The sequence below is a fragment of the Shewanella sp. KT0246 genome (genome assembly GCF_019654955.1).
In the GTDB taxonomy this organism is placed as follows: domain Bacteria; phylum Pseudomonadota; class Gammaproteobacteria; order Enterobacterales; family Shewanellaceae; genus Shewanella; species Shewanella goraebulensis.
Map to the genome: position 1 here is coordinate 57,672 of NZ_BPEV01000016.1, position 52,954 is coordinate 110,625.

At 41.3% G+C, this 52,954-nt stretch carries 39 protein-coding genes (1 of these 39 running past the window's edge); 17 read left to right on the plus strand and 22 right to left on the minus strand.

Annotated elements, in window-relative coordinates; genetic code table 11:
* The 13 genes from K5Q58_RS09835 to rraA form a co-directional block, all read right to left on the minus strand.
* Positions 1-9,264, minus strand: partial view of an adhesin gene (locus K5Q58_RS09835; protein ID WP_220753753.1) — the 5' portion only. Its footprint begins 3,303 nt before the window's first position; the window shows 9,264 of its 12,567 coding nt (coding positions 1-9,264); its start codon is at positions 9,262-9,264; its stop codon lies beyond the left edge, outside the window.
* A 207-nt stretch (positions 9,265-9,471) separates the two neighbouring features.
* Positions 9,472-10,482 (minus strand): porphobilinogen synthase, encoded by a 1,011-nt coding sequence (gene hemB / locus K5Q58_RS09840; protein ID WP_220753754.1) that lies wholly within the window; start codon positions 10,480-10,482, stop codon positions 9,472-9,474.
* Between the two features lie 26 nt (positions 10,483-10,508).
* Positions 10,509-12,413: a diguanylate cyclase gene (locus tag K5Q58_RS09845; RefSeq protein ID WP_220753755.1), complete on the minus strand. Its 1,905-nt coding sequence runs from the start codon at positions 12,411-12,413 to the stop codon at positions 10,509-10,511.
* Positions 12,413-13,210 (minus strand): TatD family hydrolase, encoded by a 798-nt coding sequence (locus K5Q58_RS09850; RefSeq protein WP_220753756.1) that lies wholly within the window; start codon positions 13,208-13,210, stop codon positions 12,413-12,415. Before K5Q58_RS09850 ends, K5Q58_RS09845 begins: the two co-directional genes overlap by 1 nt.
* Before the next feature lie 2 nt (positions 13,211-13,212).
* Entirely contained in the window at positions 13,213-13,779 is a 567-nt protein-coding gene (locus tag K5Q58_RS09855; protein ID WP_220753757.1) for a hypothetical protein, read from the minus strand.
* Between the two features lie 54 nt (positions 13,780-13,833).
* A complete protein-coding gene (gene tatC, locus K5Q58_RS09860) occupies positions 13,834-14,592 on the minus strand; it encodes a twin-arginine translocase subunit TatC (RefSeq protein ID WP_220753758.1) in 759 nt (252 codons plus the stop codon).
* A 10-nt stretch (positions 14,593-14,602) separates the two neighbouring features.
* Positions 14,603-15,001, minus strand: a complete 399-nt coding sequence (tatB, locus tag K5Q58_RS09865; RefSeq protein ID WP_220753759.1) for a Sec-independent protein translocase protein TatB — start codon at positions 14,999-15,001, stop codon at positions 14,603-14,605.
* A gap of 6 nt (positions 15,002-15,007) precedes the next feature.
* Entirely contained in the window at positions 15,008-15,247 is a 240-nt protein-coding gene (gene tatA, locus K5Q58_RS09870; protein ID WP_102526388.1) for a Sec-independent protein translocase subunit TatA, read from the minus strand.
* A 100-nt stretch (positions 15,248-15,347) separates the two neighbouring features.
* Positions 15,348-16,997 carry a ubiquinone biosynthesis regulatory protein kinase UbiB gene (gene ubiB, locus K5Q58_RS09875; RefSeq protein ID WP_220753760.1) on the minus strand — a complete coding sequence of 550 codons (1,650 nt, stop codon included), beginning with the start codon at positions 16,995-16,997 and terminating at the stop codon, positions 15,348-15,350.
* Positions 16,994-17,614: an SCP2 domain-containing protein gene (locus K5Q58_RS09880; protein WP_220753761.1), complete on the minus strand. Its 621-nt coding sequence runs from the start codon at positions 17,612-17,614 to the stop codon at positions 16,994-16,996. The genes ubiB and K5Q58_RS09880 overlap by 4 nt, the downstream gene beginning before the upstream one ends.
* On the minus strand, positions 17,614-18,369 hold the full coding sequence (gene ubiE / locus K5Q58_RS09885; protein ID WP_220753762.1) for a bifunctional demethylmenaquinone methyltransferase/2-methoxy-6-polyprenyl-1,4-benzoquinol methylase UbiE: 756 nt from the start codon (positions 18,367-18,369) through the stop codon (positions 17,614-17,616). The genes K5Q58_RS09880 and ubiE overlap by 1 nt, the downstream gene beginning before the upstream one ends.
* A gap of 365 nt (positions 18,370-18,734) precedes the next feature.
* On the minus strand, positions 18,735-19,772 hold the full coding sequence (locus tag K5Q58_RS09890) for a formimidoylglutamase (protein ID WP_220753763.1): 1,038 nt from the start codon (positions 19,770-19,772) through the stop codon (positions 18,735-18,737).
* A 161-nt stretch (positions 19,773-19,933) separates the two neighbouring features.
* On the minus strand, positions 19,934-20,419 hold the full coding sequence (rraA, locus tag K5Q58_RS09895; protein ID WP_220753764.1) for a ribonuclease E activity regulator RraA: 486 nt from the start codon (positions 20,417-20,419) through the stop codon (positions 19,934-19,936).
* Between the two features lie 382 nt (positions 20,420-20,801).
* Between rraA and K5Q58_RS09900 the strand changes: the two genes are divergently transcribed.
* From K5Q58_RS09900 to K5Q58_RS09910, 3 genes are all read left to right on the plus strand, one after another.
* On the plus strand, positions 20,802-21,059 hold the full coding sequence (locus K5Q58_RS09900) for a uroporphyrinogen decarboxylase (protein ID WP_220753765.1): 258 nt from the start codon (positions 20,802-20,804) through the stop codon (positions 21,057-21,059).
* A 238-nt stretch (positions 21,060-21,297) separates the two neighbouring features.
* Complete coding sequence (locus tag K5Q58_RS09905) at positions 21,298-21,822, plus strand: phosphatase PAP2 family protein (protein ID WP_374758493.1); 525 nt, start codon at positions 21,298-21,300, stop codon at positions 21,820-21,822.
* A 144-nt stretch (positions 21,823-21,966) separates the two neighbouring features.
* Positions 21,967-23,010: an MJ1255/VC2487 family glycosyltransferase gene (locus K5Q58_RS09910; protein WP_220753767.1), complete on the plus strand. Its 1,044-nt coding sequence runs from the start codon at positions 21,967-21,969 to the stop codon at positions 23,008-23,010.
* Positions 23,011-23,172: 162 nt separating this feature from the next.
* Here the strand turns inward: K5Q58_RS09910 and rsd are convergent, their stop codons facing one another.
* Positions 23,173-23,649 (minus strand): sigma D regulator, encoded by a 477-nt coding sequence (gene rsd / locus K5Q58_RS09915; protein ID WP_220753768.1) that lies wholly within the window; start codon positions 23,647-23,649, stop codon positions 23,173-23,175.
* A 468-nt stretch (positions 23,650-24,117) separates the two neighbouring features.
* Here rsd and hemE point away from each other — a divergent pair, with 468 nt between their 5' ends.
* Positions 24,118-25,182, plus strand: coding sequence for a uroporphyrinogen decarboxylase (gene hemE / locus K5Q58_RS09920; RefSeq protein ID WP_153914634.1), 1,065 nt, complete (start codon positions 24,118-24,120; stop codon positions 25,180-25,182).
* Between the two features lie 313 nt (positions 25,183-25,495).
* Complete coding sequence (locus tag K5Q58_RS09925) at positions 25,496-25,714, plus strand: hypothetical protein (RefSeq protein WP_220753769.1); 219 nt, start codon at positions 25,496-25,498, stop codon at positions 25,712-25,714.
* Between the two features lie 126 nt (positions 25,715-25,840).
* Here the strand turns inward: K5Q58_RS09925 and K5Q58_RS09930 are convergent, their stop codons facing one another.
* From K5Q58_RS09930 to K5Q58_RS09945, 4 genes are all read right to left on the minus strand, one after another.
* Entirely contained in the window at positions 25,841-27,295 is a 1,455-nt protein-coding gene (locus K5Q58_RS09930; protein WP_220753770.1) for a sensor histidine kinase KdpD, read from the minus strand.
* A 134-nt stretch (positions 27,296-27,429) separates the two neighbouring features.
* Complete coding sequence (locus K5Q58_RS09935) at positions 27,430-28,164, minus strand: response regulator transcription factor (protein WP_220753771.1); 735 nt, start codon at positions 28,162-28,164, stop codon at positions 27,430-27,432.
* Positions 28,165-28,308: 144 nt separating this feature from the next.
* On the minus strand, positions 28,309-29,073 hold the full coding sequence (locus K5Q58_RS09940) for a spondin domain-containing protein (RefSeq protein ID WP_259651308.1): 765 nt from the start codon (positions 29,071-29,073) through the stop codon (positions 28,309-28,311).
* Between the two features lie 11 nt (positions 29,074-29,084).
* Entirely contained in the window at positions 29,085-29,792 is a 708-nt protein-coding gene (locus tag K5Q58_RS09945; protein WP_220753792.1) for a spondin domain-containing protein, read from the minus strand.
* A 207-nt stretch (positions 29,793-29,999) separates the two neighbouring features.
* Between K5Q58_RS09945 and K5Q58_RS09950 the strand changes: the two genes are divergently transcribed.
* The gene (locus K5Q58_RS09950) at positions 30,000-30,590 is read left to right on the plus strand and encodes a GNAT family N-acetyltransferase (protein WP_220753772.1); all 591 of its coding nucleotides are present in this window, start codon (positions 30,000-30,002) and stop codon (positions 30,588-30,590) included.
* Positions 30,591-30,696: 106 nt separating this feature from the next.
* The gene (locus K5Q58_RS09955; protein ID WP_220753773.1) at positions 30,697-32,049 is read left to right on the plus strand and encodes an FAD-binding oxidoreductase; all 1,353 of its coding nucleotides are present in this window, start codon (positions 30,697-30,699) and stop codon (positions 32,047-32,049) included.
* An 11-nt stretch (positions 32,050-32,060) separates the two neighbouring features.
* Here K5Q58_RS09955 and nhaC read toward each other — a convergent pair whose 3' ends face one another.
* Positions 32,061-33,536 carry a Na+/H+ antiporter NhaC gene (gene nhaC, locus K5Q58_RS09960; protein WP_220753774.1) on the minus strand — a complete coding sequence of 492 codons (1,476 nt, stop codon included), beginning with the start codon at positions 33,534-33,536 and terminating at the stop codon, positions 32,061-32,063.
* Positions 33,537-33,992: 456 nt separating this feature from the next.
* On the opposite strand from nhaC, the gene K5Q58_RS09965 reads away from it, so the two are divergent.
* The 4 genes from K5Q58_RS09965 to K5Q58_RS09980 all read left to right on the plus strand — a co-directional run bounded on the left by K5Q58_RS09965 (position 33,993) and on the right by K5Q58_RS09980 (position 36,847).
* On the plus strand, positions 33,993-34,424 hold the full coding sequence (locus K5Q58_RS09965) for a hypothetical protein (protein WP_220753775.1): 432 nt from the start codon (positions 33,993-33,995) through the stop codon (positions 34,422-34,424).
* Positions 34,425-34,629: 205 nt separating this feature from the next.
* Positions 34,630-35,166 carry a GNAT family N-acetyltransferase gene (locus K5Q58_RS09970; RefSeq protein WP_220753776.1) on the plus strand — a complete coding sequence of 179 codons (537 nt, stop codon included), beginning with the start codon at positions 34,630-34,632 and terminating at the stop codon, positions 35,164-35,166.
* An 878-nt stretch (positions 35,167-36,044) separates the two neighbouring features.
* A complete protein-coding gene (locus K5Q58_RS09975) occupies positions 36,045-36,479 on the plus strand; it encodes a hypothetical protein (protein ID WP_220753777.1) in 435 nt (144 codons plus the stop codon).
* Complete coding sequence (locus tag K5Q58_RS09980) at positions 36,476-36,847, plus strand: hypothetical protein (RefSeq protein WP_220753778.1); 372 nt, start codon at positions 36,476-36,478, stop codon at positions 36,845-36,847. The genes K5Q58_RS09975 and K5Q58_RS09980 overlap by 4 nt, the downstream gene beginning before the upstream one ends.
* A gap of 150 nt (positions 36,848-36,997) precedes the next feature.
* Here K5Q58_RS09980 and purD read toward each other — a convergent pair whose 3' ends face one another.
* The gene (gene purD, locus K5Q58_RS09985; RefSeq protein WP_220753779.1) at positions 36,998-38,299 is read right to left on the minus strand and encodes a phosphoribosylamine--glycine ligase; all 1,302 of its coding nucleotides are present in this window, start codon (positions 38,297-38,299) and stop codon (positions 36,998-37,000) included.
* Positions 38,300-38,394: 95 nt separating this feature from the next.
* Positions 38,395-39,984, minus strand: a complete 1,590-nt coding sequence (gene purH, locus K5Q58_RS09990) for a bifunctional phosphoribosylaminoimidazolecarboxamide formyltransferase/IMP cyclohydrolase (RefSeq protein ID WP_220753780.1) — start codon at positions 39,982-39,984, stop codon at positions 38,395-38,397.
* 318 nt (positions 39,985-40,302) lie between these two features.
* Between purH and zntR the strand changes: the two genes are divergently transcribed.
* The 6 genes from zntR (at position 40,303) to K5Q58_RS10020 (ending at position 51,739) form a co-directional block, all read left to right on the plus strand.
* Entirely contained in the window at positions 40,303-40,752 is a 450-nt protein-coding gene (zntR, locus tag K5Q58_RS09995) for a Zn(2+)-responsive transcriptional regulator (protein WP_220753793.1), read from the plus strand.
* A gap of 14 nt (positions 40,753-40,766) precedes the next feature.
* Positions 40,767-42,254 carry an SO_0444 family Cu/Zn efflux transporter gene (locus K5Q58_RS10000; protein WP_220753781.1) on the plus strand — a complete coding sequence of 496 codons (1,488 nt, stop codon included), beginning with the start codon at positions 40,767-40,769 and terminating at the stop codon, positions 42,252-42,254.
* 328 nt (positions 42,255-42,582) lie between these two features.
* Positions 42,583-44,397 carry a cytochrome c3 family protein gene (locus tag K5Q58_RS10005; RefSeq protein WP_220753782.1) on the plus strand — a complete coding sequence of 605 codons (1,815 nt, stop codon included), beginning with the start codon at positions 42,583-42,585 and terminating at the stop codon, positions 44,395-44,397.
* 562 nt (positions 44,398-44,959) lie between these two features.
* Entirely contained in the window at positions 44,960-46,849 is a 1,890-nt protein-coding gene (locus K5Q58_RS10010) for a cytochrome c3 family protein (protein ID WP_220753783.1), read from the plus strand.
* A gap of 485 nt (positions 46,850-47,334) precedes the next feature.
* Positions 47,335-49,314 (plus strand): hypothetical protein, encoded by a 1,980-nt coding sequence (locus tag K5Q58_RS10015; protein ID WP_220753784.1) that lies wholly within the window; start codon positions 47,335-47,337, stop codon positions 49,312-49,314.
* A 436-nt stretch (positions 49,315-49,750) separates the two neighbouring features.
* Positions 49,751-51,739 carry a hypothetical protein gene (locus tag K5Q58_RS10020; RefSeq protein WP_220753785.1) on the plus strand — a complete coding sequence of 663 codons (1,989 nt, stop codon included), beginning with the start codon at positions 49,751-49,753 and terminating at the stop codon, positions 51,737-51,739.
* Positions 51,740-52,006: 267 nt separating this feature from the next.
* Here K5Q58_RS10020 and K5Q58_RS10025 read toward each other — a convergent pair whose 3' ends face one another.
* Complete coding sequence (locus tag K5Q58_RS10025) at positions 52,007-52,801, minus strand: S1/P1 nuclease (protein WP_220753786.1); 795 nt, start codon at positions 52,799-52,801, stop codon at positions 52,007-52,009.
* Between the last annotated feature and the right edge of the window lie 153 nt (positions 52,802-52,954).

The window sequence follows — 52,954 nt, forward strand, 5'->3', positions numbered from 1 at the left end:
AAAAAACACAATATCATCGCCAATGGTAATTGGTTGGCCATCTGGACTATAAAGGACGGTGTTGTTCACCTGTAATCGTGTGATGCCTTCTACAACGGCATCGACTTCAATAGAAAGCTGACTCGCGATATCTTGAACCGAAGTTTCTCCAGTATCAGAGGTGTCGGTAATTTGATAAATAACGTCTAATGAGAAAGTGCCGTCAGCATCTTGTGGTGGCAGTATGGCTATACGTCCCGAGTTGAGTAGCTCTATTAATGTTGGGCTAAATTCATCGGTAAGTTCAGATAGTAATAGGCCTGAACTGCCCACGGTTATTTCAGCGCCATCGAATAAGTAAATGATCCCCTCACTAGAAGGAAAGATCGTCATATCTGTGATGCTTTCACTACCGTCAATATCGGCTAATAAAGCCGGTATTAAACTCAGTACAATAGGTTGATCTTCTTTGCCATTGCTGGTGGTAGTTAATGTTGCGGATGTTTCATCAATTACTGGGGCAATATCAATATTGAGATTGAGTTCGTATTGTGCACTATCGCCATCTAATTCGGTGCTTTCGACAAATAGTTGTAAGTTAATTTGACCACTAAAATCTTCAGCGGGTCTGATTGACAGTGCAGATAACTCTGCTGCTGTAACGCTATAAATAGGTGCTGAACCGTCAAAACCGATTACGGGTAAATTAACAATCTGGCCATTGCTGTCGACAAAGTTTGCACCGTCAGGCAAGCCCACAATGCGTAAGCTTAAACTTTCAGAGCCATCATCATCTGAGCTAATTACCGTAAATGATAGTGGAATATCAGTGTCCTCATTGAACGCCGCCACTGAATTGATATTACCATCATTGGTAATTTCCCAGACTGTGGGATCTGAGGTGATGGTAGGCGCATCATTGGCGACACCGGTGAGAGCTATCGTTATGGTTTGTGAGGCACTGTAATTCGGATTGGGATTGATAATACTGTCTATTGGATCGATACCATCTTGGGTAGTTTCTGTCGCATAGCTGCGAACCGAAATAGTAAAGTCGCCAAGATTTGCAGAGCTTGCGTCTGCTAAAGGCACTAGCATGGCTTCTGGGCTGGCAAAAAGATCGTCTACCGAGACAGTCCACACATTGTTGCCTAAATGGATGGCGCTTGGGGCATCAATCTGCCAACCATCTGGTAAGGTTAATTCAAAATGGAGGCTTTCAGAGCCAGATGTATCGGTTAATTCGCCAAATAAAATTGTGTTTAAAGCGATAGGCTGATCTTCTTGACCATTGATATCACGAGTCACTAATGTGGGTGCATCAGCAATTGGGGTGACATTGATGGTGATTGTTTCATTGGCGCTTTGCGCAGTATCGCCATTATCAGGCTCAGTCGAGATGGCCCTAACATCAAAGCTATATTGGCCCGCTAAATTTTCACCGACTGTAGCTTGTAATAATGCTAATTCATCTGCACTGATTTCTTGGCCATTGGCGATAGAGAATTGCACACCTTCACTGTTTGTACTGGTGAGCTGAATACCTAGTGCAATATTGAAAATGACATAGGTCATGACCTCAGAGCCCTGAGCATCAATGCCAACGACATCCTTAGTACTGGCTGACAGGCTTATATTGAAAGCACCATCATCTTCATTGACATCATAGGTAAACTGGCTGGTGTTTTCCCATTCAGGTGTATCGGCTACAGAGGCGATAGTCAACGGAACTTCAGTCGAGATTGACGGCTTGTTATTAATATTGACTGTGATTTCAGCGTTGATGGTTAAAGTTGCATCCGAGGCGTCTTCAGGAGGATGGAACACTAAGTCACCGCTAGGGATCGCTATACCAAGATTACTGATCAACAGATCTCCACCACTCAAGATATAGTTCCCATCGGCATCTAGGCTGACAGGTTGGCCATCTAATGTGAGTGTGCCACCTGCTAAAGATGCTTTGTTGATGACAATGCTTTGAATGATTTCCCCTTCATCAATATCGCCAGGCAAGGCGACGATAGATAAAGCCCCAGGTGTATCTTCGGTATAATTGGGGTTGAGCACCTTGATAGAGCCTGCTTTATCATTAGCCGTGATAGTGAGGTTATCAATGACGGTATCACCATCAGTATCGGTGACATATACCTGAACCACTTCACTATAAAACAGTTCATCATATTCAAAAATCATACTGGTTACTGTGGCTTTACCATTGGCGGTAATCACTAACGTTCCGTACTTAACTCCGGTATCGGTAAAGAGTTCAACGGAATCGCCTGCTGAATATTCTGTGCCTTTGTATATAAATTTACTGACTTGTGCTCCATCAGCGCCTTGTTGTTTTTGATTAAACAAATTAACACTGTGGTCAGCATTGTTTTCTTCGGTAAAGGTGAGTGATGAGTCATGCTGAATGGGGACATCATCTTGAACATTGATATGTATCGTTTGATTGTTTGAGGTATCGCCATCGGCATCGGTTGCGATAACGTCAAAACTGATGGTTAAGGTATTTTCACCATTGCCATCAGGATGGTCTATGGCCTCAAATTGCTCAAATTCAACTTTACCATTGGCGTTAAATCGCACTCTAAATACTTCACTACTGTCTCCGGCTCTAATTGCGGTATACCAGCCGTTACCATCAGCAAAATTACTGAGTAATATTGACTGCCCACTACTGGTATAAGCCCCAAAAGTAAAGCTGGGATTAATTTCAATACTACTAATATCATCACTGCCATTATCGATATTTAATACCGCACTGCTAAGTACGCTGTTGTTGTCGACTAGTTCACCTTCGTCGATTGTTAAGATGAGCGAAGAAGGCAGACTTGGAGATTCTCCATCGTAAATATCAATAGAAATAGTGGCGTTTATATCTGTGTTGTCGCTGTCGGTTGCTACAACATCGACGTTGATTTTGCTTTCAACCCCCGAGCCTGCGATGTTATCAATTGGGCCTAACATCCGCATTTCAAAATCAATTTGAGCTGTGGACTCGGCATCGATATGGATGTCTGTTGGCAGGCTCATTCTGAACACAACAGTTCCGTCAACTGTTTGTCCTTCTGCTGTTGCCCCGTCATTAGATATCACCCAATACACGAGTGACCCATTTTGAGTCACATCATTATTGTCTGCATCTACAACCACGTCGCCATCGGTAATGGCAAATTTGATATCGACGATGGGGTCGCCTTTAGCACTGATATTAATCAAGCCACTAGCACGGTTATCAACGCCTGGAGTAACGCTAGGCAGCTCGCTAATTTGCACTGTGATACCAGTAATTTCACCTGCTTCATCATCTTTTACTGTCAACGTCATCGTGGCTTGTGTTGTATCGCCATCATTATCAGTTATGAATAAGCCAAAGTTGATGTCGTCAGTATCAATTTGATCAAAAGGTTGATGGAGCGTTGTTGTATAGCCATGAGATAAAGTGTCAGATTCATTATTCCAGCCATTGTCGATCGCAATGGTAAATATTGGTTGAGCAGGATCGCCAGTATGTGCGGTCAGCGTTAATCCATCAGCGGATAAGTCAAATTGAATTACTTCACCGCCAACGGTGAGCTCAGGAAGCTGGTCAATATCAAACCCTAATGTGTCGATAGCATCGGCACCGACTTGAATATCAAACTGACCTGTTTGGGCAATAGGTGTTCCTATGAGATTTGTTTCATCAAAAATCAAGGTTTCAATATTATTGATAGCTGCATCATTGCCATCTTGTATGTTCCATTTAAGGTTACCTAAATCGATATGACTGCCATCAATATCATTGGCATCGATTAATGTGGCTAATTCCAGTGATTCAGCACTGTAATGATCTAATGGCCTAGTTAATGTCATCACCGCTGTCACATCGACATCATCGCCATTACTGACAGCAGAAAGAGATAAGGTAAATACAGTGACTCCATTTGCAGATGCAGTGATGGTTTTAGCATCTGGACTGAGGATATAACTGAGACTGTCGCCATTAGATGTTAGTCCTAAAGCGGTTAATGGGATTAACGATAAACTACTAAACACCACAGAACTGGCGACGATGGAGTCTGAACCTGCGGAAATAGTAAAAGAGCGTGAGTCTGTATTAGGGGAGTTGATAATCGCTTCTGCAGTCGAAAAGCTGACATCACTCATGTTACCAATTGCACCGTCAGCGATGATAATGGTACTGGTTGCAGATGCAATACTGCCGTCAAAGTCCGTAACTGTGTAGTCAAAACTTATGGATTGTTCTACGGTGTTATCTAGATTGTCACTTGCCTCAAATCGCCAAAAGCCATTGTATAAAACCGTTAATTCACCTTTACCCGTATCAATAACAGCTGGAGAGCCTTCTAATACGGGGTAATCGATGCCATTAAATGTGACGGTTTCGACGACCAGTGGGCCTTCGATAGTGTAATCGTTACCGGTTATCGAGCCCGTCATAGCGGTATCTTCAATGGCTGTGAAGTGATCGTCAATGGCTAATTCAGGGGTATCTTTTACATGCAGTATGGCGTAAGTGATGATTTGCTCAGTTGTGCCATCTGTATCCGTTTGAAGCCCCTCAACTCGAATTAATGTGGATAAATTACCTGTAGCAGGGTTATCCAGCGTTTGATAAAGGGTAACGTCGAGTTCGGTTCCGATAAGCGTCGCTTCAAGGACGAGTTCGTTATCTCCATCCCTAAAAACTTGGAAAGACAGGCCGTTTGGCGCGATCACAATCGACAAGTCTTGGCCATTAGATTGGTTTTGTAAAAGTAAGGATTGGTCAGTTGATAATGTCAGGTCGGCATTAGGAATATCAAAACTAAACTGGGCACTTGTTTGATTGTTAATGTTTAACACTAACTCATATAAATAACCATCATCAGGAATATCTAAATACGGCATTTCATCTGCAGCGGTATTCCCTGCAAGGTCGGTCACACTGACACTCATCTGCCAACTTACACGTTGATCTAATCCATCTACATCTAAGGTTTCATCAAACTCCCAAGTGCCATCGGCCTTAACATCAGTAGTAAATGTTTTGGTGGTGACTCCATCAGTTAGCGTTAGAGTGACTGTTTGGCCTTCTTCTGCACCTGTTGTGGTGCCAGATAAAGATGATTCTCGACCATAGGTAAATAACCCGACGTCAAACCCATCTGCGCCAGTATCGATATCAATGGTTACTTGAGTATCAATAAGGATTGTATCTACTGCTGTAATGGTATTGCCTGCGATATCTGTAGCCGTGGCAGAGGCAGTTAATAAGCCATCATCAAAGTTAAGGTCAACAAGATCTTGAGCGGTTATCGACCAAGTTCCACCTGCTAAAACGGTCGTAATTATGGTCGTTGATTTGTTGTTGGCATCGGTCAATGTCACTTCAATATTTTGACCTACCTCAATATCTGTGACGGTACCACTCACAACTACGGCTGATAACTCCGTTTGATTAAGCACATTATCATAGTCAATAATATCGACGGTGATAGAGGCTAAGATATCGACAGGCATTTCGGTCTGCGCTGTAGCGGGGTTACCTGCAATATCACTAACAGAAGCGGTGACGACTAAAGAGCCATCATCAAAACCTGATAAGTCTTGAGCTGCAAGTTGCCAAACTCCAGCAATGACTTGTGTGGTTAACGTTAGACTATGGCCTTGATTGTCGGTAATGACAACGGTGACGGTTTGGTTGTCTTCAACATCGGTTACCGTGCCCTGAATAACCACTTGTGTCATTTCAGTGGCGTTAATGACGCCATCATTATCAAGGATTTCAACCGTGATATCGGCAAGAATATCGACAGGTAACTGAGCGGTGGCAGTGGCAGGGTTACCTGCAATATCGTTAACGGTTGCTGTGACCTCTAAAGAGCCATCATCAAAATCCGATAGGTCTTGGGCTGGTAATTGCCAGATCCCACCATTGACTTGAGCTGTTAACGTGAGGTTATGACCTTGGCTATCAGTGAGATTTATCGTTACGGTTTGACCATCTTCGATATGGGTAACCGTCCCTTGAATCACCACTTGAGCCATTTCGGCGGCATTAATCACGCCATCGCTATCAATGATTTCAACAGTGATTTCGGCAAGGGTATCTTTGGCTACGGTATTGTTACCAATACTTGGATTGCCTTCAACGTCAATGGATAAGGCTCTTAGGCTGAGTTCACCTTCTGCTAGTGAAGATAAATCTAGATTATCTAACTGCCATTGACCATCAACAACTGTGGTATTGAAAATAAGGCGTAAGCCATTAATATCGGTGACCCATACAAGTACGTTCTGACCATCTTCAATATTAAGTGCTTCACCTCGTAAAGTCGTTGTGGAGACTTCAATCGCATTGAGCGTATTGTCATCGTCGACAGCTTCTATGGTGACAGCAGCAAGGGAGTCTTTGGTGACAATCGTAGAGGTTGAGGCTGGGTTACCTGCGATATCAACGGTGCTAACGGCAAACAGGATATCGCCATCAACGAGTGAAGAGATATCGGCATTATCAATTTGCCAATTTCCCGCTGTGATAGTGGTGGTAAAAGTTAACGATGTACCCAAAGAGTCAGTGACGATAATCGTCACGCTTTGGCCGTCTTCGACATCATTGACTTGCCCTGAAAAATCTAACCGTAGCATTTCAAAACGATTAATAATGTCATCACGGCCAGTGTCGACGTCGATATTAATGTCAGCAAGAATATCAACAGGTAACTGCGTTGCTGCCGTTGCAGGGTTACCTGCAAGATCACTGACCTGCGCAGTTACGAACAGTGACCCATCATCAAAACTTGATAAATCTTGCGCAGCGAGTTGCCATTCTCCGTTTGAGACTATCGCGGTTAACGTTAGTGTATTACCTTGATTATCAAAGAGCAGTACGGTGACCGTTTGGCCATCTTCAACATTCGTCACAGTCCCTTGAATCACCACTTGAGTCATTTCAGCGGCATTAATCACGCCATCATTATCAATAATTTCAACACTAATACTTGCTAGGGTATCAATCGGGAGTGGTAATGATGAGCTTGCGGTGTTTCCTGCAATATCTGTGACGGTTGCGGTTGCCACTAACGAGTTTTGATCAAAGGCTGACAGATCTTGTGAAGGTAGGGCCCAAAGTCCGTTAATCACAGAGGTTGTTACCGTTCGTGTGTTACCTAAATCATCGGTTAAATTGATGATAACAGTTTGACCATCTTCTACATTCGCCACGCTACCATGAAAATATACGTTAGTGATTTCTGTTGAATTGATAACACCATCATTATCCAGAAAATCGATACTAATCTCTGCGGTGGTATCGACTGGCATCGATGTCGTCGCCGTAGCAACATTGCCAGCGATATCAATGACTTCAGCGATAACGATTAGACTGCCATCATCAAAATGACTTAAATCTTGGGCAGGCAATGACCATTGGCCATTAATGACAGTGGTCGTGAGTGTTAATGCATTCCCGTGAGCATCAGTTACTCTTACTGTGACGGTTTGGCCATCTTCAACATTGGATACGCTACCTTGTATGCCGACTTGTGTTTGTTCTATGGCATTGATAACGCCATCATTATCGATAATGTCAACGGTAATCCCAGCTTGGGTATCTTTGATAATGGTATTACTACCAAATGCAGGGTTACCTTCGGCATCAATTGCCACGGCATAAAGGTGTAATACCCCGTCAGCTAAATCTGAAGCATCTAAGCCAGACAAACTCCAAGTACCATAAGTGACTTCTGATGACAGGGTGAATACTTGCCCTAAGCTATCAGTGATGGTGATGAAGATTTTTTGGCCATCTTCAATATTATTGGCAATACCAAAAATAGTATTGAGGTCATCAATTTCTTGCTGGTTTAATAGGTTGTCTGAGTCAATGACATTAATGGTGACATTGGCGATGGTATCTTTAATCACTGTAGTTGAAGCACTGGCTGGATTGCCTGCTAAGTCTGTTGTATCGACATCAAATCGTAATTCTCCATCAACTAAAGCTTCAATATCAGCGTTATCTATTTGCCAAGCGCCATTAATAACTTGGGTGGTAAAGGTTAATACCTGGCCATTGATATCGGTAATTGTGATGGTGACTGTCTGGCCATCTTCGACATCAACCACACTGCCTGAGAAATCGAGTTTTTTCATCTCGAACCGATTAACAAATTCGTCATTGCCTGTATCAACGCTAATATCAATATTCGCAAGGATATCAATAGGATCTGCTGTAGTGGCGGCAATGGGGTTACCCGCTATATCAATAACTTCAGCGGTTGCTGTGAGTGAACCTTGGTCAAAGTCGGAAAGGTCTTGAGCATCAAGCTGCCAAGCACCACTCATTACAGTGGTTGAAATTGTGCGAGAGTGACCACTGGCATCAGTTAACGTCACAAGCACTGTCTGACCATCTTCGACGTTAGTGACGTGACCTTTGATGGTGACAGAGATAATTTCTGCAGCATTGATAACATTATCATTGTCTTCAATTTCAATGGTAATGCTGGCGAGGGTATCTTTAATGGTTTGATCAGTTGCTGGTGCGGCTTCACCTTGATAGGTTGGTGCACTGATTTCTGCGGTAATCAGTCCTTCAGCTAGGGTTGATATATCAAGGCCATTCACTTGCCACGACTCATTCATCACCAATACTGACAATACAATTTGCTGACCCTGGATATCCGTTAGCGTGAGCTGGAGTACTTGCCCATTTCGAGCATCGAGTGCTTGTCCATTGATATCGACCGTAGGGACTTCAAACTGGTTTAAATAGCCGTCGTTTGCATCTTCAATATTGACAGATAAAGTTAACGTTAAAAAAGTATCTTGGCTGCCAACAAGGGAATTGATTGAGTCAGCAGAATTGAATTGTTCATCGCCTTGAGTGTCGTAACCAGATTGGGCAATGAGTGCATTGTATCGAGTTTGAATGATTTGATAGAAGTAGTTAAGGCCGCTGTTACTGACATTGTTACTGTTTTCACCAGAAGTATTTGAGCTGATAGAAACGGGTTCAGTCGAACTATCTTGAGCCGGGCTATTTTGCAGCCCTTCGTCTTTGGCTGAATTAATCAATAATGAATTAGGCAGCAAAACGCTTTGTTGGTCGACAACAATATAAGGGGCACTGTCTGCATTAATAAAAATACTTTCAGCATTGACGTCATGAATGGTCAATTCATTGCTGACGTTATCTAGCGTAACCGCATGCCATTGACCATCGTTCGCTACAGCGAAAATGCTTGAGCCAATTTTAACGTAGTACAACACATCTACACCATCAACAATCATTTGCATTCCTTAATTTCAATCCATTGTTGTCAGTAATCAAATACGTTTACCGCTTATGACGAGGATCACCAACAAATTAAGCGCAATTTAAAGCATAAACCTTGTTTTTTAAATTTAAAAGCGATGATGAAATATTCACCTGTTTTGATTCATAAAGATACAAAAAAAGAGGCCAATTGGCCTCTTTTTTAAAACAATCAATAATTTTTATTTGTCTTCTTTAAGCCACTGAGCAGCAGATTTGGCAAAATAGGTTAAAATGCCATCAGCACCAGCACGCTTAAAGCAAAGTAATGATTCCATTACGATGGCTTTTTCTGCTAACCAACCGTTTTGAATTGCTGCCATATGCATAGCGTATTCGCCACTCACTTGGTAAGCAAACGTAGGGACTGCTAGCTCTGTTTTGACCCGACGCACGATATCAAGGTATGGCATACCAGGTTTAACCATCACCATGTCAGCACCTTCTTGAATATCTAATGCGACTTCGTGAAGTGCTTCGTCACTATTGGCTGGATCCATTTGATAGCTGTGCTTGTTGCCACCTTTAAGGTTGCCTGCTGAGCCTACTGCATCACGGAATGGGCCATAATAGCTAGAAGAGTACTTGGCTGAGTAAGCCATAATTTGGGTATTCACATGACCCGCAGCTTCCAGTGCTTCACGGATAGCGCCAATACGGCCATCCATCATGTCAGAAGGCGCAACAATATCAGCACCTGCTTCAGCATGAGATAGGGCTTGTTTAACTAAGATTTCAGTGGTGATGTCGTTAAGAATATAACCTTCTTCATCAATAATGCCATCTTGACCATGAGTCGTGAATGGATCTAAAGCCACATCAGTCATCACGCCCAACTCTGGGAAAGCTTGCTTTAGTTCACGCACAGCACGTTGAACTAGCCCATCAGGGTTATAAGCTTCTTCAGCCATTAATGATTTCTTTTCAGCTGGAGTCACAGGGAATAAGGCAATAAGCGGAATACCTAATTCAACGAGTTCAGCCGCTTCTTTAAGCAATAAATCGATTGAATAACGTTCAACACCTGGCATAGAAGCCACTTGTTCAGTGCGATTGTTACCTTCAAGAATAAACATTGGGTAGATAAGATCATTTACCGATAATTTGTTTTCTGACATTAAACGGCGGCTGAAATCATGTTTACGCATGCGGCGCATTCTGCGCTGTGGGAACGCACTAGTAATAATATTCACATTCGACTCCTGAAATTAATTTGCTCTTATTCTGACGAAAACTCGCATACTCGGTTTCGTCCACTGCGCTTAGCTTGATAAAGCGCTTTATCTGCTTGTTCAAGTAACTGAGTTGGGTGGTCATCGGTTTCAATTACCGTCGCGCTGACTCCGATACTTACATAAAGAGGAATAGGGCTATCTTCCCAATCAATTGATAATTCAGATATTGCTACACGAATTTTTTCCGCTAGCAGCATCGCCCCTTCACTATCAGTATTCGGTAATATAATAGCAAACTCTTCACCACCAAAACGTGACACCAGATCGGTTGGACGTTTTAAAAAGTCTGAAATTGTTGTGGCAATCACCTTAATTGAGTGGTCACCAGCAAGATGCCCATGCTCATCATTAATTGCCTTGAACTTATCAATATCCACCATTAACACCGCTAATGGTGTTTGCTGACGTCGGCTAATGCGACCTTCGGCAGTTAATCGTTTATCGAATGCACTGCGATTTTTAACCCCAGTTAAGCTATCAATCGTGTTTTGTTGAGTGAGTTTTTGATTAGCGTCATTTAACTCGCGTAAGGTGACTTCTAACTCTAAGGTTCTTTGTGCCACCATTTGTTCAAGGCGTTCGTTGGCTTTTGCTTCAGCACGTAATGCTTCGTCACGATTCTGCTGTAAACGCACGGCTTGCTCAAGTGCTTTTTGCTGCATTTGCAGTTTAGCTTTGCGCTCGTCGTTATAGCGCATCGCCAATACTGCGCCCATGGTAATAACTTCAAAAGTTAATCCAATCATTACTGGGGTTTGCGGCAGTATTTGCAAATCTATATGGCCGAGATAAATCAAACCACTTAGCAACGAACCTATGAATAGCCCAATTCGCCCAATGGCATGAAGCCTAGCGTTTTTAGTGCCTTTTATGACTTGATACAAGGAAAAAAGAATCAAGACGAAACTGATAGTTATTACCGATAGAGCCAGTAAATAGAGTGCGAGTTTGAAGTCTAAAAAGGAAACGACCAAGCTTAATAGTATGCAGTAAACTGCCAGATAGCGCCCCAACAACAACATACGCTTGTTGTGATACTTAAGCTGCATGACCTTTTCTGTGAACATGAGAGCGAAAGCAAGAGCGATTGGAATTAACATGGGTATAGCAAGTTGCTGAAGCGTCGGTAAGTTTGGCCATAAATATTGAAATGAAATACCGTGGATACTTGTGACAATGACAGTTAGAGAAATGACATAACCACTATAATAGCTGTAACTAAATGAACCAGATGCTAGAGCAATAAATAAGCTGAAAATGCCGATTGCACTCAAGATACCAATTTGAAATCCATAGGCTAAACTTTGCGCTTCGATTGCATGGCTAAAGTCATTATTGCTCCAAAGTACCAGTGGTATATTGAGGCTCCCTCGGTTATTGATTTTGAAGTAGAAGGTATGCAGCTCACCTGGGTTCATATCAAAAGGGTATAAAAATAAATTACTTTGTAAGGGTCTGTGCTCGAAAGGTAAAGTGTCGCCCATCAGTTCCACTTGTTTTAAATCATTATTAACTAAGTGAAATAGTTTCAAACTGTCTAATAATGGATTATCTAACGCTATGATTCTTGATAAATGATCATTGGGGTTATAAATGCTGAAACTAACCCAAGTGTTTCTAGCGCCAATATGACGCATGTCTTTAGTGGTTAATTTACGCCAATGCTTTTGACCATTATTGTGCAGCTTTAGCCTTGCCAGCTCTTCAATATCGTTCGAGTCATGGATATATAACCAATCAATTAAGTCTATTTTAGTAATGGAGGATTCAGTCAGCCTGAGTGGGGTATTTGTGTGCTCATTGGCATAACTTTTAGCGCTAGTAACCAATATGAAAAATAATAACCCAAGGATAAAAAACGGGGTTAACTGAGGGACTGCCAGTTTCATTATTGACTGCCCAGCCTAAAGAAACGAGTGCTATTGGCATAACAATGTGCTGATAACTCTTGATAGCTTTGGCCACGTAATTTTGCAATGGACTCGACAATATAGGGCAAATATTGAGGTAGGTTTTTGCTTGATTTAGGCTTTGGCCGCATACTTCTTGGTAAAAGGTACGGGCTATCCGTCTCAACCATAAGGCGATTATTTGGGATTAATGGCACTATGTTGGCAAGCTCTGCACCGCGTCTTTCATCGCATACCCAACCAGTAATACCAATATATATATCTAAGGCTAAGCACTCTAGTAACTCTTCCTTGGAGCCAGTAAAGCAATGCAAAACAGCATTGGGCAATTTATGGCGGTATTGCTCCAAAATGCGAATGAAATCATCATGAGCATCTCGACAATGCATCAATACTGGCATTTGCAGTTGAGCTGCTAACGCTAATTGCGCTTCAAAGGCTTGACGCTGTTTATCCCGAGGGGAAAAATCACGATTGTAGTCTAAACCGCACTCACCTATGGCCACAACATGTTTACTTGAAGCTAATTGAGTTAACTGTGAGAGGCTGTCGCCATCCCAGCTACTGGCCTGATGTGGATGAATGCCTGCAGTGCTATAGAGTTTAGTTGGGTATTGCTGACAGAGGTTGGCAGACTCGATACTCTCGGTAATATCACTGCCGATAACGATTAACGGTGAAACATGATGTTCCACCGCATTGTTTATAACGCTGTCTATATCAGCAGCTAATCGACTACTCAGTAGATTAACTGCAATATCGATATGCTGTGACATGATTAGTTTAGACGTTTAACTCGCATGGTTGAATTACGGTCATCAGTGCCTAACAAATATGAACTTAGAGCCCCTTTTTCAATATAAACTTTGTAACCCACTTTAAGTTTATAGCGCTCTGTGCCGACTTGCTTCCAAGTTTGGTTGTTAGACAGGGTCACTATTAAGGAGCCATAAGGATCTTTCTTAACTGATGATACTTCAGCGTATAGACGCAGTTCATCTTCTTCAGCTGATACTTTCTTTAAACCAAACTCTTGCTCTACTGAACTGGCAGTTTGAGGCGAGGTTGTCGTTGCCGCAGCCGCAGCCGCGGCATTAGTCGTTGTCGTAACAGCAGTCGTTGCTGCTACTGGCGCTACGACAGCAGGTGCGCTTGCAGAAGCGGCAGAGGCTGCAGGAAGTTGAGTTGGAACTGGAGATTTTACTGAAGCCGCCAATGCGTCGTAACACATTAGGCGGTCTAATTTATCAGTATGGCTGGCACAATTTGCCAGTTGTTGCTCAATGTTAGCATGAGCTTGTGAAGAGATAGCCAAAGCAAACGTGGCAACCAAGGTTAAACGCATAACAGAATCCTTCTTTATTATTGTTTTACTAGTCCATGAGTATCATATGCAGTATTAACTGTCGGTACGTTCGCTCTCAGACTCTTCGTTATCTGTATCTTCTTTTGGCGTATATAGCTTCGCAGCTAATAATCCGCCTTCGAACAATATTAACATAGGAATCGCTAACATTGTTTGTGAAATAATATCAGGAGGTGTCAGCATCATGCCGACCACAAAAGCGCCAACGACAATATAAGGTCGTTTTAATTTTAGCTCTTCAGGTGTTGTTACCCCTGCCCAGCACATTAATACCACAGCAACTGGGATTTCAAAGGCTAAACCAAAGGCAAAAAATAGCTTAAGAATGAAGCTTAAATAACTGCTAATATCGGTTGCAACCGTGACACCTTCAGGGGCTACACTGGTGAAAAAGCCAAATACAACAGGGAACACAATGTAATAAGCAAACGCGATTCCTGAATAAAACAGTAAGGTACTGCTAATCAGAAGTGGCGTGACTAGGCGTTTTTCGTGTTTATATAAACCTGGCGCAACAAATGACCAAGCTTGATATAACACATACGGAATCGCCACAAAAAATGCTAAAACTAAAGTTAATTTGAATGGGGCGAAAAATGGCGCAGCTACATCGGTAGCAATCATACTGCTTGTTTCAGGCAGTGACTGCATTAATGGAATCGCCATGTAATGGTAAATATCATTTGCCCAGTAAACTAAACAGATGAAAACCAGCAAAACACTGCCGATAGCTCTGAGTAATTTATTACGCAATTCAAGCAAATGACTAATGAGAGGTAGCTGTTGTGACATTGATTACCCGCTAGCTTTTGGTATTTGAACTGGTAGAGTCGTTAGTTTGCTCAGTTGTTGGCGTGGCAACTTCAGTAGGCTGTGCCGCTGGCGCATCCTTTTTCACGTCTTCTACTTGGTAGGGACGATTAACTGATTGCGCAGCATCCTTTAGCTGATCAATAGACTCTTGTAATTCAGGAGATAGGTTAGACAAACCTTTGCTTTCTGCTTTTTTCAAGTCAGCATGAAGCTCTTCGATTTTAAGCTCTTGCTCTAATTCGTCTTTAACAGAGTTTGCCATTCGCTTTAATGAGCGAATCCACCCAGAGATTGAACGTACTGCACCTGGAAGTCTTTCGGGGCCGAGAACCACTAGCCCCAAAATTCCAATCAGCAGTAGCTCCATAAAGCCAATACCGTCGAACATAATGAATTACGCCTGTTCTTTGTCCTTTGACTCGGACTTTTGTTCAGTTGCCTGTTGTGAAGTTTTCGCAGTGCTATCTTTATCTTCTAAAGACTTTTTCTCTTCGTCTTCAGGATTCATAGCATTTTTGAAGCCTTTAACTGCGCCACCTAAATCACCACCTAAAGAACGTAACTTTTTAGTTCCGAATAACAAAACAACAATTAACGCAACGATAAGAAGCTGCCAAATACTGATGCCGCCCATGAACATTTCCTCTATAGAATAAACAAGTGATGTTGAATAAAGTCAAAATTATAACCTTTATTACATTGAGTATTATGAACCTCTAATGAATAAGTGCTAGTTAAAATTTCCGATTCTTTGGTCTGGATCGCCATCCTGTGAACCAAAGCACTATACCTGCAGTTAGACAAATATAAGAAGGCCATAGTGTAGCGTCTTGATTTAATAATAGTGTGCCGCAGATCAATAATACGGCAGATGTAATTAACAAGTAGTTACTTTTATGAGCTTTGTGTTGAAACTTCAAATACTTATCAAGCATTTGTTGTTGTGTTCCAAGCAACTTTCTGCCGGCTTTTAAGTTGTCATAGATAAGCTCTGGAAATTCTGGCAGTTTTTCGGCCCAATAAGGTGTCTTCATTTTAACTTTATCAAAAATTGCCTTAGGACCTACTTGCTCAGACATCCACTGCTCTAAAAATGGTTTCGCGGTAGACCATAAATCAAGTTGAGGGTATAGCTGACGCCCTAAACCTTCGATATACAGTAAGGTTTTTTCAAGTAACACCAACTGTGGCTGAACAACAATGTCGAACTGACGGGCTGTGCGGAACAGTTCTAAAAGCACATGGCCAAATGATATCTCATCTAATGGTTTGTTGAACATTGGCTCACAAACCACTTTAACGGCTTGCTCAAATGCCAGTACGTCTGTGTTTTCCGAAACCCAGCCTGATTCAATATAAAGCTGTGCAATTCGTTGGTAGTCACGGTTGAAGAAGGCTAAAAAGTTTTCAGCTAAATAGCGTTTGTCGACATCGCTTAATGTGCCCATGATGCCGCAGTCCATACCGATATAGAATGGATTGTCTGGGTGCTCACGACTAATAAAAATATTGCCAGGGTGCATATCGGCATGAAAAAAATTATCACGGAATACTTGAGTGAAAAACAGTTCTACACCACGTTCAGCAAGTAATTTTAAATTAGTGCCCTGAGCTTTGAGCGCCTCAACATCTGAAACCGGAATACCATAAACTCGCTCCATAACCATCAGGCGAGTAAAGCAATAATCTTCGTAAACATAAGGTACATATAAGGCGTCTGAATCTAAAAAATTGTTGCGAAGTTTAACTGCATTTAATGCTTCAAGCTTTAAATTGAGTTCACCAAGAATCGTGGTGCGGTAATCTTCAATCACTTCAGCAGGGCGCAGACGATTACCTTCACCTAAGAGTTTTTCGAGTAAGTCGGCTGCTTGGCACATGAGCTGTAAATCAGCTTTAACTTGCGCTTCAACATTAGGGCGGAGTACCTTTAGCACGACTTCAGCGCCATTTTCTCTTAAATTGGCTGTGTGAACCTGCGAGATTGAAGCCGAGGCAAGTGGGGTATCGTCAAAGTTATCGAATAGGCTTTCAATTGGCGCTTTTAATTCAGCTTCAATGGCTTCACGTGCTAAAGCAGAGTCAAACGGTGGGACTCTGTCTTGAAGCATGGCAAGCTCTTCTGCCCACTCATCATTTAATAAGTCACGGCGGGTCGACAACATTTGTCCGAGCTTGATATACACAGGCCCTAACTCTTGCATCGCAAGTTTTAGACGCTCGGCGGCAAGTTTATCTTTGTGTTGATTGCGAATCCAAAAAAAGCTATTACGCAGAAGAGAGAAGTACCAGGGTGTTTTCTTATGAGGTAAAACATCATCTAAGCCGTAATGTAATACAGTCTTGATGACTTGATAACCGCGCCTGATACTTGCAATTGTCATGGGGTAATTTTTTCTCTTAATTTATCAATTCGTGAAGCAATCGTTGAGGTCTCTTCGACAAGGTCTTCAAGATTATCACGAAAATGAATGAATTCTATTTGATGAGGCGCAAGACGATATTCTTCGGTGGTTAATTGGCCAACGTGAGAACGCGACTTTTCGAATATTTGCTTTGCAGTATTAGCAAAGTGTTTGCTGCCAGACACCAACATATGCGTTGGTGCATCACCGATATAACGAGACAAAGGCTCAGCAAAATCTAATTCAATATGCCGTAGATAATGGCTGAAGGTTTGCAGTAAATTGATGTCACCATCAAGTTTCAGTTTGTCTTGTTTAATCAGCTCTGTGAGGCTTTCGCCTTCAGATATTTGGTACAGTGTTGTGGCGTCAGCGGTAACACTGACATCCACTTCGCCTTCATAGATACTGAGCACTTGAATTTGCTTAGCAAATACCAAGTATAACGGCCATTCGAGTTGACTTAACTGAATGCAGAACACTTTGCCGTGTAAATTTTTAAGGCGAGCATATTCACCCTGATCTTGCACTTGTAGCTGCGTAATCGCAGTTTCTAAGGCCGCGCAAGTCAGTAATGAAAAATGGTTGGGTTGCATCAGAACTTATAACCACGGTGCAAGGCAACAACACCATCAGTCATGTTGGTGTAATCCACTTGTTCAAGACCTGCATCAATCATCATTTGCTTTAATGTTTCTTGATCTGGGTGCATACGAATAGATTCAGCTAAGTATTCATAGCTGTCTGCATCTTGAGTAATTAATGCGCCCATTTTTGGTAGCACTTTGAAGCTGTATAAGTCGTAAACTTTGCGCATTACTTCGTGTTGCGGTTTAGAGAACTCAAGTACGAGTAACTTACCACCTGGCTTTAACACGCGGCGCATTGATCGCAATGCTGCATCTTTATCTGTCACGTTACGTAAACCAAATGCAATCGTAATAATATCGAAGTGGTTATCAGGGAATGGCAGAGCTTCAGCATTGGCTTGTACGTAGTTAACGTTGCTGACAATACCCTTGTCACGCAATTTAGTACGACCAACTTTAAGCATTGAATCATTGATATCAGCTAAAACAACTTGGCCACGATCGCCAACTAAATGTGAAAACTTAGCGGTTAAGTCACCAGTGCCGCCAGCTAAATCTAATACTTTCATGCCTGGACGCGCGCCAGCAGTTGCAATCGTGTGACGTTTCCAGAAACGATGAACACCAAATGACATTACATCGTTCATGATGTCGTATTTAGCAGCAACCGAGTGAAATACGTCAGCGACTAAGTCAGCTTTCTTTTCTGAATCAACGGTTTTATAACCAAAATGAGTGTTCTTTGGGTCGCCCTCAGACATCTGTGTATTCCTATAATGTGCGGTAATTAACTGCGAGTGTATGCCATTGCTTGCTTTGCAGAAACTTTAATCAGCGAGAGTGTGATCCAGTTTACTAGAAACAGCTTGGAATGTAGCCCTGCAGATTTGATTCAGTGGTGTTACTTGACACTCTGCATAAAGGCGCCATAAAAATTGCCCTGCATTAGACCATAAATCTATTCGATATTGAATAGTCTGTAATTATTGAAAACATAGCATGAACAATAATTGATACGTTCAATGTAAATACAGGGTTCAATTTTAGTGAGCCAAATAGGCCAACTCACTAATATGAACTTAATTTTTTAATTAATGATTCACTTAACTGTTTCTTTAACCCTCTTTCAGTACTGAACTGGTTTTTTTGCTTGAATATATGCGTAAATCAATTCGCTGACACTTTGACCTACATCTCTATTGCCCGCGCTTTCACCGGCTTCATGGCATTGTGGCGCCGCTTCTGCAATGTGTAAATAAGCTGTTTGGCAGTGTTTGGCAATATAATGAATGTAATGACAGGCATCTAATAAAGGCACGCCAGCATAGGTTGAGGCACTGCTAGGCATTTTCGCAATAGCATCTACATCGAGCTCGAGTGCGACAGGTAGTTGGGTTTGATTTAAATTGTTAGCAATCGCTTTTAATGCATCTTCAAAGCTGATTTCGCGTCTTACCCATATTTGTTGAAAGCTATGCCAATGACCGCCAAACAAACTCAGTTGATCTAGGGTTGTTTCACTGTTTTTAAGCTCGTGTAAGCCTAATACATGATAATAAGCTAACGCCCCGTTTGCGGCGGCATAACTAAACCCATTACCGCTGTGTCTGCCTTCTCTTGGCCTAAAGTCGCTGTGAGGATCTAAGTTAACGGCAGCTGCAGCTTGATTGAAATGCGCCTTTGTCGCCATCAATAGTCCATAGGCGTTATTATGACCGCCGCCAATGACAATAGGCTCGAGATCTGCAGCAAGGATTTGAGTTACCACTTCAATGACTTGATTATCAAGCGCAGCAGTGGCCTGTCTTAATTGTTCTGTAGTGGCGTTACTGTCTATTGTTTTAGGTTCAATATTACCTAGAATCAAACATTCTCGGCCGTTGAGGTAACGATTCGACTGAAAATTAAGTAGCTGACCTAACGCTGCATTAAATGCTGTGGTTGAGCCCCCGCGGCCTAAATTAGCTCTTGGGCCAGCATCTTCACTTATTCCTAAGATAACAAATTGTGCACCTTGGGTTTTGGCATCTTGCAATGATTGCTTGAGCTGATTTGTCTTAGCTTGAGGGCTTTTTAGTAGTTGGACTTGCTGACCTAATTTAGTTTCGCCCTCGCGGGTGGAAATAAATGTGTCTAACCAAGTTTGAGTCATAACTTGTAGCATAGGGCCTACTTAAATTGTCGTCGTTATTATTATTGTTATTATTTGTCTTAATATAATAAGGGGTCATTGTTTGTACAAAATAGCATATATTCCTCATGTGAATGAGGCAATAAAAAAGCCAGCATAGCTGGCTTTAGTCAATTTAAGCAATGCTTAAACTGTTATTCAATATCTAATGCTTCAGGTGATAAAATTACACCTGTGTTATCAGCATAAATATGGTCGAAAGGTAAGAAGGTCACGCCACCAAAATTAACTGGGATTTCGACTTCGCCGACTCCATTGCTATCAGCACCAATTGGAATTGAAGCCAATGCTTGAATGCCAATGTCCATTTCTTCTAGTGCGTCTACGTCTCTAACTGAACCATAAACGATAATGCCTTCCCATTTGTTAGCAACAGCAATTTCAGCAATTGAGGCATCGACTAGTGCGCGGCGCATAGAACCACCACCATCAACTAATAATACTTTACCTTCGCCTTCAGCCTGAAGTGCGTCAGCAATAAGGCCGTTATCTTCGAAGCATTTAATGGTGCTAATAGAACCACCAAAAGAGCTCGTACCGCCGTAGTTACTGAACATAGGTTCGACGACATCAACAACATCTAAATACATATCACACAATTCTGAGGTGTTGTATTCCATAGTGACACTCCTTGGGGGTAGCGATTTATGACTTCTCGCTAGTAGTTAAGCAATCTTAAATGAATTATATGAGCTTTTTATGAAATTAACAGCGATATTCATCACCAGATTGCGATAAAGCAACAAGTTGATTTATAAACCGATGTTATAAAAAGTCAGAATGATTCAGTTTAATCCAGTCTGTAAGAAAATAACTTACATTATGCGCTGTGAGTGCAACAAATTTTGATCTTAGTCATCATATTACGGATTTTTATTACAACCCTGTATGAATTTTTGTTAATATCAGTGCTTAATTAAATGCAGTTTGTTTTATTTGCTTTAGGGGCACGGACCCCCCGTAACGCTTATGGATGGCAGAGGGCCTTAATGAGAGGTTCTTATGGAAGGGTTAGACGTTGTTGAAATCATTGGTTATGGCGCATCGGTTATGGTGGCTATCTCATTAATGATGAAAGATATTATTTGGCTACGTTGGTTAAACTTTGTCGGTTGTACATTATTCGTTATTTACGGTGTACAAATTGAAGCATGGCCAGTTGCAGGCATGAATGCATTTGTTGCTGGGATCAATATATTTCATTTGATCAAAATTTATCGCACAAGTAAGTCGGACAGCCTTGAAGAGGCATCTGCTTAAGTTTGCTGCCAAATGAGGTGTCTTACTAATGAATAATTAATAAGGCACCTTAATCTCATTACTCCTCTGTATATTATCATTCCTTATTTGCGCCCCCTTTAATCTATAACTTCTTATTCTTAAACGCCCCAATCAATATTTTGTCATAAAACCTTCGACAGAATGTCACGTCAGCGTCATTGGCAATAATTACAGTTCTTACAATGGTTGAATAACAATTAATCAATAGGGATTTATTATGGCTAGGGACGTGACGTTTAACATAGCAACTTTAGATAAACTGTTGTTTTGTCGTATTTTGACTTTTTGCCGAGATCATAAATTAACTGACTTTGCCAAAAAAGTATCAGCCACTGGTGATGGGCACTTCTATGTATATATTGGTGTGGGTTTGCTGTTTCTTCATCCCCAAGGTGGTCAGTTTTTTAACTTGATGCTGCTGAGTTACGTCATTGAGCTGCCACTGTATTTACTATTAAAAAATTCAATTCGTCGCACCCGTCCCTGTGCTGCTTTTGCTGGATTTGAGTCTGATTTTCAACCTTCAGATAAATTCAGTTTACCGTCAGGCCATACCGCTGCAGCGTTCATTATGGCTTCTGTGGTGTTGAATATTTTCCCCGCACTTGCGCCTATAGCCTTTGCTTGGGCGATATTTATTGGGTTATCGCGCATAGCTTTAGGGGTTCATTATCCGTTAGATATCTTGGCGGGAATGGGGTTAGGAATGGGCGCTGTCCTATTGGCAGGTCAATTTGTTTAACCTATCGATACTATTGTGTTGCCTTATTATTGGTGACACGCAGGTAGCTTAAGTTCGAATTTAGTTTTACTAAACAATAAAAATAACCTGCGCACTGCCTTATTTGGCTTGCTGCAATCAGCACGTGTTAACACAAGGAACTTTATGAAAATATTATATGGTGTTCAAGGGACTGGAAATGGCCATATTAGTCGCGCACGAGTCATGGCGAAATCATTGAGTAAAACAGATATAGAAGTGGATTTTTTATTTAGTGGCCGCAATGAAGACCAATATTTTGATATGGAGTGCTTCGGTGATTATCAAGTCAGAAAAGGCATGTCGTTCATCACTGAAGGCGGCCGAGTTAATTTAACGAAAACCGTTAAACGTAATGTGACCTCGCCGATTTTGTCGGAAGTTCAGCAAATGGATTTGGCTGACTACGATTTAGTACTCAATGACTTTGAACCAGTCACAGCTTGGGCGGCTAAAAAACAAGGGGTCACTTCGATTAGTATTAGTCATCAAGCGGCGCTGCAGTATCCCGTACCTAAGCAGGGAATGAGCTGGTTTGATGAAATACTTTTGAATAACTTTGCCCCGACGGATATTAAATTGGGCTGCCATTGGCATCACTTTGGTTTTCCAATATTGCCACCCTTTGTGGAAGTGGAGCCAAATGGAGGTGATCATAGCCATCAGATATTAGTTTATCTTCCTTTTGAAAACGCTGACGCCATCGCTAAATTTCTCAGCCCCTTTAATGATTACCAGTTCTTTGTGTATCACGCAGATAAACCTACACTCGATTTACCTGAACATATCAATTGGTTTGGGTTTAATCGAGTTGGTTTTAAAAAACATATGTCACAGTGTGGAGGAGTGATTGGTAATGCTGGGTTTGAATTAGCTAGTGAGGCCATGACGCTTGGCAAAAAGCTGTTGGTAAAACCATTATTAGGCCAATTCGAGCAGTCATCTAATGTGGCTGCACTAGAATTACTTGCCGCAGCTCAGAGTATGGAAAAGCTCGATGGGTTGATCTTAAACCGCTGGTTAAAATCAGCTTCGCCTAAAGCAATAAAATACCCGCAGGTAGGTGATGCATTGGTGAAATGGTTAAAACAAGGTGACTGGCACCAGCATCAAGTACTGTGTAACGATTTATGGTCGCAGGTAGAGTTGCCAGACAATTGGCGTAAATAATTGTAGAGCTAAATTATTTTGAGCGTGAGTATATTGCACAGTGTGCATAACTCCGAATGGAGTGGGTAGCACTTTTATTACACTTGGGAGCTCTCTTTTATTTACTGCAAAGAGAGCGTTTATATTTACATTGAAAGGATATTGGCATTGTTTAAAAGGCTATTAACTGGCTTTTGAATGATGCTCATACAGTTGTTCTAACAGCTCATCTTCAAAAGCAAAGCGAGTTTCCATCGCTTGAGCTAATTTGGATAAATCAGCATCTAAATCCATTAACACATCGTCATTATCGGCTTCAGTGTATTTATCATTAAAGTCCAGTGCAGCATCAGTTGTTTCGCTAATTTGTGGCAGTAGTAGCTGGGCTCGGGCTTTACTGGTTTCGCCGAACTTCTCGCATTCGTTGACCACTTGATCATAAACCTCGAAGTGTCCCTCAGAGACGTAATCGACCAATTGTGCACAGAATTGTTTTACAGCATCGGCTTTAGGCAGACTTTTTGCTGGCATGGTATATGGTGCAAGACCAGCAATTTTAAAATATTGGATCAGTAATACTCTGCGATGTTGTAGCCATTGATCGACAAGTTTATTAGACCCGCCCCATTTCTGTTCGGCTTTTTCGAGTTTTGTCAGCATAGCTAATTCCAGTTTTACAACTAATCCATAACACTTAATGTATGAGAGAAAGTAACTATTGATCAACTATTTTCTGTAAAAGATCGAATGGATCGACCAGATAAAGCGTTATTTGATAGAGAATAATAATAATGCGGAAAGCTATATAAAGAAAAATGCCCAGTGATAGCAAGCTATCACTGGGCAAATAGATTTTTTAAGGGCTCGATTTATCGTGCTTCTTGATTGTTCTTGCTAGCGCAGACTTTTTATACCAAAGGCGAACAAGAGGTGCAACTTTTTTATCCAATTAGGCCTGTATAGTACCTAATTATGAGTATTCTGTGAGCATGATAACGATTGTATTAGCAAATTCGATACTAGTTGGGGTGTTAGTTCACATTAATTTAGCATCGCTGGTTACATTAATCGCATAAGTGCTAAACTACGCGCCAGCGGATATCACTATATGTTTAGGAATCAAGCCCAATGGCAGAATTAAAGAATGATCGTTATTTACGCGCTTTATTAAAACAGCCTGTTGACAGAACGCCTGTCTGGATGATGCGTCAAGCTGGACGTTATCTACCTGAATATAAAGCGACTCGCGCAGAAGCGGGCGACTTTATGTCTCTTTGTAAGAACCAAGATTTAGCATGTGAAGTGACTTTACAGCCACTTCGTCGTTACGACTTAGATGCTGCAATCTTATTCTCAGATATTCTTACCGTTCCAGATGCGATGGGTTTAGGTTTATATTTCGAAACTGGCGAAGGCCCACGTTTTGAACGTCCTACTGATACTATCGATTCAATTAAAAAGCTTTGCATTCCAGATCCAGAAGACGAATTAGGTTACGTGATGCGTGCAGTAAGCACTATTCGTCGTGAACTAAAAGGTGAAGTACCATTAATTGGTTTCTCTGGCTCTCCTTGGACACTTGCGACTTACATGGTTGAAGGTGGTTCAAGCAAAACTTTCGAAAAAATCAAGAAAATGGCTTACGAAGAGCCAGCAACATTACACATGCTATTAGACAAGTTAGCTGACTCAGTTATCTTGTACCTAAATGCACAAGTTGCTAACGGCGCTCAATCGTTAATGATTTTCGATTCATGGGGCGGTGCGTTATCTCACCATGCTTACCGTGAATTCTCACTACGTTACATGCAAAAAATCGTTGATGGCTTAACTCGCCATGCAGACGGTCGCCAAGTACCAGTTACCTTATTCACTAAAGGTGGCGGACTATGGTTAGAATCGATGGCTGAAACAGGTTGTGACGCACTAGGTTTAGACTGGACTGTTGATATTGGCGATGCACGTCGTCGTGTTGGTGAAAAAGTTGCTCTTCAAGGTAACATGGACCCATCTGTACTTTACGCATCTCCTGAGCGTATTCATCAAGAAGTTGACCAAATCTTGTCATCTTACGGTGAAGGTACTGGTCATGTATTTAATTTGGGTCATGGTATTCACCAACATGTTAATCCTGAACATGCAGGTTCGTTCATTAATTCAGTTCATGAGTTATCGGGCAAATACCACAAGTAATTTTTTGCTAAAGTTTAATGCATCTTAATGACGCGACAAAAGACGAGCATTGCTCGTCTTTTTTATTGTGTAAAATAAGTAGAGGTTTGGTGAAGGCCTGCTAAGTTTGGTATGTCACCTATAAATTATGTGGTGTGTGATATCACAAAGTGAGAATGAGATATTCTAATTTGTGATCTTTGCAAAACTATTCAGGGAGTTAATTTGATATTTTATATTCATTCTGAGGATAAATTGTATCAAGCTAACTAGCTTTGTTTCATGATGGGATGGAAGCCACATCTAGTAGCCTTCGCTAAAAAGAGAGTTAAATATGAAAATTCAAATTATTGTTGCTTTAGTGTTCTTTGCTATTTTTGCGGCACTACTTCCAGGTACTCATTACATCTACGTTGCTAATGCCGATTATTACATGGGGCAATTTATAACGGTTGTATCAGTATTATTCATGTGGATATGCTTATTCGCTGGTTTTGCTAGTCTTTTCTTCCATAAAATCAAAAAAGTGTATCAATCAATTGCCAATGGTTAACACCAAGTAATCCGCTAAAGATAACTCTACTCAGGGTTTACTTTTATTGCAGGTTATATTGATGTACGCAAATGTCAAAGCCACCTTCAAAGGTGGCTTTGTTATTTTTGAATTTATATAAATGAGTTAGATTATGGCTAATTCGATCATAAAGTGACTGCCTTTTCCCGGAGTACTTTTGATATCAATACGGCACTTTAATAATCCAAGCAACTGCCTGACAATGGCAAGGCCAACTCCCAGTTGCGGTAGGGGTTGATCGGGGGCAAAATTAAGTTGATGCATCGATAATTGCTTTAACGCTTCGACTTCATGTTTGTGCATGCCTGCACCTGTATCTTTAACTGCTAGCCAACTATGTCCATTTAGGGTTTCGCTGTATACCGTAATGGTGCCATGTTTGGGCGTGTAACGCAGTGCATTATCAACGAGGTTATTCAATATTCGACGCATTAATTGAGGGTCGGTATAAACCTGCAGTTCATCGGTAACATCAAAATCTAAAGTTACTCCCAGTTTTTGGGCTCTCGGCGCAAAAGTTTGCTGTAAGTCGAGTAACACTTCGCGTAAATTGATTTGTTTAATCTGAGCACTTATCTGACCATTTTCCAGTGCTGCAAGTTCAAGTAATTGTGACAAGAGTTGCTGTAAGTTTTGCCCTGAATTGGCTGCGTATTCTATGTACTCAGGCTGACGTTCATCAGGAGGTGAAAGCAACCAAGTATCGATATAACCAATCAACGACGTTAATGGCGTTTTCAAGTCATGTGATAAGTGCAATAAAAAGTCGTGTTTGGCTTGTTGCTGGCGTTTGACTTGTTGATGTTGACGATTCAATTCTTGCAATAAATGGTTAATGTGCTCACTCAGGTTTTTGATTTCTAAACTGCCATTGTAGCGGTCGGGTAGGGTCAAGTTTTCTTCAAGCGGTGCATCTTTCAAGCGTGTTAAATCACTGGCCAACTTTTGAATGGGGCGAGTGAAAAAACCTAATAACAATACAAATAAAATCAATGCAAAAATGATCCAAAAACCGATAGTTGCTCCCCAGAGTTTAGGTTGGTTTTCTGAGTTAATTAGCGCCTGCCAACTGTCGTAATCTTCACCGCCAATAATGACATATAAGTAACCACTATGAAGTCCGTTTTCGGTCACCAGTGGGCTAACTGAAAATATCTTTTGGGTTTCGGTAGAGCGAGGATCTGTGCCTAAAATGGGGAGGTCACGACCGGCAATAAACTGCTGGATCTTGTTTAAATCTACGCGGTCTTTTTTAATTTTTTCTTCTTTTGCATCGTAAGCAACGACTCTTCCTTCAGGATCGAGCGTATAGATTTCAAAGCTTGGCCCCAGCAACATAAAATCATGAAAAGCTTCTTTTAAAGCAGCGTCAGAGGTAATGCCTTGAGAGAGTAAGGGGTTGATATGTGCCATGTGCTCAGCAAGTTGCAGATGTAAAGATTGCTGGATTTGATTACGGCTGAACTCATGGTTTAGCTGTAGCCATTGCCACAAAGCGACAAATAACAGCAATACAACCACAGTCGCAGAGAGGAAGAGTCGGTTAAATAATCGATTCATAATGTGAAACCTACCTTGGTATCGACTGGTGTAAGTAACGACCGTTGCTATTAATTACTGCTGCTATTAATTACTGCTGCTATTAATTACTGCTGCTATTAATTACTGGTGCTATTAACCCGAGTTGAAGTTAACTAATGTGCCTCTGCAGCTGGTGGAGAAAATTTGTAACCTACTCCCCAGACGGTTTTAACTAACTCTGGATGACCTGGGCTGTTCGAAAGTTTAGTGCGTAAACGGTTAATGTGGCTGTTTACCGTGTGTTCATAACCGTCATAGTTATAGCCCCAAACCGCTTCGAGTAACTGCATTCTGCTGAATACTTGTTGAGGGTGCTGAGCTAAAAACAGCAATAAATCAAATTCTCTTGCCGTGAGTTCTAAAGCGCTGTTATTTGATACCACTTCACGGGTGGTTGAGTTAATCGTCACCCCATTAAATTCCAGCTGTTCAGTCTGTATTTGTTGCACTTTACTGCGCCTAAGCATGGCTTTAACGCGAGCTCTAAGCTCTAAAACACTAAAGGGTTTGACTAAGTAATCATCTGCGCCAGCTTCTAAACCCAGCACAATGTCGGCTTCAGAATCTTTAGCGGTGAGCATCATGACAGGTAATGACTTTCCAGCTTCACGTAGTTGCTGGCAAAGCATAATACCGTCTCCGTCAGGTAGCATTCGATCCATTAAGATCAAATCCAGCGCCTTAGAGTCGATTATCTGCATGGCTCGGCTTAACGTAGTGGCATGAAACACTTCGTAATTTAATGCGGTCAGATTCAACATAATTAACTTGGCTAAGTCTTGTTCGTCTTCAACCAGTAAAATATGCTGCTTTATCTGATGGCCGTTATGCTTAGTGTTATCGTTCATCTAAAATTTCCCAAATCAGATCCCTATTGAGCAGACCTGACTTGGGGAGATTAAATTTCAACTTGTTTAATTTATGTTAAATGAACAAGTCTTCCGATAACCTGAGAATGGAGCAAACCAGCTAAACTGGTTTGCTCGTATCAGTTATTCTGTGCGACTAATTGAAATGGCCACAGCAGGATTATCAAAACGATGTGATGGTGTTAATACACTATCCATTAGACCGTCATACATAGTGATAACACCCGGATGAATATGGACAAAATCAACATCATCGCGCTCAGAGTTATATCCTTCGCCGCCATCAGCAGGCCCAGGCATTGTGCCTTTTGCTTCTGAGTTAGCTTCGGTTCCTGCATCGTAAACCATACCGCGCATCGACACAGAATCATCAACTGCTAACATGGTGATGTCATAACCATTAAGACCAGTAAATGCATCATTGGTATTGACTAGCATGGTTGCTACAGTAAGGTTGGCAACATCTGCTTCATTCAACGTTACAGTGATAGTTTCAGACATTCCAGGCATTAATATGCCTGCGCCGCTAACTGTAGTGTTAATTCCTTCAATCGCTGCAACATCAGCAGCATCGCCACCCTCAGCTATTTTTTCGAGTGCAACATTGGCCGCTTCACCTGCTTGCCATAACATGACGTCTGCACTATGCGAAGCAATGGCAATTGGCGACATAGGTTGGTTCGCGGTTAAGTTTGTTACTGTCACAGTGTAAGTTTGCATTACAACTGCAGGTTCTGCTGGCGTAATAGGTTCTGGCGTTGGTGTGTCGTCATCGTCATCTGAACAACCCGTTAATCCTAATACCGCAATTAACGCCACTGCAGTAAGGCTATATTTGTGGCTGAATTTATGACTTTGCATATTTGTATTATTGGTTAAGTTTCTCATCGCGAATCCCCTTATTTGACGGTAACAACTACTTTCGCCACAGGGTTTAACCAACGGTGAATACGGCTATCTAAATCACTTGCGCCGCCAGCAGCATCGGTATCACCTAAAACACCTGGATGAATATGAACATAGCTATTGCTTGAACCGTCCATAACACCAGTACCATTCATGCCTGCATCACCGCCCGGCGCCGCAGGGATACCTGGTACCCCAGACATACCGCCGCCATTAACCATTTCGTCATTGGCTTCTGTACCAGCATCATAAGCATTAAGGTACAAGGTATAGCTACCAGCCTCTGTAGGGATTTCCCATCCATCTAAACCAATAAAGGCGTCATTGGTCGGTAACACCATCGCAACGATAGATAAATGAGTCATTTCCATAGAATCGAGCATCACTTCATTAACGGTTGCGCCTGGCGCTAATAAACCCATTGCAGGATTAGCAGAAGTTTGACCGCCCGCGCCTGTCACTGCGGCATCTAAATCACCAATGTCACCACCTTCTGCCATTTTCTGTAGTGCAGGGGTCGCAGTGCCGCCGACTTCAAATAAGTGGCTATCAGCATCATGTGCTGCAATAAGCAATGGGGTGAAATGGTTACCGTGAGTTAAGTTCACTACGCTAATTTCTAATTCTGCAGCTGCTGCAGAAACACTGAATAAACCAGCAGCCACTAGACCTAAAGAAAGTAGACTGGCTTTGGTGGCCATTGATTTTGAAACTGACGTATTGTTTGCTGATGCCTTTAAGACTGATGATTTCATAACAGAGCTCCTTTTGTTTAATTGCATTCAATTCTGCCAAAGGGATCTCACTGTGTTATCGCCAAATTATCACAAAAGTTTAACATCGTTATTTTCGCTAAATAATTGTGCTATCTTGGCGATATATTATGACAACATGGAGTCAAAATAATAATGATAAGAAGCTTAACTCCTGATGACTTTCAAGAAGTTATTGAACTCGGTAACTTGGTTCATGGTGAAGGGTATTTAAATTTATCTTCGCTTGAAAAAATTTATCAAATGGGTATAAAAAATAATATCAATGCCCACTTTATCGCAGAAGGTGAACAAATATCACCAACTAATAATATTCATAAGTCGAAAGCTGGGATTGTCGGTTTTAGGCTAACTTATGCCGCTGGAAAGTGGCCAGTTGATCTATGGTGTACACCTGAAAAATGGCCGGTAGGCATTGAGGATATGTGTTACTTCAAATGCAATACCGTTGCAGAAACTGAGCGAGGTAAAGGAATTGGTTCGCAGTTACTGCAAGCCTCAATTGAGGCAGTAAAACAGCAAGGAGCAAAAGCGGGTGTGAGTCATTTATGGCAACAAAGCCCCAATAACTCAGCTGTTGGTTATTTTAGCCATGCCGGAGGCAAGCTGATAAAAGAACATCCAAGCCGCTGGAATCAACAACATGATAATAGTGATTACCTTTGTGTTTTGTGCGGGGATGATTGTCACTGCACGGCTTGTGAAATGGTGATAGATTTTAGTTAATTGAAATTAAATGAGTGTTAAGGCGAAGCGGTTATTTACCTGCAGTTTCATTTTAACGTATCACCACGTAATTTTTACCATGTACTTTAATTCTGAGTATTAGTTCATGTCTCAACAGTTCTATGACCCCTTGCTTGCGGCATTGCCAGCATCACAGCCTTTAGCTAATAGCTACTGGGCGAGTACGCAAGCACTGCCTAAATTATTGCCCGCATTAAATGGCTGTCAGCAGACCGATGTGGCCATTATCGGTGGTGGCTACACAGGCCTGCTTACGGCTTACTATTTAGCAACTGAATACAATATTGATTGCCATGTACTTGAAGCAAACCAAGTGGGTTTTGGTGCCAGTGCACGTAATGCAGGCTTTGTATTAAAAGGCTCGGGAAGGTTGGGTTACTCGGCTATGGCAAAACGCTGGGATATGACCACCGCCCAAGGTATTTACACTGAATTCACTCAAGCAGTTAATCGGGTGGAAGGCTTGATTAATCAACATCAAATCCAATGTGAGCCTCAAGATAAAGGTTATCTTAAAGTGGCACATAACCCTAAAGCCCTTAGCAGTCTTAAGTCTGCCGCCGATTTTATTCAGCAAAATATGGCCAAAGACAGTGATTTTACAGCGGAGTTTATCAATGCTGAAGCATTTAGAAACCAATACCTTAATCATCATCAAGCTTATGGCGCCTTAAGGCTTAATGACGGCTTTGGGATTAACCCTCTTAAGCTATTGCTGGGTTATAAGTCCATGGTTGAAAAGCTGGGAATAACCATTAACGAGCAATCCTGTGTGCGTGACTGGATAGAGGAAAATGGAAAGCACCGTTTAGTAACGGATCAAGGTGAACTGTTAGCCAATAAGGTGATCATGGCGGGTAATGCTTATTCGCCTAAGCAGCTGAACCAAAGAATAGATGATAAGTTTTTGCCAATTTTGAGCAATATTATCGTCACTGAACCATTAACGGCAGATGAGCTAAAAGCAGCAGGCTTGCATAGTCATCAAGTGACCATGGATACACGAATATTAAAATATTACTTTAGATTACTGCCCGATAACCGATTGTTATTTGGTGGGCGCGGCGCTGTATGGGGGAAGGATGCAGCTAAGCCTATTTATGGTCAGCGGTTAAAGCTTGCGATGGATAAGTGCTTTCCACATTTAAGTCGAAAGAAAGTCGCTTATAATTGGACTGGTTGGATAGCTGCATCGATGGATGATATGCCCCATGTGTATAGCAACAATGGCGTAGGTTACAGCCTAGGTTATTGCGGTGCAGGGGTATCATTTAGCGCACAAGCTGCATTTAGATTAGCCCAAAGTATTGCCGGTGAAACCTTACCTAACTTACCTTTGTATAATTCCCCGCTACCAACTATGCCTTTTACAAAAGCAAGACGAATAGGGCAATGGGGCTATTATCATTATGGCTGGCTCAAAGATAAGTTTGGTTAGAACACGTTTATTTAGCTGAGTTCAGCTTCCTGAGTCAGTTCCGTTTCATCCAATGGCTCAATTTTAAAATTGAAATAAGCATATGATGCGCTGATAAACGGACAGACTAAGTTAAAAATAGCGTAGGGTAGGTATGCGATAGTCGCAACACCAAGAGTACTTGCCATGAATGCGCCGCAAGTATTCCAAGGGATAAGTGGACTAGTGACTGTGGCAGAGTCTTCCAATGAACGACTTAAATTGACCGCGGCTAACTTCCGTTTTTGATACTCAAGCTTTAGCATACGGCCGGGAAGTACAATGGCAATATATTGGTCTGCAGTTATCACATTTGCGCCAATGCACACGCCTAATGTGGTGATAATCAAACTGCTAGTACCTGTTACTAAGCTCATGATGCTTTCAAGTAAGCGGGCTAATAAACCGGTGACTTCCATTACGCCACCAAAGGCCATGGCACATAAAATTAGCCATACGGTTGTCACCATACTGCTCATGCCGCCACGACTTAATAGATTATCTAAAACTACATCTCCAGTATTTGCCACATAACCGTCAAACATTGCTATCCAAATGCCTTTGACGATAGCGACTAAAGGTAATAAGTCAGGCTCATTAACATAAGCTACCACATTGTCGAATTGAAATATTGCAGCACAAATAGCGCCAGCAAGTGTGCCGATAATCACGGTCGGGAAGGCTGGCATTTTTTTATTCGCTAAAAAGAGCACCACCAGTAACGGCAGTAGCAAATGCAACCCAGGTTGATAAGTCTCCTCAAGTAAAGTGAGCGTGTCACCTAGTTGTGAGTTAAAGCTCGATACATCGGCCGATAAACCTAAAAATATAAACACGATGAGTGCAATGATAATGCTAGGCACTGTTGTCCAAGTCATATGCTTGATGTGACTGAAAATGTTTGAACCTGCAACAGCTGGCGCTAGGTTGGTGGTGTCTGATAATGGTGACATTTTATCGCCAAAATATGCGCCACTAATAATGGCACCAGCGGTGATGTTTACATCTAACCCCATTGCAGAGGCAATGCCAATCAGTGCGATACCTATGGTGCCAGCAACGGTCCACGAACTACCAATACTGATTGCTACCACTGCACATAAAATACAGCTGGCTGCATAAAAATACTGTGGATGCAGAATTTGCATGCCGTAGTAAATCATTGTCGGAACTGTGCCCGCTAAAATCCATGTGCCAATGAGTGAACCTACAGTAAATAAGATCAGTAAAGCGCCGGTCGCAACGCCAATACTTTTAATGATCCCACGCTCCATTTGGTTCCAGCTATAGCCATTTTTATAACCAATAACAATGGCAATACACGCAGCTAGGATTAAGGCTATTTGATTAGCGCCTGATGAGCTATCAGAAGAGAAAAGGTACACGGCAGCGCCCAGCATGGTGATAAGGGCAATGACAGGAGCAAGGGCATCAAACAGGCTCGGCTGTTTATGTTGAGTGTCAGACATGAAGCTATCCCTAATGTTATTTTTATTATAGATATCGTTTTAGAGTTTTATTGGCTGTTGCTTTAGTTGTTAATATTAACCGCTACAACTGTTACTTATTTGTAGTAGTGCGACATCCTGCCATAGATATAGTGGATAAGTCGATGTTTGTTAGATGCTTTAGAATAGTGAAAAAAGCGTCGAGTTAGACCTTCTTGAATCTTTAGTTTATTGAAGAGGCATATTTACTCATCATGGATGACTAATGTTGCATAATTAACAAAATAAGCTAGAGGAAATTAAGCTTGGTTTTTAATGTTACTTAGTTAATAGAAAGAGAGGATTGGATCCTGCTTATGCGATTAAAGCTAATTTGCAGCTAAGGTTACACTTTATTCATTAAACAGCCTCCTTATATATCGTGGAATAAGATCTTGCTCTTACAACACGAGATAACAGCAGTCACAAAGGTAAAAGATGAATAAAATAGTAATTGGCGCAGTGGGCATTTTTGTTTCATTAAGCGCAATGGCACAGGAAAATGAAGCGGTAGAACAGGCTCAAGTTGCAGAAGCGATGAGTGAGTTAGTGGTTGTTGAAACATCTATGTTGATGCTTGAAGAAGGCGACCAATACCATACTGAATTTATGACATTAATGACGACACAATTTAGTGAAATTTTAATCACTAATGAGCAAGCAAAAGACCTGTCTTTAGTGCAGACAAAGCACTTTTATTTATCTGCAGAGCCAAACATTACAACACTGAATCAAGTGGTATCTGACATTATTGACGCAGATAGCCCAACTTATTTTTCTGTGAGTTTATTTCGTGAATATAACCGTAATAATGGTGGTTATCAGTTTGGTGCAAAAGTGACCGAATACCAAGATTTAGTAAATAAATAGTAAATCATTCTGATTTAATTCAACTTCTTGCCGAGCTCATGCTCGGCTTTTTTATATTTAGTGATTGTTATTCTAGCGTGTATGCTGCGAACGTTAGATACTAGAGAAGTTGGATTAGTGCTTTATTTCGAATAAAACTTAACCAGCAAAGATTAACAGGCCCTAGGCATTTTACTGAACTTGGACACTATTTTTAGGAATATTTATGAAGCTATCGACTTTTCATCCAGACTTTAGCGAAGAGGTTATTGATCTTTACACTCAAGTATTTGGCGATGCAGAAGGAGAGTCTGAGGGGAAAGTGATTGGTCATTTAGTGTCTGAAATATTAACCACGACGAAACCAGAAGATTTATTCGGTTTTGTAGCGGCGATAGATCATCAAATCGTTGGCTGTATTTTGTTTAGTAAGCTGACTTTAGCTAATAGCACTAAGGCATTTATTCTATCGCCAGTTGCGGTTGATACGTCTCATCAAGGCCAAGGTGTTGGCCAAGCACTGATTAACTTTGGGCTTGAAGCATTAAAAGATAAAGGCGTTGAGTTAGCGTTTACTTACGGTGATCCTAGCTACTACGTTAAAGTAGGGTTTAAACCTATTAGCGAATCTTGTATCAAGGCACCGCTGATATTAACTTATCCAGAAGGGTGGTTGGCTCAATCGTTAACAGGCTCAGAGATTGAAGCGATTGAAGGTGAGAGTTTTTGTGTTGATGCATTGAATGAGCAATCTTACTGGTAACTTGGTTTCGGCTGAAATGCCGAAGTTTTATTTATTCTTTAAGTCTAAATCTACATCAAAGTCGTGGCGCTTCGCCCACACCAGAATCAAGGGGTAAAGCGCTTGTCCCCCTTGATAATCCCTCAGCGCTCCGGCGAAATTTAAAAAGCAAAATTTCCAACGGAGTATTATTTAGCTTTTAGCTTCATTTGGTTCTGCTGCGTTCATTTTCAAAAATCACTAACGTTTCTGATGGAGCGTTTCGTTTTGAATTCTGGCTACAAGCAACATCAAGGTCGTGGCGCTTCGCCCACACCAGAATCAAGGGGTAAAGCGCTTGTCCCCCTTGATAATCCCTCAGCGCTCCGGCGAAATTTAAAAAGCAAAATTTCCAACGGAGTATTATTTAGCTTTTAGCTTCATTTGGTTCAGCTTCGTGCATCTTCAAAAATCACTAACGCTTACGATGGGGCGTCCCTTCCCCTCGAAAGCTAGCCTGACATCCATGTCAGGACTCACGCAATTTTCTAGATGCACTCAAGCCAATTGAATACTGCGGCTTTGCCTTTTACTGACTACAAAATGAAGTTAAATCGAAGAAGTAATAATTCCAGTGCAGATGCAGCAGCGAGCTTCCAAAACATGGATGTTTTGGCAGAGCTTACAGGGATGTACTTGTAGCGTCTCGCAGTTGTATCTGCACATAAGCCTGCGGCAGGCAATTGGTTAGATTGAAGCTATGGGCTTATGATTTATGATTCAATTAATTGCTTTTATTAAAATGGTTTATTACGTCGTAATGTATTCATTATTAAGGTAAGTTATTGTTGGAAAATAAATCAGTGAAATGACAAACCTTGATGATTTTAAGATATGGATATTTCAATAAGGAGAGCATATTGGACGAAGTTATAAAATGGGTAACTTTGATTTCTAATATAGTTACAATTCTTGCCTCTGCAATAGCAATTTTTTTGTTTGTAACTAAAAGAGAATCTATTGCAACCGTATTTAATTTGTTGATTAATTATACTTATCAATTGTCTCTTTCTGAAATTAAAGAAAAACTTGAAAAGTTAAATGATTATAATGCCAAAGAACCCGCTGAAAATGAGAAAATAGTCAATATTCTTAATGAAATATCGGGACAAATTAAAGGAAATGATAAGTTGAAAGATCATTTCCAAAAACAGTTAGAAGAAATTAGTGTATTTGCTTTGGGCAAAAAGGCATTATCTGAGCCTAAAAAAAGAGCACTAGTCAGTGAACTAAGAGAAAGGCTACGGCACCTTAACGTTAAGAATATAGATGATTTAGTTGGAGTTTCTAAATGAGTAAAATAGTTACAGCTATTAATGCAATGATTTCAAATCCAGAGCTTATTACTGATTCAATTCAAGGTTGTGAAGATGGTGAACAATTTTTTGTTTATGATAAAAAGCATAGCTGGTCAATTACTTCTAATGAATCTGGTAAGTTCTATTTACATTATTACCCTGGCAGCCCTGATGTCTATTATTTAGCCAATATCGCAGGGCAACATTGGCATCAAGAAGAAGTTAAAATGGTCACTTATAATAGTGATATTCTCGGAACTCAGGAGGCTTTATCCTCAATGAAAGAGCTTCAATCTATTGTTAGTGAAAAGGTATATGGAATGGATGATGTGCTGGAAGACATCATTAAGAAGGGACAACTCTAAATAGAACCATCATTCACAGTATCAATTATCAAGTTTGTAGTTCTTTTAATCGAAGCGATTGAAAAAGCCCTATGATAATCAGTATCACAGGGCCTTCTTTTTAGTGCACTTCAAACTAGTTAGTTATCACTAACTAGTCCAAACTATAGCTTATGCTTTACCTTGCTCACGTGCGATAGCGCGGTAGGCGATATCTGTACGGAAGTAGACGTCATCCCAGTGGATGGCATCGACTAGCTTGTAAGCGCTAGCTTGTGCTTCTGTAACAGTGTTACCGAGTGCTGTTGCACATAATACGCGGCCGCCTGCTGTGACAACGTGACCGTCTTTCATGGCGGTGCCAGCGTGGAATACTTTGGCGTTGTTATCACCTAAAGATAAACCGTCAATTACGTCTGCTTTGCGGTAGGCATCAGGGTATCCGCCTGCTGCTAGTACCACACCGACTGCTGCGCGTGAGTCAAATTCTGCAGTCACTGTATCAAGCTCGCCACGGGTGGCGGCTAAACAAAGTTCAACTAAATCAGATTGTAGGCGCATCATGATTGGCTGCGTTTCTGGGTCGCCAAAGCGGCAGTTGTACTCTAGTACTTTTGCGCTGCCATCAGGTGCAATCATTAAACCAGCATATAAGAAGCCTGTGTAAACATTGCCTTCTGCTGCCATGCCATCAACCGTTGGACGGATAACGTTAGCAATTGTCCAGTCGTGAACGGTTTGCGTGACCACTGGTGCTGGTGAGTATGCACCCATGCCGCCAGTGTTCGGGCCATAATCGCCATTATCACGGGCTTTATGGTCTTGGCTCGATGCCATAGCTAAGATGTTGTTGCCATCTACCATGACGATAAAGCTGGCTTCTTCACCCTTTAAAAATTCTTCGATAACAACGCGAGAACCGGCTTCGCCAAACTTGTTGCCTGCTAGCATGTCTTCAATTGCAGCATCAGCTTCAGCTTGGTCTTGCGCGATAATCACGCCTTTACCTGCTGCTAAACCGTCAGCTTTAATCACAACAGGGAAACCTGTTTTGTTGGTCAGTTCAACGCTGTAAGCTTTTGCTGGCTCGATGTCAGTAAAGTTAGCGTAATCAGCAGTTGGAATATTATGGCGAGCTAAAAAATCTTTAGTGAAGGCTTTCGAAGACTCAAGCTGCGCTGCGCCTTGGGTTGGGCCAAAGATAGGTAAGCCAGCTTCGTTAAAGGCATCAACTACGCCAAGTGCTAAAGGCACTTCTGGGCCAACAATGGTTAATTCAATCTTGTTGTCTTGGGCAAATTTCACTAATTCTGAAATTGCTTCAACCTTAATACCGACGTTTTCTAATTTTGGCTCTAAAGATGTGCCTGCGTTGCCAGGAGCAACAAAAACTTTTTCAACTTGAGCTGATTGAGCTGCTTTCCAAGCTAGTGCGTGTTCGCGTCCGCCGCCGCCAATTACAAGTACCTGCATCTTTATTCACCTTTTTTATATTCAATTGGGTAAAAATTATCATGTTCTTTAAACGAAAAAAGCAGCCAAATGAGGCTGCTCTATTCAAATGCTGTTTAGTGACGGAAGTGACGCATTCCGGTGAACACCATAGCAATGCCGTGCTCGTCAGCTGCTGCAATGATTTCTTCATCGCGAATTGAACCACCCGGTTGGATGATACAGCTGATGCCTGCTGCTGCGGCTGCATCAATACCGTCACGGAATGGGAAGAATGCATCAGATGCCATTACAGACCCTTCAACAACCAAACCTTCATCGGCGGCTTTAATACCTGCCACTTTCGCTGAGTAAACGCGGCTCATTTGGCCTGCGCCCACACCGATAGTCATACCGTCTTTTGCATATACAATCGCGTTTGATTTAACAAATTTAGCCACTTTCCAGCAGAACATTAAGTCAGTTAATTGCTCAGCTGTAGGTTGGACTTTTGAAACCACTTTAACATCGGCGACATCAACCATACCTTGGTCGCGGTCTTGTACTAATAAACCACCGTTAACACGTTTAAAGTCTTGAGTGGTGGTTTTAGTGTTCCACTGACCACACTCTAATAAACGTACATTAGCTTTAGCAGCAACAATTTCACGTGCAGCTGCACTGACTGTTGGCGCAATGATCACTTCAACAAACTGACGGTCAACAATGGCTTTCGCTGTGTCTGCATCTAACTCTTGGTTAAACGCTATGATGCCGCCAAATGCTGATGTAGGGTCAGTTTTGAATGCGCGATCGTAAGCTTCTAAGATGGTTTCGCCTAGTGCGACACCACATGGGTTAGCATGCTTAACGATGACACAAGCTGGGCCTTCGAATTCTTTTACACATTCAAGAGCTGCGTCAGTATCAGCGATATTGTTGTAAGACAGTGCCTTACCTTGCAATTGTGTTGCGCTGGCAACTGATGCTTCATCAATGTGTGCATCAACATAGAATGCCGCTTTTTGATGGCTGTTTTCACCGTAGCGTAAATCTTGCTTTTTGATCAGCTGAGTATTGAAGGTACGTGGGAAGCTTGAATCTTCATGGCACTCATCTTTACTGTGTGCTGGCACCATAGTACCGAAGTAGTTAGCAATCATGCCGTCATAAGCTGCGGTGTGCTCGAATGCTGCAATGGCTAAGTCAAAGCGAGTTTCAAGTGTTGTGCTGCCTTCATTGGCTTGCATTTCTGCAATCACGCGGCCGTAGTCGCTAGCATTAACAACAATCGTGGTGTCTTTGTGGTTTTTAGCTGTTGAGCGAACCATGGTTGGGCCACCGATATCGATGTTTTCAACTGCGTCAGCCAAAGTACAACCTTCTTTTGCCACTGTAGAGGCAAACGGGTAAAGGTTAACGGCAACTAAGTCGATTGGTTTGATGGCATTTTGTTCCATCACGATTTCATCGATACCACGACGCGCAAGAATACCGCCATGTACTTTAGGGTGAAGTGTTTTAACACGACCATCCATGATCTCAGGATGCCCTGTGTAGTCAGAGACTTCGGTCACGGGAATATTATTATCAGCAAGTAATTTAGCGGTGCCACCAGTAGAAAGTAACTCTACGCCTTGCTCATGTAATGCTTGTGCAAACTCAAGCATTCCAGTTTTATCAGATACGCTTAACAGCGCGCGACGAATAGGTCTGACATTATTCATGTAGGTACAGTGTCCACTATTTATTTTAAGGAAGTTTGGCAAAACAGAATTACTCAACACAGTGGTGTGAAATCTGTTTTGCCAAAGTTCCTACGCCCTTCATCTTATTGTTATTTTGAATTGAGCCGTAATGAAACGCGCGTATTTTAACGTAATCAGTGTTATTTCGGGAAATTTCTGCGCGATTTCACAATATTGAAATAAGAACAAAGTAAGCAGGTAATTTATGTTCTATAAAACCCTTGACCTTGGATTTAACTCCAAGGTTTATACTGAGTGTTATACATTGAGATCGGATTCAATCTAGCAGGTAAAAATATGTATCGAATTGGTGAGCTTGCAAGATTATTTGAAGTAAAAACAGATACGCTGCGATTTTATGAAAAGCATGGCTTATTAGCGCCCTCTAATCGTTCTGACGCGGGCTATCGACTGTATAACCAAGACGACGCCGAAAAACTGCGATTTATTATTCGAGCTAAAGCGGTTGGTTTCAGTTTAAGTGACATTGCTGAGTTGTTATCCATTGAACTGGATAAGTCCAATTGGGCTTGTGCGGATGTTAAAGGGATGGTGGACACCAAACTTGAACAAGTTCAAGCCAAAATTGCTGAGCTTGAGTTTTTTGCCAGCTCATTAAACAAATTATCACAGGCTTGTTGTGGTGGGCCTGAAAGCGCAGAGCATTGCTCTATATTAGAAGCGTTAGAATCATCAGATAAAGAATTGCAGCCAAAAGTTGAACATCACGCTGCTATACAGAATTAAGAGTGGAACAAAACATGTTAATCGCTAACTTTGTAGAGTTATTTTTAGAGTCTGCGCCTTGGTTATTATTAGGCTTAGTGCTCGCTGGTTTGTTAAAAGTGTTTGTGCCAATGGCATGGATGCAAAAACAGTTGGGTGGTCACGGCTTAAAAACAGTCGTTAAAGCCGCTGTCATAGGTGCGCCTCTGCCGTTATGTTCATGCGGGGTTATTCCTGCCGCTGTGGGTTTACGCCGTAGCGGCGCTTCAAAAGCAGCGACCACTTCCTTTTTAGTGTCGACGCCTGAAACTGGGGTTGATTCGGTTACGGTATCTTATGTTTTGCTCGGCCCATTCATGGCTATCATCCGCCCAATTGCAGCAATCACTAGCGCGATTGTGGCAGGCTTATTAGTGGGCAGAGATGATAAGACTGATACGAAAACGAGCGCGGCAGGTAAGTCGGACAAACTTGCTAATGAACTAACTAATGATCTTGGATCTGTAGGTGAGGTGACATCATCTTGTTGCAGTAGCAAACAATCTAACGACACTGCGATTGACACCCCAGTGACTGACACCCCTAAATTTAAGCCAAATACCGCCCCTATGATGGCTCAGTCGGGCGTGTCTCCACTATCAGTTGTTAAACCATTATCAACGCCAGAACCAGCTGCAAGTTGTTGCGCTAAAACAGAGGTTACCTCTCAAACTCAAGCTGATAACAATTCAGAGAAAGTTAGCTGTTGTTCAAGTAAAGCGACTAAGTTAGAAACGAAAGAAGAAACGACTGTCGAAAAAGCCAGTTGTTGTGCAAGTAAAACAGTGGAGAGTGCGGAAGTTAAAACTGAAACAACCAGCTGCTGTTCAAGCAAGAAAGATAAAGCTGCTGTGTCAGAAGAAAGCTGCTGTGAGTCGACCAAAGATATAGCAACAGAGCTTAAAAGTGAGTCAGTATTATCTCGCGTTAAGTCAGGGCTCGTGTATGCCGCCACTGATTTAGTCAGAGACACTGCCTTATGGTTATTAGTGGGCTTATTCTTTGCGGCTTTAGTGCAAACCTTTGTACCGGGAGACTTTTTAGCCAAATGGGGTGACGGCATTTTAGCTATGCTAGTGATGGTATTGGTATCAGTACCTATGTATATCTGCGCTACAGCATCAACGCCAATAGCGGCGGGGTTATTATTAGCAGGCGTATCACCTGGTGCAGTATTGGTGTTTATGATGGCGGGTCCAGCTACCAATATTGCAACGCTTGGGGTAGTTAGTAAAGAATTAGGTAAGCGTGCATTATTAGGCTATTTAGGCGGAGTGCTAGGTGTTGCATTGCTGTTTGGTGTGCTAGTTAATTACTTGGTGGCCAACTTTGGTTTTGTGGTCATGCCACAAATTGGTGAACAACATGAGTTGTTGCCAGACTTTGTGACTATAAGTTCAGGAGTTGTATTAGCACTATTAATGGCGAAAGTGATTTACGAGAAGTTACCTATAAAGAGTATGCGAAGAGACTGTTGTTCTTAATTTTACTATTGATGGATTAGTCACTTAATAGCTGCATTATTTAAAAGGCCCGCGAGGGTCTTTTTTTGTGAAAGTAATATTTATTACTCAACAGTCACTGATACATACTGTCACCTAGTTTATTGATTTTTAACCATCAAGTTAGCATTCGGGTATTGTTTGTTAATATCAGCTTTACCTAAACAAGACGCAGCTCAAGCTTTTAATTTAAACAATATCAGATTTGTTAAATTTCGGATCTTACGTGATCCGAGTCACTCATTTCATAAAATGAAATACCTAATATGCGCGCAAGTACCTATTAGTTGGTATTACAAACGGAGTGATGATGAAACATTTAACGAAAAGCAAATTAGCCTTTGTTATTGCAGCTGCAGTGGGGATTGTAGGTTGTGGTAGCGATGGTAAAGATGGCGCACCAGGCGAGCCTGGCCCAGGTCCAAATCCACCAGTTGTAGATTCTTCAACAGTAACTAACGTTGAAGTGTTTAGCCATACTTTAGAAGAGGGTATGGTTAAATTTGATTTTGAAATTACTGATGAAGAAGGTGTGCTAATTTCAGGCCTTGTGAAAGCTAATGTTGAATATGCAGAGCTAACTGATAAAGGTATTGCACGTAGCCGTGATGATTTTGAAGGCACTATTGTTGGTGGCAACGCTAGCGACGAAACTGAAGGTGCTAGCTTAACTGAGATTGCTGACGGGCATTATGAGTTCGTAGCTCCGATCGAGAATATTAATGCTGCTTCAGAAGGTATTATTCGTTTAGCTGTTGGTGGTGGCGAAAAAATTGCTCAGTCAAACTATATCGTTGTTGATAAGACTGCAGGTATTCACACTACTAGCACACAAGCATGTTATGAGTGTCACATCGATTATGCTGAGTTTGGGTCTAAGCACCCTCACTATACTGCGATAAACACTGATGGTGAAGCTGACTTCCTTGGCGGTTGTATGACTTGTCACGGTAACGTAGCACGTGATGATGGTGGTTATGCGCGTAACACTATGCAAAAGATTGGTCATATCAATCACATGAACTTCGAAACAGGCTTCGAAGGAAGTAACTGTTACACTTGTCACGCTGAACCTGTGACAATGACATACTCAGAAACAACGTGTTCTGATTGTCACGAAGCTGCAGGCATGAACGAGTATGTTGATATGAATTCATTTGCTGCAGGCACAGACTTCCGTCGTCTACATACTAAGTTCCCTGAACAAGTAGAAATCAATGAAGTTCACTACTCAGTAATGTCTGAAGTTGTTGCATCTGAAGATGGCTTATCGTCATGTTCTACTTACTCGCTATACAATACGGCTGGCGAAGAAGAAGTGATGTTAAATGCAGCTGAGATGATTGAAGCAGGCGAAATTACTATTTCAATCACCAATCAAATTCTAATTAAGAATATTATTGATAATGCTTCTGGTGATACTTCTTTTACTGATAATGAAGATGGAAGCCGTGAATACTGTATTGACTATGTTGCGCCAGAAGGGGCTGCATTATCGGTATTAGCAAGAACTGTATTCGCTCCAAACGAAGATGATAAGGTTATTTTAGCGACGTTATCTGAAAATGGCCGTCGCTTAAGTGTATCTCAGGACAGCTGTACTACTTGTCATAATGCTGCTGGTGAATATCACAGAACTGCAGGTTTCGCTGATGGTGGCGCAAGTTGTTTATCATGTCACTATGCTGGCAAAGACAGAAGAAGTGCTTATTCAGGTCCAGGTTTTGGCCCGATGATCCACAGTATGCATTGGGGTAATGGCAGTGTAGATAACACTACTGGCGAACATAACTCTGCTGACAAACTAGCTGACAGTGGCTGTGTTGCTTGTCACGATGGTGTGATGGATTTGTATAAAGTACCAGCTCAATTTATGCCTTCTAAGTCTATGAATAATAATGAAGCTGGTGTTTACACTAGCCAAATTACTGCTAATTGTGCTGGTTGTCATACAACAGAAATTGCTCGTAGTCATATGAAAGATAATGGTGGCGAAATTAACAAACCTGAAGCCGAGTTTGGTGGTGATGAATGGTTCTTAGCTCCAACTAAAGAATCTTGTGCAACTTGTCATGCTGAAGGTAAGTCTTTCGGTATCGAAAAGTTCCACGTTTTTGAGCGTTAAATAGTCATCAATATAAACCTGTAGATTAATCTTAAATCAAGACTATCTCTTAGGTTTGATATTTGAATTAAAAAGCCACTAGCAATAGTGGCTTTTTTGTATTCAAAATTCAGCACAGTCAGTTTAAAGTGATATATTGCATTTTGGGGTTATTAAAATTCATTTGATACATATAGTTACAATGAAAATTGATGGTTTCTGCCTCTCCAACCTTAAAATAAACTTAAACCATTATTAAGCCTATCTATGTTTATTGTGTAAAGCTGTATAATGCGCTTTAAATTTTACTATAAAGGGTTGAAATTCAAGGGTTTTAAAATGTTAACTGTTTTTAATATTCGAAAATACCATTTAAAACAATGACTTAACTGTTCGTTAAATTTGTTTTTTATTATATAAGAATGTGTTGATTAAGATCTGGTTCAAAGTTCTGCTATAAAGGCGATAAATTATACGTCTTGTCATGGTGCCTGTGACTCTAATCACTCTTTCAAAATGCAGAAAAGTCTAATCTTAAAACGGGTTATACCTATAAAGTAGTATCAAAATATTTGGAGTGATGATGAAAAATTTAACGAAATGCAGATTAGCTTTCGTTGTTGCAGCAGCAATGGGGATTGCAGGTTGTGGTAGCGACGGTAAAGACGGTGAGGATGGTGCACCGGGTGAACCAGGTCCAGGACCTACTCCACCAGTAACAGAGATGTCTGAAGTGACTCACATCACTATGATTTCTCATGCCATTGAAGAAGGTCAAATTCGTTATGAATTTGAAGTAACTAACGAAGAAGATGAGTTAGTTGAAGGCCTAGTTAAAGCTGAAGCTAAATTTGCTGAAAAAACTGAACGTGGCGTGGTATTAAACCGAGATGGCGCGATTGGTGGTTACACTGATACCACTAAAGAAGGCACCGTGCTTACTGGATTAGGTGAAGGTCGCTATGAGTTAGTGGCTGCAATGCCAGCAGTAACAGCTGCATCTGAGGGCATTGTTTGGTTGCGTGTTGGGGGTGATGACTCAACTCAAATCGCTCGTTCACAACCACTTGTGGTTGATAAGCCTGAAATGATCCACACAACAACGTCTGAAACATGTAACAGTTGTCATGTTGACTATGGCGATTCAAGCTTGAAGCATCCTAGTTATGCCGCTATTAATACAGATGGTGAAGCAGATCTTGTTGCTGGCTGTATGGTTTGTCATAACAACGTGTCTCGTGCTGAAGAAGAAGGTGGTTACGCAACTAACACACTGCAAAAGATTGGTCATATCAATCACCAGAAATTTGAAAAAGATTTCACACCGACTAACTGTTATACCTGTCACGCCGAGCCAGTAATCAATACTAGCATCGCGGGTAATGGTTGTAGTGATTGTCATTCATCAGATTCTGCTGTTGCGGCAATTGTTCAAGCAAGCAGTGAATTTGATGCACGTGAATTCCACGTTAAATCATCACTGATTGGCATTGATGAGCGTCAAACTATTCGTGCAGAGCATTCAACTACATTATCAGCTATTTACCAAAATGCTGCTGGTGACTACTGTACAGATTTAAGCCTTTATAAAGGCGAAGAAATGTTGAACATCGAAGCGCTATACGCTGACGGTACGCTAAGTTACGCAAGTACTTATATTCATGGTTACCACAACGAGTCTATCGTTGGCCGTGAGTCTCGCTCATACAGTGAAATCTATAACGCTGATGGTTCTAAAACCATGTGTCATGCAACGTTAGATCTTCAAACTGCACAAATCATGGCAAGCTCTCGTCTTACTTTTAAAGGCGGAAACTGGATTGATGACGATAGTAAATACGGTGTTTCATTTACTAGCTACTCGCCAGTGACTGAACTTGCAGATTTATCTCAAGAAACAGAATACGATCGTCGTCATGCTGTGACTACTGATAGTTGTACGACCTGTCACAACAACGAAACGAACTACCATAAAAATGGTAGCTATGTTGAAGGTGGCTTAGATTGTGTTGCTTGTCATAACAACGGCCAAGATCGTAGTGCTAAAAACTCAGCACCAGGCTTCGGACCTATGGTTCACAGCATGCACTGGGGTATTGGTAACGAACTTTCTGGTGCTAAGACTGATGAAGATGGTAACAACGTACCAAATTCAGCAGACAGCTTAAACGCTGATAACTGTGTATCTTGTCACGCTGAAGGTATCTCACTAGCTGAAATCCCTAACCAGTATATGCTTTCAAAAGCTTATAACGGTGGTGTTTCTGGTGTTATGACTAGCCCAGTCACCGCTAACTGTTATGCTTGTCACGACAGCGCATCAGCACTAAGCCACATGGAACAAAATGGCGGAGAGCTAAATGTTCCAGCTGGTGATGATTGGTACACTCACGGTACTGCTGAATCTTGTGCAACATGTCATGACACCGGTAAATCATTCGGTATCGACAAGTTCCACAACTTCGAGCGTTAATTTAGGCTGCTAATTGAATGGGTAAGGCTATTGACCCTGCAAGGTTTTCTTAACCCGTTTATTTAATAGCGACATTAGCTTAAAAAGCCACTCTTCATGAGTGGCTTTTTTTGTTGCCTATTTTTAACTGCCTAATTAATTTCAAATTCAGAACAGTTATTTATTGAAGCGTGGATTTTTAGAAGGTGAAATAAACTATGAACTTTATATACTTAACTTGATGAAAAATAGAAATTAATTGTAATTACATTTTTTTTCAGCTGTGGTTTTACAGTGTGATATAGGTTTGCGTGCTGTTGTAATTGTTAACCACTTTGCACCATTGTGTTTATTTAGATCTAAATCAAACTTCTGCCAGAAAGGTCGCTTTTTAAGCTTAATTTAAGTTTCACCGTGACCTTTATCACTATTTAGAAAGTTAGAAACGTCTAGTATAAAAATCAGATGTACCTAAAAAGTAGTAAAAACAAATCGGAGTGATGATGATGAAAAATATAACGAAACGCAGACTCGCCTTCGTTGTTGCAGCCGCAATGGGGATTGCAGGTTGTGCCGACGATGGTAAAGATGGAGCGGATGGTGAAGATGGCGCACCTGGAGAACCAGGAACCACCCCTACACCAGTAACTGAGGTGTCTGAAATTACCAATGTTGAGTATATTGCTCACATGGTAGAAGAAGGCCAAGTAACTGTTGAATTTAATATTACAGATGAAGATGGCGTTGCGATTACTGGCTTAGACAGTGCAGCGATTTATCTTGCTGCAATGACAGAACAAGGTATTCAACGTAGCCGAGACGGTAGCGTTGGTGGTAATGCAACTTTTGGTGGCGATACGCCAACAGAAGGAGCGACTATTACTGAAGTCGACGATGGTCAATATACACTAGTAGCTCCTATGGCAGCAGTACAAGCAGATACTGAAAGCTTGATCCGTTTACAAGTGGGTAATGATGAAGGTATCGCAGCTTCACCTTATATTATTATCAATAAACCAGAAAATACTCATACAAGTACTACTGAGACTTGTTATTCGTGTCACGTTGATTATGCGACTTCTGATATTCGTCATAGTAAGTATGTTGCACTAAATACCGATGGCGAAGTCGATTTCGTTGGCGGTTGTATGGTGTGTCATAACAACGTACCACGTGATATAGCTGAAGATGGTACTTCGTTAGATACTGGCGGATATGCTAAAGCTACTATGCAAGCTTTAGGTCATATCAATCACCAGAAGTTTGAAAAAGATTTCACGCCAACCAATTGTTATACCTGTCACGCAGAGCCTGTAGTTAATACCAGTATTGCTGGTAACGGTTGTAGTGATTGTCACGGTAATGGTGAGTCTGGTGTGATTGTGCCTGCTGACGGATTCGATGCGCGTGCATTCCATGCTGAAGCGACCTCAATTGGCTTAGTTGAGCGTGAAGAAATTCGTGCAAATCATTACACCACAACAAGTAACCCATACTTTAATCCAACAATGGATGAATGGATTGACCACAAAGATGTTGCTTGGACATCAGGTTACTGTGTTGATATCGCATTATTTGATAACTCAGGTGAAACGCCGGTGCAATTAAACATCGGTGATATGTATACCGCGGGTGAAGTGACTTATGGCGGTGCTTACATCAACAACTATCACAATGATTCTATTGTGGCTCGTGTGATTTCTCATGGTGCAGAAGGTTATATTGAGAATGCAGATGGTTCACGTTCAGTTTGTTACGGTGAGCTAACTGAAGGTTTTGAAGATGCTAACTTGTCAGCAAGTTCTCGCGTAACTATCGCAGATACTAACTGGGAAGACAGTGATGGTGAGTTCGGTGTCTCTTTCACAGGTTACAGTGAAGTTGTTGACCCAATTAACTTTGCAAAAGTACAAGATTGGGGACGTCGTCATGCAGTCACTGAAGATAGCTGTACGACTTGTCACAACAATGATACTAACTACCATAAAAATGGTGGATACCGTGATGGTGGCTTAGATTGTGTTGCTTGTCATAACAATGGCCAAGATCGTAAAGGTGCTTTATCTGCTCCAGGTTTCGGACCAATGGTTCACAGCATGCACTGGGGTATTGGTAATGCACTTTCAGGAGCCAAAACTGATGAAGATGGCAACAACGTTGAAAATTCAGCGGCAAGCTTAAATGCTGACAACTGTGTGTCTTGTCACGCTGATGGTGTAAGCCTAGCTGATGTGCCTAACCAATATATGCTTTCAAAAGCGTATAACAATGGTGATGATGGCGTAATGACTAGCCCAATTACAGCAAACTGTTTTGCTTGTCATGATTCAGATTCAGCATTGAGCCATATGGAACAAAATGGTGGTGAACTTAATGTTCCAACTACCGATAAATGGTTCACTGAAGGAACAGCGGAGTCTTGTGCAACATGTCACGATACTGGTAAGTCTTTCGGCATCGATATGTTCCATAACTTTGAACGTTAAGCTGAGTTTTTAAGAGTTAGTTTTAAGTGTAAAAGTAAATAGGTTTCTGTAGCTCTCCCCTGCAACCGGGCTGCAGAATCCTTTAGAAAAGCCACTATTTAATAGATAGTGGCTTTTTCTTTATTTAATCTCCTTAAATAGCAGTAATTCCTTTTTATCTTTATTCAACGACTTAATCTTGCTGAAATCTCGATAGTTGATCCAATTTGATACACTTGATTGAAAAATGTGCCAGCTATTTTAAAAGTGAATTTTTGATACCTAAAATATAGATAATTTCATTCTGAACTCATTCAAATATCTGATATAAAGACGCTTTTTAGGATTTGTTTGAACAATTTTTCGTGACCATTATCACTCCTGCTACCTGCGTTAATCCCTACTATGCAATCTAGGTTTTACCTAAAAAGTAGTAATTAAACTATTCGGAGTGATGATGAAACATTTAACGAAACGCAGATTAGCCTTCGTTGTTGCAGCAGCAATGGGGATTGCAGGTTGTGCTGATGATGGAAAAGATGGTGAAGATGGCGCACCAGGAGAACCAGGTCCAGGACCTAATCCACCAGTAACTGAAAAGTCAGAAGTAACCAGTGTATCTGTGATTGCTTATGCTATTGAAGAAGGTCAGGTTCGCTACGAGTTTGAAGTCACCAACGAAAATGATGAATTAGTTGATGGCTTAATGAAAGCAGAAGCAAAATTTGCTGAGTTAACTGACAAAGGTATCGTGCTAAACCGAGATGGAAAAATTGGTGGCTACACTGATACTACCAAAGAAGACGGCGCAGAGTTAACTGCATTAGGTGATGGCCGTTACGAGTTAATTGCGCCAATGCCTGCAGTTACCGCAGCATCTGAAGGGATTGTTTGGTTGCGTGTCGGTGGCGGGGAATCAGAAATTGCACGCTCGCAACCAATTGTTGTGGATAAACCTGAGATGATCCACACGTCAACAACTGAAACTTGTTACAGCTGTCACGTGGACTATGGTACTTCTAGCATGAAGCACCCTAGCTACACAGCAATTAATGCTGAAGGCGAGGTCGATTTCGTTGCAGGTTGTTTAGTGTGTCATAACAACGTATCTCGCGCTGAAGAAGATGGTGGTTATGCAACAAATACATTGCAGAAAATCGGTCACGTGAATCATCAGAAGTTTGAAAAAGACTTTGCAGTCACTAACTGTTATACCTGTCATGCAGAACCTGTAATCAACACTAGTATTGCAGGAAATGGCTGTAGTGATTGTCATACTGTCGATTCTGCAACATCAATTATTGTGCCTAACTCAGATTTTGATGCTCGTGCATTCCATGCTCAGGCGACTAGTATCGGCTTGGCAGAAAGACAGGCTTCGAGATCTGAACATTCTACATCACTTTCAGAAGTTTATTTGGATGCTGCGGGAGCATATTGTACTGACATTAGCCTTTATCAAGGCGAAACTATGTTGGATATTGAAACGCTTTATGCCGACGGTACATTAACTTATGCCAGTGGTTACATGCATGGGTACAATAATAAGTCTATAGTTGGTCGTGAATCTCGAACCTATAATGAAAGCTATAAAGGTGATGGTTCTAAGACACTTTGTTTCCCGACACTTGATCTAAATACACCGCAAATAATGGCGAGTTCACGTGTGACATTCGCACATGGTGAAGATGCATCATATGATGGTGTCACTTTCACGAGTTACTCTCCTGTGTTTGCAATTGCGGATGGAGAAGTGACTGATTATGACCGTCGCCACGCTGTAACCGCTGATAGTTGTACAACTTGTCATAATGAAGAAACTAACTATCACAAAAATGGTGGCTACAGCCAAGGTGGTTACGACTGTGTTGCCTGTCATAACAATGGTCAGAACAGAATGAGTTCTAGACATATCAGTCTTGAAGGTTCTGAGTTTGCTAGCGAGCAAGAAAGAATAAATGCGGGTTATATTTTCAATGCTGCATATGGTGGAGAAGGTTGGCAAGCAACAAGTGGACCTGGATTTGGACCAATGGTTCATGCAATGCATTGGGGCGCTTCGCAAACTATTGTTGGATCTGATGACAGTGGCTACTTATATAATTCATCTGCAGAATTAAATGCGATAAACTGTGTGTCTTGTCATGCTGAAGGTATTGATTTATATGCAATACCTAATCAATACATGCTAGCTAAAACCTTAGCAATAACTGAAGAAGGCAACCCTGATACTAATAACATGGCAAGCCCAATCACAGCCAATTGTTATGCTTGTCATGATTCAGCTTCTGCACTAAGTCACATGGAGCAAAATGGTGGTGAAATTGATGCTAAAGTTGATGAAGTGCCAGTTTGGTATGAAGCAGTCCCACAAGAATCTTGTGCGACATGTCATGCTGAAGGTAAGTCATTCGGTATCGATAAGTTCCACGTATTCGAGCGTTAATATTACTTAACACTATATCAAGAAGCGATTCATCTCGCTCCTCAAGGATGTAGATATAACCCAAGTGTGAGAGTAAAAATAAAGGGAGCCATTGAGCTCCCTTTTTGTATTTATCATCTAATTTAATGACAATGTTGTGACGTTTTTATATTGCTAAGGTGTCACCTTTAATATGGTTTAACGGTGTCTTGATTAAGGATAAGTGACAGTAAATAAGAACACTTTATCAATTTAACATAGTCGTTTTATTTGACTCATTAATAAAGCTTACTGGCCAAATATGACATTAAGCTTATCCGCTAAACGAATACCAGCTTGCTGTAAACGTAATTCAACCGTTGGGGTGTGATCGAAAATATATTGATAGCGCAAATCAGGCTGGTCATCACGATTTGTCTCTAAATTATAAGTTGCACCGCGAAGTGCTTTTGATTCATCAGCCCAGTCATAATAACTTTTACCAACCCAGCTTTTGACGTTTTTATCGGAGATACGGTTAATGAACTGCGTATATTCGGTATAACTTAACTGTTTATTATCAATAAGCTTACTATCCCAAACCGTGTGTAGGTTGGTGTCGTCACCGAACCATTTTAGTTTTACCTTATTACCACCATGATCATGGCTATGACCTACATGCAGCGGTTGATGAATATCACCAACGAAATGAACATAAAATGCTAAAGCTTCCCATTTATCTTTATCGCTGGTTTTAGGATCTTTCAGTATTTTTTCAAATCGTTCGAGGCTTTCAATAATATCGCCTTTAGGATTTCTGTTGACTGTGTCCCAAGTTTCATCGTCAGCAATAGATACATAATGCCAAGGAGATGCGTGATACCAGCTTTTGTCAGAACGAATTTCATCTGCCCAAGTCGACATTTGTGCTAATGACTCACCTTGAGTTAACTGATTAATTTTATCTTGTGCGACAGCAGAAAGGTTGTTTTGTGCTAACTCCCCAATAATACGGTGTCCATTTTGGCCCCATGCTTGAACTGGTTGGCTGACAAGGCTGCTGAGCGCAATGGTTGCGCTAAATAGAAGTGTTGCAGGTTTCATTATTATTATTCCATAAGCGATTAAGACACCTTGACCCTAGTAGAGGTGCTGAATCGTGAGATTAGAAGATTTTTATAATATCTTTTTTAAATTAAATTTTTGTGACAAAAAAAGGCGCAAGCCCAACCTGTGTATAGCTTTGGTTAAAGGTGT

Excerpts from the sequence above, each read along its gene's own strand:
- K5Q58_RS09845 (WP_220753755.1), bottom strand. The coding sequence starts at position 12,413 with ATGAAACTGGCAGTCCCTCAGTTAACCCCGTTTTTTATCCTTGGGTTA.
- K5Q58_RS09850 (WP_220753756.1), bottom strand. The coding sequence starts at position 13,210 with ATGTCACAGCATATCGATATTGCAGTTAATCTACTGAGTAGTCGATTA.
- K5Q58_RS09855 (WP_220753757.1), bottom strand. The coding sequence starts at position 13,779 with ATGCGTTTAACCTTGGTTGCCACGTTTGCTTTGGCTATCTCTTCACAA.
- tatC (WP_220753758.1), bottom strand. The coding sequence starts at position 14,592 with ATGTCACAACAGCTACCTCTCATTAGTCATTTGCTTGAATTGCGTAAT.
- tatB (WP_220753759.1), bottom strand. The coding sequence starts at position 15,001 with ATGTTCGACGGTATTGGCTTTATGGAGCTACTGCTGATTGGAATTTTG.
- tatA (WP_102526388.1), bottom strand. The coding sequence starts at position 15,247 with ATGGGCGGCATCAGTATTTGGCAGCTTCTTATCGTTGCGTTAATTGTT.
- ubiB (WP_220753760.1), bottom strand. The coding sequence starts at position 16,997 with ATGACAATTGCAAGTATCAGGCGCGGTTATCAAGTCATCAAGACTGTA.
- K5Q58_RS09880 (WP_220753761.1), bottom strand. The coding sequence starts at position 17,614 with ATGCAACCCAACCATTTTTCATTACTGACTTGCGCGGCCTTAGAAACT.
- ubiE (WP_220753762.1), bottom strand. The coding sequence starts at position 18,369 with ATGTCTGAGGGCGACCCAAAGAACACTCATTTTGGTTATAAAACCGTT.
- K5Q58_RS09890 (WP_220753763.1), bottom strand. The coding sequence starts at position 19,772 with ATGCTACAAGTTATGACTCAAACTTGGTTAGACACATTTATTTCCACC.
- rraA (WP_220753764.1), bottom strand. The coding sequence starts at position 20,419 with ATGGAATACAACACCTCAGAATTGTGTGATATGTATTTAGATGTTGTT.
- K5Q58_RS09900 (WP_220753765.1), top strand. The coding sequence starts at position 20,802 with ATGGAAGGGTTAGACGTTGTTGAAATCATTGGTTATGGCGCATCGGTT.
- K5Q58_RS09905 (WP_374758493.1), top strand. The coding sequence starts at position 21,298 with ATGGCTAGGGACGTGACGTTTAACATAGCAACTTTAGATAAACTGTTG.
- K5Q58_RS09910 (WP_220753767.1), top strand. The coding sequence starts at position 21,967 with ATGAAAATATTATATGGTGTTCAAGGGACTGGAAATGGCCATATTAGT.
- rsd (WP_220753768.1), bottom strand. The coding sequence starts at position 23,649 with ATGCTGACAAAACTCGAAAAAGCCGAACAGAAATGGGGCGGGTCTAAT.
- hemE (WP_153914634.1), top strand. The coding sequence starts at position 24,118 with ATGGCAGAATTAAAGAATGATCGTTATTTACGCGCTTTATTAAAACAG.
- K5Q58_RS09925 (WP_220753769.1), top strand. The coding sequence starts at position 25,496 with ATGAAAATTCAAATTATTGTTGCTTTAGTGTTCTTTGCTATTTTTGCG.
- K5Q58_RS09930 (WP_220753770.1), bottom strand. The coding sequence starts at position 27,295 with ATGAATCGATTATTTAACCGACTCTTCCTCTCTGCGACTGTGGTTGTA.
- K5Q58_RS09935 (WP_220753771.1), bottom strand. The coding sequence starts at position 28,164 with ATGAACGATAACACTAAGCATAACGGCCATCAGATAAAGCAGCATATT.
- K5Q58_RS09940 (WP_259651308.1), bottom strand. The coding sequence starts at position 29,073 with ATGAGAAACTTAACCAATAATACAAATATGCAAAGTCATAAATTCAGC.
- K5Q58_RS09945 (WP_220753792.1), bottom strand. The coding sequence starts at position 29,792 with ATGGCCACCAAAGCCAGTCTACTTTCTTTAGGTCTAGTGGCTGCTGGT.
- K5Q58_RS09950 (WP_220753772.1), top strand. The coding sequence starts at position 30,000 with ATGATAAGAAGCTTAACTCCTGATGACTTTCAAGAAGTTATTGAACTC.
- K5Q58_RS09955 (WP_220753773.1), top strand. The coding sequence starts at position 30,697 with ATGTCTCAACAGTTCTATGACCCCTTGCTTGCGGCATTGCCAGCATCA.
- nhaC (WP_220753774.1), bottom strand. The coding sequence starts at position 33,536 with ATGTCTGACACTCAACATAAACAGCCGAGCCTGTTTGATGCCCTTGCT.
- K5Q58_RS09965 (WP_220753775.1), top strand. The coding sequence starts at position 33,993 with ATGAATAAAATAGTAATTGGCGCAGTGGGCATTTTTGTTTCATTAAGC.
- K5Q58_RS09970 (WP_220753776.1), top strand. The coding sequence starts at position 34,630 with ATGAAGCTATCGACTTTTCATCCAGACTTTAGCGAAGAGGTTATTGAT.
- K5Q58_RS09980 (WP_220753778.1), top strand. The coding sequence starts at position 36,476 with ATGAGTAAAATAGTTACAGCTATTAATGCAATGATTTCAAATCCAGAG.
- purD (WP_220753779.1), bottom strand. The coding sequence starts at position 38,299 with ATGCAGGTACTTGTAATTGGCGGCGGCGGACGCGAACACGCACTAGCT.
- purH (WP_220753780.1), bottom strand. The coding sequence starts at position 39,984 with ATGAATAATGTCAGACCTATTCGTCGCGCGCTGTTAAGCGTATCTGAT.
- zntR (WP_220753793.1), top strand. The coding sequence starts at position 40,303 with ATGTATCGAATTGGTGAGCTTGCAAGATTATTTGAAGTAAAAACAGAT.
- K5Q58_RS10000 (WP_220753781.1), top strand. The coding sequence starts at position 40,767 with ATGTTAATCGCTAACTTTGTAGAGTTATTTTTAGAGTCTGCGCCTTGG.
- K5Q58_RS10005 (WP_220753782.1), top strand. The coding sequence starts at position 42,583 with ATGAAACATTTAACGAAAAGCAAATTAGCCTTTGTTATTGCAGCTGCA.
- K5Q58_RS10010 (WP_220753783.1), top strand. The coding sequence starts at position 44,960 with ATGAAAAATTTAACGAAATGCAGATTAGCTTTCGTTGTTGCAGCAGCA.
- K5Q58_RS10015 (WP_220753784.1), top strand. The coding sequence starts at position 47,335 with ATGAAAAATATAACGAAACGCAGACTCGCCTTCGTTGTTGCAGCCGCA.
- K5Q58_RS10020 (WP_220753785.1), top strand. The coding sequence starts at position 49,751 with ATGAAACATTTAACGAAACGCAGATTAGCCTTCGTTGTTGCAGCAGCA.
- K5Q58_RS10025 (WP_220753786.1), bottom strand. The coding sequence starts at position 52,801 with ATGAAACCTGCAACACTTCTATTTAGCGCAACCATTGCGCTCAGCAGC.